At 73.3% G+C, this 57,298-nt stretch carries 51 protein-coding genes, 1 tRNA gene and 6 pseudogenes (1 of these 58 cut by a window edge); 21 read left to right on the top strand and 37 right to left on the bottom strand.

All coding sequences use genetic code 11. The features are described 5' to 3' along the window. The 4 genes from tatC to DQ238_RS11675 all read right to left on the bottom strand — a co-directional run. Positions 1-806, bottom strand: the 5' portion of a protein-coding gene (tatC, locus tag DQ238_RS11690; protein ID WP_233495897.1) for a twin-arginine translocase subunit TatC. The gene continues 193 nt to the left of window position 1, outside the view; 806 of the gene's 999 nt are visible here — the first part of the coding sequence; its start codon is at positions 804-806; its stop codon lies beyond the left edge, outside the window. A 20-nt stretch (positions 807-826) separates the two neighbouring features. Beyond that, positions 827-1,138: a Sec-independent protein translocase subunit TatA gene (tatA, locus tag DQ238_RS11685; protein ID WP_113781455.1), complete on the bottom strand. Its 312-nt coding sequence runs from the start codon at positions 1,136-1,138 to the stop codon at positions 827-829. Between the two features lie 238 nt (positions 1,139-1,376). Next, a complete protein-coding gene (locus tag DQ238_RS11680) occupies positions 1,377-2,387 on the bottom strand; it encodes a YafY family protein (RefSeq protein ID WP_113781454.1) in 1,011 nt (336 codons plus the stop codon). Continuing rightward, on the bottom strand, positions 2,384-3,397 hold the full coding sequence (locus DQ238_RS11675) for a YafY family protein (protein ID WP_113781453.1): 1,014 nt from the start codon (positions 3,395-3,397) through the stop codon (positions 2,384-2,386). Before DQ238_RS11675 ends, DQ238_RS11680 begins: the two co-directional genes overlap by 4 nt. A gap of 52 nt (positions 3,398-3,449) precedes the next feature. Here DQ238_RS11675 and DQ238_RS11670 point away from each other — a divergent pair, with 52 nt between their 5' ends. Then, positions 3,450-4,562 carry a DUF3866 family protein gene (locus DQ238_RS11670; protein ID WP_113781452.1) on the top strand — a complete coding sequence of 371 codons (1,113 nt, stop codon included), beginning with the start codon at positions 3,450-3,452 and terminating at the stop codon, positions 4,560-4,562. Positions 4,563-4,712: 150 nt separating this feature from the next. On the opposite strand, the gene pafA is transcribed toward DQ238_RS11670, so the two are convergent. The 9 genes and pseudogenes from pafA to DQ238_RS11625 all read right to left on the bottom strand — a co-directional run bounded on the left by pafA (position 4,713) and on the right by DQ238_RS11625 (position 14,176). Next, on the bottom strand, positions 4,713-6,071 hold the full coding sequence (pafA, locus tag DQ238_RS11665) for a Pup--protein ligase (protein WP_113781451.1): 1,359 nt from the start codon (positions 6,069-6,071) through the stop codon (positions 4,713-4,715). Between the two features lie 77 nt (positions 6,072-6,148). Next, the gene (locus tag DQ238_RS11660; protein ID WP_199506296.1) at positions 6,149-6,433 is read right to left on the bottom strand and encodes a hypothetical protein; all 285 of its coding nucleotides are present in this window, start codon (positions 6,431-6,433) and stop codon (positions 6,149-6,151) included. Positions 6,434-6,609: 176 nt separating this feature from the next. Continuing rightward, positions 6,610-7,467 (bottom strand): proteasome subunit alpha, encoded by an 858-nt coding sequence (prcA, locus tag DQ238_RS11655; RefSeq protein WP_233495911.1) that lies wholly within the window; start codon positions 7,465-7,467, stop codon positions 6,610-6,612. An 11-nt stretch (positions 7,468-7,478) separates the two neighbouring features. Next, entirely contained in the window at positions 7,479-8,321 is an 843-nt protein-coding gene (gene prcB / locus DQ238_RS11650) for a proteasome subunit beta (RefSeq protein ID WP_113781448.1), read from the bottom strand. A gap of 161 nt (positions 8,322-8,482) precedes the next feature. Beyond that, positions 8,483-8,833: pseudogene (locus DQ238_RS23750) on the bottom strand (endonuclease VII domain-containing protein); the annotation flags it as partial. A 375-nt stretch (positions 8,834-9,208) separates the two neighbouring features. Then, positions 9,209-9,418, bottom strand: coding sequence for a ubiquitin-like protein Pup (locus tag DQ238_RS11640; RefSeq protein ID WP_113781447.1), 210 nt, complete (start codon positions 9,416-9,418; stop codon positions 9,209-9,211). A 70-nt stretch (positions 9,419-9,488) separates the two neighbouring features. Continuing rightward, a complete protein-coding gene (dop, locus tag DQ238_RS11635) occupies positions 9,489-10,994 on the bottom strand; it encodes a depupylase/deamidase Dop (protein WP_113781446.1) in 1,506 nt (501 codons plus the stop codon). A gap of 391 nt (positions 10,995-11,385) precedes the next feature. Beyond that, positions 11,386-13,155: a proteasome ATPase gene (arc, locus tag DQ238_RS11630; RefSeq protein ID WP_113781445.1), complete on the bottom strand. Its 1,770-nt coding sequence runs from the start codon at positions 13,153-13,155 to the stop codon at positions 11,386-11,388. A gap of 151 nt (positions 13,156-13,306) precedes the next feature. Beyond that, complete coding sequence (locus DQ238_RS11625; RefSeq protein WP_233495910.1) at positions 13,307-14,176, bottom strand: tRNA (adenine-N1)-methyltransferase; 870 nt, start codon at positions 14,174-14,176, stop codon at positions 13,307-13,309. 136 nt (positions 14,177-14,312) lie between these two features. Between DQ238_RS11625 and DQ238_RS11620 the strand changes: the two genes are divergently transcribed. Beyond that, a complete protein-coding gene (locus tag DQ238_RS11620; RefSeq protein WP_113781443.1) occupies positions 14,313-15,308 on the top strand; it encodes a RecB family exonuclease in 996 nt (331 codons plus the stop codon). A gap of 45 nt (positions 15,309-15,353) precedes the next feature. Here DQ238_RS11620 and DQ238_RS11615 read toward each other — a convergent pair whose 3' ends face one another. The 4 genes from DQ238_RS11615 to metH form a co-directional block, all read right to left on the bottom strand. Beyond that, positions 15,354-16,268, bottom strand: a complete 915-nt coding sequence (locus DQ238_RS11615; RefSeq protein ID WP_113781442.1) for an IS982 family transposase — start codon at positions 16,266-16,268, stop codon at positions 15,354-15,356. Positions 16,269-16,363: 95 nt separating this feature from the next. Next, on the bottom strand, positions 16,364-16,612 hold the full coding sequence (locus DQ238_RS11610) for a hypothetical protein (protein WP_113781441.1): 249 nt from the start codon (positions 16,610-16,612) through the stop codon (positions 16,364-16,366). A 12-nt stretch (positions 16,613-16,624) separates the two neighbouring features. Continuing rightward, complete coding sequence (locus DQ238_RS11605) at positions 16,625-17,344, bottom strand: HAD family phosphatase (protein ID WP_233495895.1); 720 nt, start codon at positions 17,342-17,344, stop codon at positions 16,625-16,627. A gap of 159 nt (positions 17,345-17,503) precedes the next feature. Continuing rightward, positions 17,504-21,310, bottom strand: coding sequence for a methionine synthase (gene metH / locus DQ238_RS11600; RefSeq protein ID WP_113781440.1), 3,807 nt, complete (start codon positions 21,308-21,310; stop codon positions 17,504-17,506). Positions 21,311-21,551: 241 nt separating this feature from the next. On the opposite strand from metH, the gene DQ238_RS11595 reads away from it, so the two are divergent. Further along, on the top strand, positions 21,552-22,409 hold the full coding sequence (locus tag DQ238_RS11595) for a PAC2 family protein (protein ID WP_113781439.1): 858 nt from the start codon (positions 21,552-21,554) through the stop codon (positions 22,407-22,409). Positions 22,410-22,874: 465 nt separating this feature from the next. Here the strand turns inward: DQ238_RS11595 and DQ238_RS11590 are convergent, their stop codons facing one another. Further along, positions 22,875-23,906, bottom strand: a complete 1,032-nt coding sequence (locus DQ238_RS11590) for an HD domain-containing protein (RefSeq protein WP_113781539.1) — start codon at positions 23,904-23,906, stop codon at positions 22,875-22,877. Next, on the bottom strand, positions 23,906-25,231 hold the full coding sequence (gene mshC, locus DQ238_RS11585; protein ID WP_113781438.1) for a cysteine--1-D-myo-inosityl 2-amino-2-deoxy-alpha-D-glucopyranoside ligase: 1,326 nt from the start codon (positions 25,229-25,231) through the stop codon (positions 23,906-23,908). Before mshC ends, DQ238_RS11590 begins: the two co-directional genes overlap by 1 nt. A gap of 85 nt (positions 25,232-25,316) precedes the next feature. On the opposite strand from mshC, the gene DQ238_RS11580 reads away from it, so the two are divergent. After that, on the top strand, positions 25,317-26,033 hold the full coding sequence (locus tag DQ238_RS11580; RefSeq protein ID WP_113781437.1) for a maleylpyruvate isomerase family mycothiol-dependent enzyme: 717 nt from the start codon (positions 25,317-25,319) through the stop codon (positions 26,031-26,033). A gap of 3 nt (positions 26,034-26,036) precedes the next feature. Here the strand turns inward: DQ238_RS11580 and DQ238_RS11575 are convergent, their stop codons facing one another. The 5 genes from DQ238_RS11575 to DQ238_RS11555 all read right to left on the bottom strand — a co-directional run bounded on the left by DQ238_RS11575 (position 26,037) and on the right by DQ238_RS11555 (position 29,738). After that, positions 26,037-26,423, bottom strand: a complete 387-nt coding sequence (locus tag DQ238_RS11575) for a VOC family protein (RefSeq protein ID WP_113781436.1) — start codon at positions 26,421-26,423, stop codon at positions 26,037-26,039. 151 nt (positions 26,424-26,574) lie between these two features. After that, positions 26,575-27,330, bottom strand: a complete 756-nt coding sequence (locus DQ238_RS11570; protein WP_113781435.1) for an SCO1664 family protein — start codon at positions 27,328-27,330, stop codon at positions 26,575-26,577. A 90-nt stretch (positions 27,331-27,420) separates the two neighbouring features. Continuing rightward, a complete protein-coding gene (locus DQ238_RS11565) occupies positions 27,421-27,972 on the bottom strand; it encodes a DUF3090 family protein (RefSeq protein WP_113781434.1) in 552 nt (183 codons plus the stop codon). A gap of 51 nt (positions 27,973-28,023) precedes the next feature. Continuing rightward, positions 28,024-28,722, bottom strand: coding sequence for a histidine phosphatase family protein (locus DQ238_RS11560; protein WP_113781433.1), 699 nt, complete (start codon positions 28,720-28,722; stop codon positions 28,024-28,026). Between the two features lie 182 nt (positions 28,723-28,904). Then, the gene (locus DQ238_RS11555; RefSeq protein ID WP_113781432.1) at positions 28,905-29,738 is read right to left on the bottom strand and encodes an undecaprenyl-diphosphate phosphatase; all 834 of its coding nucleotides are present in this window, start codon (positions 29,736-29,738) and stop codon (positions 28,905-28,907) included. A gap of 156 nt (positions 29,739-29,894) precedes the next feature. Between DQ238_RS11555 and DQ238_RS11550 the strand changes: the two genes are divergently transcribed. From DQ238_RS11550 to DQ238_RS11540, 3 genes are all read left to right on the top strand, one after another. Then, on the top strand, positions 29,895-30,869 hold the full coding sequence (locus DQ238_RS11550; protein WP_113781431.1) for an aldo/keto reductase: 975 nt from the start codon (positions 29,895-29,897) through the stop codon (positions 30,867-30,869). After that, on the top strand, positions 30,866-32,875 hold the full coding sequence (locus tag DQ238_RS11545) for an AAA family ATPase (RefSeq protein ID WP_113781430.1): 2,010 nt from the start codon (positions 30,866-30,868) through the stop codon (positions 32,873-32,875). Before DQ238_RS11550 ends, DQ238_RS11545 begins: the two co-directional genes overlap by 4 nt. A gap of 133 nt (positions 32,876-33,008) precedes the next feature. Further along, positions 33,009-34,250 carry a multicopper oxidase domain-containing protein gene (locus DQ238_RS11540; RefSeq protein ID WP_113781429.1) on the top strand — a complete coding sequence of 414 codons (1,242 nt, stop codon included), beginning with the start codon at positions 33,009-33,011 and terminating at the stop codon, positions 34,248-34,250. A 39-nt stretch (positions 34,251-34,289) separates the two neighbouring features. Here DQ238_RS11540 and DQ238_RS11535 read toward each other — a convergent pair whose 3' ends face one another. After that, entirely contained in the window at positions 34,290-35,051 is a 762-nt protein-coding gene (locus tag DQ238_RS11535; protein ID WP_113781428.1) for a DUF2470 domain-containing protein, read from the bottom strand. A 78-nt stretch (positions 35,052-35,129) separates the two neighbouring features. Between DQ238_RS11535 and DQ238_RS11530 the strand changes: the two genes are divergently transcribed. Together DQ238_RS11530 and DQ238_RS11525 are read left to right on the top strand one after the other, a co-directional pair. Beyond that, positions 35,130-36,158 carry an RNA polymerase subunit sigma-70 gene (locus DQ238_RS11530; protein ID WP_113781427.1) on the top strand — a complete coding sequence of 343 codons (1,029 nt, stop codon included), beginning with the start codon at positions 35,130-35,132 and terminating at the stop codon, positions 36,156-36,158. A 61-nt stretch (positions 36,159-36,219) separates the two neighbouring features. Then, entirely contained in the window at positions 36,220-36,855 is a 636-nt protein-coding gene (locus tag DQ238_RS11525; protein ID WP_113781426.1) for a dihydrofolate reductase family protein, read from the top strand. Positions 36,856-36,871: 16 nt separating this feature from the next. On the opposite strand, the gene DQ238_RS11520 is transcribed toward DQ238_RS11525, so the two are convergent. Beyond that, on the bottom strand, positions 36,872-37,138 hold the full coding sequence (locus DQ238_RS11520) for a hypothetical protein (protein WP_113781425.1): 267 nt from the start codon (positions 37,136-37,138) through the stop codon (positions 36,872-36,874). 128 nt (positions 37,139-37,266) lie between these two features. On the opposite strand from DQ238_RS11520, the gene DQ238_RS11515 reads away from it, so the two are divergent. Beyond that, positions 37,267-37,473, top strand: coding sequence for a DUF5703 family protein (locus DQ238_RS11515; RefSeq protein ID WP_113781538.1), 207 nt, complete (start codon positions 37,267-37,269; stop codon positions 37,471-37,473). Between the two features lie 109 nt (positions 37,474-37,582). Here the strand turns inward: DQ238_RS11515 and DQ238_RS11510 are convergent, their stop codons facing one another. From DQ238_RS11510 to DQ238_RS11490, 4 genes and pseudogenes are all read right to left on the bottom strand, one after another. Beyond that, positions 37,583-38,536 carry an NADPH:quinone oxidoreductase family protein gene (locus DQ238_RS11510; RefSeq protein WP_113781424.1) on the bottom strand — a complete coding sequence of 318 codons (954 nt, stop codon included), beginning with the start codon at positions 38,534-38,536 and terminating at the stop codon, positions 37,583-37,585. A gap of 51 nt (positions 38,537-38,587) precedes the next feature. Further along, positions 38,588-39,534, bottom strand: a pseudogene (locus DQ238_RS11505) (low temperature requirement protein A). A 54-nt stretch (positions 39,535-39,588) separates the two neighbouring features. After that, positions 39,589-40,392 (bottom strand): SDR family oxidoreductase, encoded by an 804-nt coding sequence (locus tag DQ238_RS11495; protein WP_113781421.1) that lies wholly within the window; start codon positions 40,390-40,392, stop codon positions 39,589-39,591. Positions 40,393-40,535: 143 nt separating this feature from the next. After that, positions 40,536-41,855 carry a M20/M25/M40 family metallo-hydrolase gene (locus DQ238_RS11490; protein WP_113781537.1) on the bottom strand — a complete coding sequence of 440 codons (1,320 nt, stop codon included), beginning with the start codon at positions 41,853-41,855 and terminating at the stop codon, positions 40,536-40,538. A 196-nt stretch (positions 41,856-42,051) separates the two neighbouring features. On the opposite strand from DQ238_RS11490, the gene DQ238_RS23745 reads away from it, so the two are divergent. From DQ238_RS23745 to DQ238_RS11470, 4 genes are all read left to right on the top strand, one after another. After that, positions 42,052-42,648 (top strand): diguanylate cyclase domain-containing protein, encoded by a 597-nt coding sequence (locus tag DQ238_RS23745; protein WP_233495894.1) that lies wholly within the window; start codon positions 42,052-42,054, stop codon positions 42,646-42,648. 15 nt (positions 42,649-42,663) lie between these two features. Beyond that, positions 42,664-42,747: transfer RNA gene (locus DQ238_RS11480), tRNA-Leu, on the top strand. A 344-nt stretch (positions 42,748-43,091) separates the two neighbouring features. Next, the gene (locus tag DQ238_RS11475; protein ID WP_113781420.1) at positions 43,092-44,033 is read left to right on the top strand and encodes a RelA/SpoT domain-containing protein; all 942 of its coding nucleotides are present in this window, start codon (positions 43,092-43,094) and stop codon (positions 44,031-44,033) included. Then, complete coding sequence (locus DQ238_RS11470; protein ID WP_199506295.1) at positions 44,030-44,320, top strand: hypothetical protein; 291 nt, start codon at positions 44,030-44,032, stop codon at positions 44,318-44,320. The genes DQ238_RS11475 and DQ238_RS11470 overlap by 4 nt, the downstream gene beginning before the upstream one ends. Positions 44,321-44,408: 88 nt before the next feature. Here the strand turns inward: DQ238_RS11470 and DQ238_RS11465 are convergent, their stop codons facing one another. After that, entirely contained in the window at positions 44,409-44,675 is a 267-nt protein-coding gene (locus DQ238_RS11465; protein WP_147263058.1) for a hypothetical protein, read from the bottom strand. Positions 44,676-44,879: 204 nt separating this feature from the next. Between DQ238_RS11465 and DQ238_RS11460 the strand changes: the two genes are divergently transcribed. The 5 genes from DQ238_RS11460 (at position 44,880) to DQ238_RS11440 (ending at position 52,117) form a co-directional block, all read left to right on the top strand. Next, complete coding sequence (locus DQ238_RS11460) at positions 44,880-46,586, top strand: CocE/NonD family hydrolase (protein ID WP_113781418.1); 1,707 nt, start codon at positions 44,880-44,882, stop codon at positions 46,584-46,586. A gap of 79 nt (positions 46,587-46,665) precedes the next feature. Then, positions 46,666-47,829 (top strand): MBL fold metallo-hydrolase, encoded by a 1,164-nt coding sequence (locus tag DQ238_RS11455; protein ID WP_113781417.1) that lies wholly within the window; start codon positions 46,666-46,668, stop codon positions 47,827-47,829. Between the two features lie 71 nt (positions 47,830-47,900). Beyond that, the gene (locus tag DQ238_RS11450) at positions 47,901-48,626 is read left to right on the top strand and encodes an MBL fold metallo-hydrolase (protein ID WP_233495893.1); all 726 of its coding nucleotides are present in this window, start codon (positions 47,901-47,903) and stop codon (positions 48,624-48,626) included. Positions 48,627-48,655: 29 nt separating this feature from the next. Continuing rightward, complete coding sequence (locus tag DQ238_RS11445) at positions 48,656-49,165, top strand: hypothetical protein (RefSeq protein WP_147263057.1); 510 nt, start codon at positions 48,656-48,658, stop codon at positions 49,163-49,165. A gap of 60 nt (positions 49,166-49,225) precedes the next feature. Then, a complete protein-coding gene (locus DQ238_RS11440; protein ID WP_113781414.1) occupies positions 49,226-52,117 on the top strand; it encodes a BTAD domain-containing putative transcriptional regulator in 2,892 nt (963 codons plus the stop codon). Between the two features lie 20 nt (positions 52,118-52,137). On the opposite strand, the gene DQ238_RS11435 is transcribed toward DQ238_RS11440, so the two are convergent. The 5 genes and pseudogenes from DQ238_RS11435 to DQ238_RS24410 all read right to left on the bottom strand — a co-directional run. Continuing rightward, positions 52,138-53,040 carry an enoyl-CoA hydratase/isomerase family protein gene (locus tag DQ238_RS11435; RefSeq protein WP_158550773.1) on the bottom strand — a complete coding sequence of 301 codons (903 nt, stop codon included), beginning with the start codon at positions 53,038-53,040 and terminating at the stop codon, positions 52,138-52,140. A gap of 90 nt (positions 53,041-53,130) precedes the next feature. Next, complete coding sequence (locus DQ238_RS11430; protein WP_233495892.1) at positions 53,131-53,874, bottom strand: alpha/beta hydrolase; 744 nt, start codon at positions 53,872-53,874, stop codon at positions 53,131-53,133. A gap of 79 nt (positions 53,875-53,953) precedes the next feature. Continuing rightward, positions 53,954-54,724 (bottom strand): annotated as a pseudogene (locus DQ238_RS24085) (L-rhamnose mutarotase); the annotation flags it as partial. A gap of 125 nt (positions 54,725-54,849) precedes the next feature. Then, positions 54,850-55,392 (bottom strand): annotated as a pseudogene (locus DQ238_RS24080) (alpha-L-rhamnosidase); the annotation flags it as partial. Positions 55,393-55,489: 97 nt separating this feature from the next. Then, positions 55,490-55,690: pseudogene (locus DQ238_RS24410) on the bottom strand (family 78 glycoside hydrolase catalytic domain); the annotation flags it as partial. On the opposite strand from DQ238_RS24410, the pseudogene DQ238_RS24405 reads away from it, so the two are divergent. Further along, positions 55,689-55,850, top strand: a pseudogene (locus tag DQ238_RS24405) (hypothetical protein); the annotation flags it as partial. The pseudogenes DQ238_RS24410 and DQ238_RS24405 overlap by 2 nt on opposite strands. Positions 55,851-55,891: 41 nt before the next feature. After that, a complete protein-coding gene (locus DQ238_RS23230; protein WP_199506313.1) occupies positions 55,892-56,029 on the top strand; it encodes a hypothetical protein in 138 nt (45 codons plus the stop codon). A 917-nt stretch (positions 56,030-56,946) separates the two neighbouring features. Here the strand turns inward: DQ238_RS23230 and DQ238_RS11410 are convergent. Continuing rightward, a partial coding sequence (locus DQ238_RS11410) for a PIN domain-containing protein (protein WP_147263055.1) occupies positions 56,947-57,298 on the bottom strand: 352 nt, incomplete at its 5' end.

The raw sequence follows: 57,298 nt of genomic DNA, 5'->3' as shown, positions 1-57,298 counted from the left end.
CGCCGCCGGTCGACCACCCGGGCGATCTGGATGGCCAGCTCGAACAGCACGATCATCGGCAGCGCCATCGCCAGCATGGTGAACGGGTCCTGCGTCGGCGTGACGAAGGCGGCGAAGACGATGGTCAGGAAGAAGATCCACCGCCGCGAGCTGCGCAGCACCGCGTAGGACAGGACGCCGACCAGGTTGAGCGCGACCGCCACGAGCGGCACCTCGAAGCTGACCCCGAAGGCCAGCAGCACCGAGACGACGAAACCCAGGTAGTCCTGGGCGGTCAGGGCGACGGCGACGTTGTCACCGGCCAACCCCAGCAGCAGGGTCAGCCCGGCGCGCAGCGAGAAGTACGCCAGCACCGCGCCGAAGGCGAACAGCGCGGTGGAGGCGGCGACGAAGGCGAGCCCGTAGCGCTTCTCGCTCTGCTTCAGGCCCGGGGTGATGAACGCCCACAGCTGGTAGAGCCACAGCGGCGCCGAGACGACCGTGCCGGCGATGAAGGCGATCTTGAGCCGGATCAGTGCACCGCCGAAGACGTCGGTGACCAGCAGCCGGCAGTCGCCGGCGCTCTCCCCGGTGCCCAGCGCGCGGTTGTCGGCGGGGATGGCGCAGTACGGAGCGCGGATGAACGCACCGAGGCCGTGGTCGTACCACCAGAAGCAGACCGCCGTGCCGAGCAGGACGAACAGCAGCGCCAGGGCGATGCGGTTGCGCAGTTCGGTCAGGTGCGCGATGAGCGTCATCGTCGCCGCGGGGTCGCGCGGCGAGCGGCGTCGCCGCAGCCGGAACCGTCGGGGGCCGTGCTCGCTCACCGGAGTGCCGGCTACCGGCGTCAGCGGGGAGGGTCGGCCGGACCGGTCTGCTGGGCGGCGCGGGCGCGCAGCTCGGCGGCCCGGGCCTCGGCGGCCCGCGCCTCGCTCTCGAGCGCCTCGCGGTCGCCCGCGGGAGCCGGCGGGAGGACCTCACCGCGCACCGGGGTGGTCCGGGTGTGCACGTCGTCGTCCTTCATGCCCTTCATCTCGCCCTTGAAGATCCGCAGCGAGCGGCCCAGCGAGCGGGAGGCGTCGGGGAGCTTCTTGTAGCCGAACAGCAGCAGGATGGCCAGGATGATCAGGATGATCTCCGGCGCGCCGAGCGTGGGCATCGCGTCCTCCGTGGGTGGGTGGCGTCGCCGATGCTACGTCCCCGTCGGGGTCGTGAGACCCGTGTGACCGGGGATCGGTGGAGAGGTCGGTCCGACCGCGGCAGCTGCGCGGCCCGGGCGGCGGTGGCCTGTGCCTGTCCCCTGCGCCCGGCCCCTGTGCCTGGACGGGGCTGTGCCTGGACGGGGACCGGGCGCACCTGCCGCTCCAGCGCCGCGACCTCCCGGCGCGGCCGTCGTGCTAGCCGTCGTGACCGGTTCCCGGCCGCCCGCCGGCGGCCGGCCCGGAGCCCGCGTAGCGGGCCAGCGCCGCCCGGGCGTCGGCGGCCACCGCCGCGGCCAGCTCGGCCGGCCGGTCGACGGTGGCCGCTCCGCCGAGCGAGGCCACCAGGCGCCGCGCCCAGGCGACGTCGGCGGTGCGCACCGCGACCGCCAGGCCGCCGGGTGGGTCGTCGACCTCCCGGGCGTCCTCCACCGGGTAGTACTCGGCCACCCAGCGCGCGGAGGGGGCCAGCCGCAGCCGCACCACCGGGGACCCGGGCTCGGGCTGGTAGAGCCCGGCGTCGACGTCGCGCAGCGCGGCCTCCGGCGGCGGCGCGGCCGGCTCGTCGAGCACCGCCACGTCGTCGATGCGGTCCAGGCGGAACAGCCGGACGCCGGCGACCTCCCGCGACCACGCCTCGAGGTACCAGCGGCCGTCGACCAGCAGCAGCCGCATCGGGTCGACCGTGCGCTCGGTGCGCTCGTCGCGGGTGGGCACGTAGTAGTGCAGGTGCAGCGCCCGCCGCCGCTCCAGCCCCTCCCGGACGACGGCCAGCGCCTGCTCGCGGGCGTCGACCGACAGCGCGACCGGGCTGACCCGCTCGGCGGCCGACCCCGCGGCGGCCGACACCTTGGCCAGCGCCCGGCTCACCGCCTCCTGCTCGGCCAGCCCGGGCAGCTCCAGCAGCGCGCGCAGCGCGACGACGAGGGCCACCGCCTCGTCGGTGGTCAGCCGCAGCGGCCGGACCATGCCGGCGGTGAAGGTGACCCGCACCCGGTCGCCCTCGAAGGCCAGGTCGATGAGGTCGCCGGGGCCGTAGCCGGGCAGGCCGCACATCCACAGCAGTTCCAGGTCGCGGCGCAGCTGGCGCTCCGGGACGCCGAAGTCGCGGGCGGCCTCGGCCAGCGGCACGCCCTCGGGCCGGGCGGTGAGGTACGGGACGAGGGAGAGCAGCCGGGTCATCCGCTCGGTCGTGGTGGGAGCGCTCATGCCCGCTCCTCCGGGGCCCGCTCCCCCGGGGCCCGCTCCCCCGGGGACATCGCCGCCAGCCGGGTCAGCCGCGCGACCACGGCCTCGCGCACCGCGGCCGGCGCCTCGACGAGGACGTCGGACCCGTAGGCGGCCAGCTCGTCGGCCAGCCGCATCGGCTCGGTGGTGCGCACCTGCAGCCGGTCGTCCCCGTCCTCGGCCGCCCCGAGCGGGGTGGCGTGCCGGCGCAGCCCGATCGCGGTGCCCGGCCGGGCGCGGACCACCGCCAGCTGCTCCTCTCCGCGAGACTGCCCGGCGACCATGGCCGCCAGGTCGACGTCCGCCGGCGGCTCGAAGGCACCCGCCGGGCCGGCCGCCCGCGGCGTGCCGACCACGCGGGAGAGCCGGAACACCCGCGGCGCCTGCCGGTCGAGGTCCAGGCCGCCCAGGTACCAGCGGCCGTGCCAGGCCACCACGCCCCACGGCTGCACGTGCCGGCGGGCGGGGGCGCCCTCGTCGGGACGGCGGTAGTCGAACTCCAGCGCCCGGCGGTCGCGGGCGGCGGCGTAGACCGGCTCGAACGCCGGCTCGTCGGAGTCCAGCCGCGGCCGCAGCGGGATCGCCCCGACGGTGTCGACGTCGACCCCGGCGGCGCGCAGCTTGACCAGCGCGCTCTGCGCGGCGCCGGCCAGCTGCGCGGACTCCCACAGCCGCAGCGCCAGGCCGACCGCGGCGGCCTCCTCCCCGGTCAGGGTGATCTCGGGCAGCTCGTAGTCGGCGCGGGCGATGCGGTAGCCGTCCTCGGTGTCGAAGACGCTGGTGCGGCCGGTCTCCAGCGGCACGCCCATCTCGCGCAGCTCGGCCTTGTCCCGCTCGAACATCCGCTTGAACGCCTCGTCGGCGCGGGCGGTGCCGTCGTCGGGCTCGTAGCCGGGCACGGTCGCCCGGATCCGCGCCGCCGTGACGTACTGCCGGGTGCCGAGCAGGGCGATGACCAGGTTGACCAGCCGTTCGGCCCGCTTCGCCGCCACGGGCCCAGGCTAGTCACGAGGCGGGCGCTCCCGCTCTGGTTAGCCTGCCCGCATGGGGGAAGTCGGGACGACGACGTACCGGATCCGGTGGCGCCGCGGCACGGTGACCGCGCTGGGCCGCTCCTGGCGGGACGCGCAGGAGCTCACCGCCGAGGTGCCCGGCGACGGAGAGGTGCCGGCACTGGCCCACCCGTCGCTGGTCGGGGTGCCCGAGGTCGGCGACACGGTGCTGCTCAACACCACCGCCTGGGCGCAGCGGCTGGGCACCGGCGGGTACGCCCTCGTCGTCGCCGTCCCCGACCGCCTGCCGCCGGACCCGACCGGGCCGGGGCACCTGGTCAAGGCCCGGTACACCCCGCTGCAGGTGAGCGTGCAGGGCGTCGACGAACAGGACAGCGCACAGCACCGCGCGATCGTCGACGCCGAGGACCTCGGCGGGATGCCGGTCGTCGTCGCCGACCTGCACTCGGCGCTGCCGGCCGCGCTGATCGGCGTCCTGGCCACCGACCCGGACCTCACGGTCGCCTACGTGATGACCGACGGCGGCGCGCTGGTCGCCGGGTTCTCCCGCACGCTGTCGGCGCTGGCGCCATCGCTGGCCGGCGTGGTCACCGTGGGCCAGGCCTTCGGCGGGGACCTGGAGGCGGTCACCGTGCACACCGGGCTGCTGGCCGCCCGGCACGTGCTGGGCGCGGACGTGGCGGTCGTGACCCAGGGGCCGGGCAACCTCGGCACCGGGACGCCGTGGGGCTTCTCCGGGGTGGCCGCGGGCGAGGCGTGCAACGCCGTCACCGTGCTCGGCGGGCAGGCGGTCGGGGCGCTGCGGATCTCCGACGCCGACCCGCGGCCGCGGCACCGCGGGGTGTCCCACCACTCGCTGACCGCGTTCGGCCGGGTCGCGCTCGGCGGGGTGACGCTGGTCGCCCCGCGGGGGTTGGGCTCGGAGCTCGGCGGGCAGGTGGAGGAGGACCTCGCCGGCCAGCCGGAGCGCAACCGGGTGGTGTGGATGGACGTCGACGGGCTGGAGGAGGCGCTGGGGTTGTCCCCCGTGCCGCTGAGGACGATGGGCCGCGGGTACCCCGAGGAGCGGGCGTACTTCCTCGCCGCGGCCGCCGCCGGCCGCTACGCCGCCCTGCGGGTCCCGCTGCCCGACGAGGAGGACTGACCCCGCCGGCCCGCCGTCACCCCTGCCCGTGCCACCGCCGGCCGTGATCACCGCCGGCCGTGATCACCGCCAGCCGTGATCACCGGCGGCTGGCGGTCCGACACGCCGACGAAGACCACCACCCGCCGATGATCACGGCCGCGCGTGGCATCACATCGAGGCGATGAGCTTGTCCACCCGCTCGTCGACGGCCTTGAACGGGTCCTTGCACAGCACGGTGCGCTGGGCCTGGTCGTTGAGCTTGAGGTGCACCCAGTCGACGGTGAAGTCCCGGCGCTTCTCCTGCGCCCGGCGGATGAACTCCCCGCGCAGCCGGGCCCGGGTGGTCTGCGGAGGCACGTTCTTGGCCTCGAACACCCGCGGCTCGTGGGCCACCCGGGCGACCTGGTTGCTGCGCTCGAGCAGGTAGTACAGGCCGCGCCGACGGCTGATGTCGTGGTAGGCCAGGTCCATCTGGGCGATCCGCGGGTGCGACAGCGGCAGGCCCCGCTTGGCGCGGTAGCGCTCGATGAGCTGGAACTTGGTGGCCCAGTCGATCTCGCGGTCGATGAGCGAGAGGTCGCCGGTGTCGACGGCCTTGAGCACCCGCCCCCACAGCTCGAGCATCTGCCGGTGCACCGGGCCGAAGCCCTCGCGGTCGACGAACTCCGCGGCGCGGGCGTGGTACTCCGACTGGATCTCCAGCGCCGACATCTCCCGGCCGCTGGCCAGCCGCACCTTGCGTCGTCCGGTCATGTCGTGGCTGATCTCGCGGATGGCGCGGATCGGGTTCTCCAGGCTCATGTCCTTGATCGGGACGCCGGCCTCGATCATCCGCAGCACCAGGTCGGTGACGGCGACCTTGAGCAGCGTCGTCGTCTCGTTCATGTTCGAGTCGCCGACGATGACGTGCAGCCGCCGGTAGCGCTCGGCGTCGGCGTGCGGCTCGTCGCGGGTGTTGATGATCGGCCGCGACCGGGTGGTGGCCGACGAGACGCCCTCCCAGATGTGCTCGGCGCGCTGGCTGATGCAGTAGATCGCCCCGCGGGGGGTCTGCAGCACCTTGCCGGCGCCGACGACGATCTGCCGGCTGACCAGGAACGGGATGAGGACGTCGGCCAGCCGGCTGAACTCGCCGTGCCGGCCGACCAGGTAGTTCTCGTGGCAGCCGTAGCTGTTGCCGGCGGAGTCGGTGTTGTTCTTGAACAGGTAGATGTCACCGGTGACGCCCTCCTCGGCCAGCCGCTGCTCGGCGTCGACCAGCAGGCCCTCGAGGATCCGCTCGCCGGCCTTGTCGTGCACGACCAGCTCGGTGAGGTCGTCGCACTCGGCGGTGGCGTACTCCGGGTGGCTGCCCACGTCGAGGTACAGGCGCGAGCCGTTGCGCAGGAAGACGTTGGAACTGCGTCCCCAGGACACGACGCGGCGGAACAGGTAGCGGGCCACCTCGTCCGGGGACAGGCGGCGCTGGCCGCGGAAGGTGCACGTGACGCCGTACTCGGTCTCGATCCCGAAGATCCGTCGCTCCACATACCGAGCCTAGGCGCCGATGCCGGCGCCAGCCGCTTCTCCACATCCCGTGCCGCAGGCTCGTCGGGCCGCGGAGGTCACCCGCGGCGGTCGTCGAGACGGCGCAGGAGGTCGCGGGCGGCGTCGACGACCTCCGGGTGGTAGTTCTGGGCCGCGCGCTGCTCGGCGTGGATCAGCGCCGCACGGTCGACCCGGTGCAGGTCGCCGTACGGGAAGGCGTACCGCTTCCCGGTGTCCTCGGAGGCGTCCGGGTCGGCGGCCAGGGGCCAGGCGCCCCAGTGGGCGTGGCCGTGCTCCTCGATGGAGGCGTTCTCCTCGGCGGTCGACGGCGCGGCCTGCGACCACGCGACGCCGACGTCCACCGAACCGGCGCCCGGACGGCGGCCCCCGTGCAGGGTTCCGCCGCCGGCCCCGTCCCGAGGCTCAGGCCCCGTTCAGAGGCTCACCGCGAGCGTGCGAGCGGTGAGGAGAACGGGGTCCTTCACCGAAGGGTGAGGAGGACGGGGTCCTTCGACGGTGGGGGCACGGGGGTCCTTCCTCAGGTGGTCGGTGCCTGTCCCCCGCCGCCCGCCGTCCCCCCGGTGTCCGGCGCGGTGGGGTCCCCCAGCCCGGCCGGCGCGCCGGGCGCCGGGGTGCTGGGAGCGTGCGCGGCGGTGTGCGGCTCCTCGACGGTGTCGGCCGCGGCGGTGTCCCCACGGTCGAGCAGGGTGCGCAGGGCGGCGCCGACGATGCGGCGGAAGGCGCGCTTGGGCCGCCGCCGGTCGAGGACGGCGACCTCCAGCTGCTCGGCGGACAGCAGCGACGGGCCGCCGTTGCCGGCGGTGGTTGCCGGGCTGACCGCCGACAGCGCCTGCACGCCGACCCGCAGCGCCTCGGCCAGGCCCATGCCGGGCAGGAAGTGCTCGCGCAGGTGGGCGCTGACCGCGTCGGCCTGGCCGCCCATGACCACGAAGTCGGGTTCGTCGACGACCGACCCGTCGAAGGTCAGCCGGTACAGCTGGTCGCTCTCCGGGGTGTCGCCGACCTCGGCGACGCACAGCTCGACCTCGTAGGGCTTCATCTGCTGGGTGAAGATCTCGCCCAGGGTCTGCGCGTAGGCGTTGGCGATGACCCGGCCGGTGACGTCGCGGCGGTTGTAGGAGTAGCCGCGGACGTCGGCCAGCCGCACCCCGGCCACCCGCAGGCTCTCGAACTCGCTGTAGCGGCCGACCGCGGCGAAGCCGATCCGGTCGTAGAGCTCGCCCACCTTGTGCAGGGTGGAGCTGGGGTTCTCGGCGATGAACAGCACGCCGTCGGCGTAGGTGACCACGGCGACGCTGCGGCCGCGGGAGATGCCCTTGCGGGCGTACTCCGAGCGGTCGCGCATCAGCTGCTCGGGCGAGGCGTAGTACGGCATGGTCACGGCGATCAGCCCTGCCCCTCGGCCGCGGCCCGCTCATCGACGATGCCGGCGGCGACCGCGGCGACCTCGTCGTCGCCCAGCCGGGCCGCGCCCTCGGCGTCGACCCGGTAGACGATCGGGTACAGCCGGCGCACCGGGTCGGGGCCGCCGGTGGCCGAGTCGTCGTCGGCGGCGTCGTAGAGCGCCTCGACCAGGCTGCGCGTCGCCGCGGCACCGTCCATGCCCGGCCGCCAGGTCTTCTTCAGCGAGTTCTTCGCGAACAGCGAGCCGGAGCCGACGGCGGCGTAGCCGCGCTCCTCGTAGTTGCCGCCGGTGACGTCGTAGCTGAAGATCCGGCCCGGGATGGCGTCCGGCGCCGCGTCGAGGTCGAAGCCGGCGAACAGCGGAACGACCGCCAGCCCCTGCAGCGCCGCACCCAGATTGCCGCGGATCATCTGGGCCAGCCGGTTGGCCTTGCCGTCGAGGGACAGCGTGAGCCCCTCGATCTTCTCGTAGTGCTCCAGCTCGACCTGGTAGAGCCTGACCATCTCGATGGCGATGCCCGCGGCGCCGGCGATGCCGATGACCGCCCAGGAGTCGGCCGGGAACACCTTCTCGATGTCGCGCTGGGCGATCATGTTGCCCATGGTGGCCCGCCGGTCGCCGCCCATGAGGACGCCGCCGGCGTAGGTGACCGCGACGATCGTGGTGCCGTGCGGCGTGACGTCCCCGACCGGCAGCTGCGGCACCGGGCGACGGCCCGGCAGCAGGTCGGGTGCGGCAACCGCGAGGAAGTCGGTGAACGAGGAGCCCACCCGGTCCAGGTAGACGGGACCGAACCCGCTCCGACCAGCCGACGACTCGTTCACCCATCCGCCCTTCCCGCCGAGCTCACCGGCGTGGATCGTGCTGCCTCCACGACCCTACCGGCGAGTCCACGGCGCGGCTGTCCGCCTCGGGCGAAAGCCGTCCGTGCGCGGTCACCTCCAGCCGGCGACGGCGGGCGCCGCCCGACTGCTCTCGGCTGCTGTCAGGCCTTGGCCTGCACTGCCAGCCACCGGGCGTACCCGGGGCTGCGGCGCCGGCCACGCGGACGCAGGTGGGGCGGGGGGCCGGGCCGCTCACCGGACTCCGGTCGTCGGGTCGCCGCCGCCTGGCGGGCGCGGTGCCGCTCGACGTAATCGGCCGCCGCGTGCAGGACGGCGGGGTCGTCCCTGAACTGGCCAAGCCCGCCGTTGCAGTTGAAGCAGAGCAGCTCTCGCACCCAGCCCGTCTCGTGGTCGTGGTCGACATGCTCAGCCGGAGCCGACCTGCAGATGGCGCAGAGTCCGCCCTGCGCTGCGAACATCGCGTAGGCGTCCTCGCCCGTGATGCCGTAACGCCGACGGAGATGGTAGGTTCACTCACCGCCCACGAGTTCCTCCGAGGCCCGCCCGCGGGCGTTGTGGCACGGTTTGCAGTACGACGCCACGCCGGACTTTGAAGCGGCGTTGCGGCCAAACTCCGTAAGAGGCTTCACCTCGCCGCAGTCAGGACACCACTTGCGCCCATCAGGGACGTTGAGCCCACGCGGATAGCGCCTCTTCGGCCCACCGCTCCGTCGATCCCGACTCGCTTGATGTCGGACACGCGCGTGCTCACGACAGTAAAACGCATATCCGTCGCGCGAATTGCGATTACGTGTGAAGTAGGAAATGGGCCGCTCGTAACCGCAATCCCGACAGACCTTGCTGTCCATGAATCAAGATGATCTTGGTCACTGACCCCCTTTTTGTACGTACGAGCGAACGAATTCCTCGCTGTTCTCCTCCAAGACCTCGTCGATCTCGTCGAGGATGGAGTCGACGTCCTCGGTCATCTCCTTGTGGCGCTCGGCGACCTCGGTGTCGACCGAGGCCTCGGCCTCCTTGGTCTCCTCCCGGGTGCGCGTCGCGCGCTGCTGACCGCCGGTGTCCCGCGTGGCCATCGCTGCCTCCAGCTGTGTCGTGGCCGGTGCCTGAGAGGCAAAGCTACCCGCGGGGGACGACGATCAGGCGTCAGCCGCCGGTGATGGTGTCGACCAGCTCCTGCGCCGAGGACGTCGTCTCGAACAGCTCCCCGACGTGGTCGCGGGTGCCGCGCAGCGGCTCCATGGTGGGGATCCGCACCAGGTTCTCCCGGCCCAGGTCGAAGACCACCGAGTCCCACGAAGCGGCCGCCACCTGGGCCGGGTAGCGGCGCAGGCACTCGCCGCGGAAGAAGGCCCGGGTGTCGGTGGGCGGGCGCACCATCGCCTGCGTCACCTCCTCGTCGTCCAGCAGCCGGCGCATCGACCCGCGCGCCACGAGCCGGTGGTAGAGGCCCTTCTCCGGGCGAACGTCGCAGTACTGCAGGTCGACCAGCGCCAGCCGCGAGTCGCCCCAGCCCAGGCCGTCGCGGGCCCGGTAGCCCTCCAGCAGCCGCAGCTTGGCCGGCCAGTCGAGCCGGTCGGCGCAGCGCATCGGGTCGGCGGCGAGGTCGGAGAGCACCTCGGCCCACCGGCGCAGCACGTCGGCGGTCTGCTCGTCGCCGTCCCCGGTGCGGTCGACGTGCCGCTGCGCCATCTCCCAGTAGGCCTCCTGGACCTCCAACGCGGTCATCCGCCGGCCGTCGCGCAACCGCACCTGGTGGGTCAGCGACGGGTCGTGGCTGATCGCCTGCAGCGCCTCCACCGGCTCCTCGATCGAGAGGTCCTGGGTGAGCGTGCGCGCCTCGATCATGGCCAGCACCAGCGACGTCGTCCCGACCTTGAGGTAGGTCGACAGCTCCGCGAGGTTCGCGTCGCCGATGATCACGTGCAGCCGGCGGTACTTGTCCGCGTCGGCGTGCGGCTCGTCGCGGGTGTTGATGATCGGCCGCTTGAGCGTGGTCTCCAGCCCCACCTCGACCTCGAAGAAGTCGGCCCGCTGGGACAGCTGGAAGCCCTGGGTGCGGCTCTCCACGCCGATGCCCACCCGGCCGGAGCCGGCGACCACCTGGCGGGTGACGAAGAACGGGATCAGCCCGCGGATGATGTCGAGGAACGGCGTGCGCCGGTCCATCAGGTAGTTCTCGTGCGCCCCGTACGAGGCGCCCTTGCCGTCGGTGTTGTTCTTGTACAGCTGGATGGGCAGGGTGCCGGGGATCCGCGCGGCCCGCCGGGCCGCCTCGGCCATCACCTGCTCCCCGGCCTTGTCCCACAGGACGACGTCGCGCGGGTTGGTGACCTCCGGGGTCGAGTACTCGGGGTGGGCGTGGTCGACGTAGAGGCGGGCGCCGTTGGTGAGGATGACGTTGGCCATCCCCGAGTCCTCCTCGAGGTCGGTGTGGTCCAGCGCCTGGGCCGGCGAGAGGTCGAAGCCCCGGGCGTCGCGCAGCGGCGACTCCTCCTCGAAGTCCCAGCGCGGCCGGCGCGGCGTCGGCGCCTCGGCCACCGCCCACGCGTTGACCACCTGGCTGGACAGCGTGGTCGGGTTGGCCGTCGGCTGACCGGGCACCGCGATGCCGTACTCGACCTCGGTGCCCACGACCCGCCGCACGCTCATGGGCCAACCCTAGGCGCCGCGGACGACGCCGTCCGGCACGGCCACACCGCACCCACACGGGTCACCCACGGACGACGACGGCCCGACCCCACCCCCGAGGCGGGGCCGGGCCGTCGGCCGTCCTCGGCCAGGGACACACCCCCTGCCACGGTGGGGCAGGGGGTCCTCGTGCGACGGGCCTGGCGGCCCCGTCCAGGGCACCGCCGGCCCCGTCCAGGGCACCGCCGGCCCCGTCCCGGGCACCGCCGGCTCCCTGCAGGGTCCCCGGCCCCGTCCCGGGTCCCGCCCGAGCGTGCGAGGGATGGGGAGGACGGGGTCCTTCTACGAGTGGCGGGGAGCAGGGGGTCCTTCTCCGAAGGGTGGGGAGGACGGGGTCCTTGCAGAGGTTCTCTTACAGGTACTGGCCGGTGTTGGTCGCGGTGTCGATGGCCCGGCCGGACTCGCTGCCCTTGCCGCTGATGAGCGTGCGGATGTAGACGATCCGCTCGCCCTTCTTGCCCGAGATGCGCGCCCAGTCGTCGGGGTTGGTGGTGTTGGGCAGGTCCTCGTTCTCCTTGAACTCGTCGAGGCACGCCGCCATCAGGTGGCCGACCCGCAGACCGCCGGCGCCGGTCTCCAGCCGCTCCTTGATCGCCATCTTCTTCGCCCGGTCGACGATGTTCTGCAGCATCGCGCCGGAGTTGAAGTCCTTGAAGTACAGGACCTCCTTGTCGCCGTTGGCGTAGGTCACCTCGAGGAAGCGGTTCTCCTCGCTCTCGGTGTACATCCGCTCCACGGTGCGCTGGATCATGCCGGCGACGGTGGCCTCCCGGCTGCCGCCGTGCTCGGCCAGGTCGTCGGGGTGGATCGGCAGCGAGGTGGTCAGGTACTTGCTGAAGATGTCGCGGGCGGCCTCGGCGTCCGGCCGCTCGATCTTGATCTTCACGTCCAGCCGGCCGGGCCGCAGGATCGCCGGGTCGATCATGTCCTCGCGGTTGGAGGCGCCGATGACGATGACGTTCTCCAGGCCCTCGACGCCGTCGATCTCGCTGAGCAGCTGGGGCACGATCGTCGACTCCACGTCGGAGGAGACCCCCGAGCCGCGGGTGCGGAAGATCGAGTCCATCTCGTCGAAGAAGACGATGACCGGCGTCCCCTCGCCGGCCTTCTCCCGGGCCCGCTGGAACACCAGCCGGATGTGCCGCTCGGTCTCGCCGACGTACTTGTTGAGCAGCTCCGGGCCCTTGATGTTCAAGAAGTAGGACCGGGCCGCGTTCTCGCCGCGGACGGCGGTCACCTTCTTGGCCAGCGAGTTGGCCACCGCCTTGGCGATCAGCGTCTTGCCGCAGCCGGGCGGGCCGTAGAGCAGGATGCCCTTGGGCGGGCGCAGCTCGTACTCGCGGAACAGGTCGGCGTGCAGGAAGGGCAGCTCGACGGCGTCGCGGATCTGCTCGATCTGCCGGGCCAGGCCGCCGATGTCGCCGTAGTCGATGTCGGGGACCTCCTCGAGGATGAGCTCCTCGACCTCGCTCTTGGGAATCCGCTCGTAGACGTAGCCCGAGCGGGTCTCCAGCAGCAGGGAGTCGCCGCTGCGCAGCGGGTGGCCGGTGAGCGAGTCGGCGAGGTGGACCACCCGCTCCTCGTCGGTGTGGCCGATCACCAGCGCCCGGGGCGCCTCGCCCTCGATCGGCTCCAGCAGCTCCTTGAGCATGACCACGTCGCCGGCGCGCTCGAAGCCGCAGGCCTCGACGACGTTCATCGCCTCGTTGAGCATGACCTCCTGGCCGTGGTGGAGGTCGTCGACCTCCACCGACGGGGAGACCGAGACGCGCAGCTTGCGGCCGCCGGTGAAGACGTCGACCGTGCCGTCGTCGTGACGGGTGAGGAAGACGCCGTAGCCCGACGGCGGCTGGCCGAGCCGGTCGACCTCCTCCTTGAGCGTGACCAGCTGCTCGCGGGCCTCGCGCAGGGTGCCGGCCAGCTTGTCGTTGCGCTCGGACAGGAACGCCGCGCGGCCCTCGGCCTCGGCGATCCGCTCCTCCAGCGCGCGCACCTGGCGGGGGCTGTCGGCCACCTTGCGGCGCAGGAGGCCGATCTCCTCCTCCAGGTAGGAGATCTGGGACAGCAGCGCCGCCACGTCACGCTCACGCCGCGCTCGGAACTCGTCGGGACCCAGGCCCATCGCGCACCTCCGACACATCGGGAGAGCCAGGACGCAAATCTATACACGCCCGGCGACAGCCTGCCGGGGGCTCGCGGTGGAAGGACCCCGCTGCTCCCCCCGCCTCGCGGGCTCAGGCGGAGAGCCCCTGCGGCGGGGCCGGACCGGCCCGTCAGCGTTTCTGCGGCCGGCGCTGCCGGGCGGGGGCCACCACGCCCTCGGCCAGGCGGCGCGCGGTGACCAGGAACGCGGTGTGGGCGACCATCCGGTGCTCGGGGCGGACGGCGAGGCCGACGGCGTGCCACGGCCGGACCAGCGACTCCCAGGAGTAGGGCTCGGTCCACACGCCCTGGGCGCGCAGCGCCTCGACGTAGGTCGACAGCTGGGTGGCCGTGGCGACGTAGCCGACCAGCACGCCGCCCGGCCGCAGCGCTGCGGCGACGGTGGGCAGCACCGCCCACGGCTCGAGCATGTCCAGCACGACCCGGTCGACGACGTCGGCGGCCGGGTGCTCGGCCAGGTCGCCCACGCGCAGCGACCAGGTGGGGGGCACCTCGCCGAAGAAGGCGGCCACGTTGGCGCGGGCGACGTCGGCGAAGTCCTCACGCCGCTCGTAGCTGGTGACGCTGCCGCGCTCGCCCACCGCCCGCAGCAGCGAGCAGCTCAGCGCCCCGGACCCGGCGCCGGCCTCGAGCACCCGCATGCCGGGCCCGACGTCGCCGAAGCCGACGATCTGGGCGGCGTCCTTGGGGTAGACCACCTGCGCGCCGCGGGGCATGGAGAGCACGAAGTCGGCCAGCAGCGGCCGGAACGCCAGGTAGCCGGTGTTGGCGGTGGAGTGCACGACGCAGCCCTCGGGCGCGCCGATCAGGTCGTCGTGGGCGATGGCGCCGCGGTGGGTGTGGAACAGCCGGCCGGGTTCGAGGACGACGGTGTGCATGCGGCCCTTGGGGTCGGTGAGCTGGACCCGGTCACCGACGGCGAAGGCCCCGGGGAAGGCCCCGGGGAAGGCCCCGGGGACCGGGTCGCGGCGCGGAGTCACGGGCGCATCCGGGGGTGTCTGGGCGGTCTGCTGCTCGTCCACGGGCGGCCAGCGTACGGCCGTCCCTCCCCACCCTCCCCCGACGTCCCGGCGCGCGGACTCGGAAGCGTCGGTGCCGGCGCCTAGCCTCGATGGGGTGACGGCGACGGCGCAGGACTCGGCGCAGACGGGCACGGCGCAGACGGGCACGGCGCGGAGCGGGCCACCGACCGAGGGGGCCGCTCCTCCCCCGGACCGGCCCGCCGGCGAGACGGCGACCCCGCGCCGCCCGTCCCTCTCCCCGAGCCGGGCGGCCGACTTCAAGACCTGCCCCCTGCTCTACCGCTTCCGCACCATCGACCGGCTGCCCGAGCGCAGGAGCCCGGCGGCGGTGCGCGGCACGCTGGTGCACGCGGTCCTCGAGCGGCTCTACGACCTGCCGGCGCGCGACCGCACGCTCGAGGCCGCCCGGGGGCTGGTCGGCCCGGCGTGGGAGGAGCTGCGGGCCGACCCCGAGGTCGCCGCGCTGTTCGCCGAGGGCGCCGGGGACGACCAGCCCGTCGGGCCGTCGCTCGAGGCCCGGTCCCTGCAGGCATGGCTCGCCTCGGCCGGCCGGCTGGTGGAGACCTACTTCCGCCTGGAGGACCCGTCCCGGATCGAGCCGCACGGCCGCGAGCAGCTGGTCGAGGTCACCCTGCCCGACGGGCTGCTGCTGCGCGGCTACGTCGACCGCCTCGACGTCGCCCCGAACGGCGCGCTGCGGGTGGTCGACTACAAGACCGGGTCGATGCCGCGGGAGGCGTTCGAGAGCAAGGCGCTGTTCCAGATGAAGTTCTACGCGCTGGTGCTCTGGCGCACCCGGGGCGTGGTGGCCAGCCAGCTCAAGCTGATCTACCTCGGGGACGGCGACGCGCTGACCTACGCCCCGGACGAGGGAGAGCTGGTGCGCTTCGAGCGCACCCTGCAGGCCATCTGGGCCGCGATCGAGCGGGCCGTGGCCACCGGCGACTTCCGGCCCAACCGCACCCGGCTGTGCGACTGGTGCGACCACCAGGCGCTGTGCCCGTCGTTCGGGGGCACTCCCCCGCCGTTCCCGGCCGAGGCGGCCGCGGCCGCCGGGTGGTCGACGCTGCCGGTCGTCGAACGCGACTGACACCCGGTCGGCGCCGGTGCCGTCTAGATGACCTATTCCAAGGGGTCAGTGGTCGTAGGCGGTCAGGCAGCGGGCGACAGGCGCACCGATGCGGTCGTTGTGCCAGATGGCAGCGGTCAGCGCGAGGATGCGTTGTAGAACACGGACCCAGACCCCGGCCGGGGTGTGACCACCGTGCTGTTCGAGGTCGAGTTGGCCTTTGAAGGTGTCGTTGATCGACTCGATGACCTGGCGTAACGGCTTGAAGAACTTCGCTCCGGCACGCTCGGGTTCACCCTTGCGGGCCGGGCGCAGCAGGTCGATACCGGCTTGGTCAAGGGTCGCTTCGAACTGGCGGCCGTAGTAGTGCTTGTCTGCGATCAAGGTCTGCCCAGCGGGGCGGTCGGTCAGCTCGGGGTCGGCGTCGAGGATGCCCAGCAGGGTGTCGCGTTCGTCAGCTTTGGCGCCGGTCAGGGCGAAGCCGATCGGCAGACCATGCAGGGTGTACACCAGGTGCAGCCGCAGGCCCCAGAAGTAGCGGGAGTGGCTGGCGCAGTAGCCGTAGGCGGCCCAGCCGGCCAGCTCTGAGCGCTTGACCGTCTCCCGGGAGCGGGCGCACTCCACCGGGGTGGAATCGACCACCCACACCTCATCGGTCCAGAAGCTGGTATCGCGGGCCAGCACCGCGATCAGCCAGGTCATCGTGTTGCCCAGCTGCCGCAGCCGCTTGTTGTAGCCCGGCTGCTGGGGCAGGTAGGAAAACAGCGACCGCAGCTGATGGTGAGCGAAGCGCAGCCAGCGGGACTCGCTGGTGTAGCCCAGCAAGGCCTGCATCACCGCCAGGGTGATCAGCTCAGCGTCGGTGATCTTCGGGTGGAAGCCGATCGTGGGGCGCTCCGGCGCTCGGTGCGGATGAGCCTTCAGCAGGTCATCGGCGCGTACGTACAGTGCCGTGGCGAGGGTGTCCAGGTCGGCGTCCACGAGGACCTCCGGGTTCGACGTTGGGGTAGCAACGTCAAGCCTGGGCACCCTCGCCCTCGTCGTGCCACGTCCAAGCCCCGACCCCTTGGAATAGGTCATCTAGGCGGGCGGACCAGCTCGCGGGTCCCGGCGTGCAGGGCGAGGTCACCGGCGTCGCGGCCGACGCGGCGACGGTCGCCCCCGCGAGGTCCACGAACCGCAGTCGTGCGCCGACCACCGATGCCGGGATCGCCCGCGCCGACGGACGTGTAGACCACGATCGCGGACCCGTCGGCGGTCGGGACGACGCTGCCCGACCGGCAGCCGTGGTCGCCGTCCTCGGGCAGCGGCGCGACCGGCTGCACGGGGCCGCCTGGCTAGGCGGCGGCACGCGCGGCGACGAGCGCGTCCAGGTCGGCCACCCCGATCCCGCAGAGGCTGTCCCGCAGCACCAGCCCGGGCAGCGGAGGCAGCGGCTGCAGGGAGGGCACACCGAGCACCGCCGCCCCCGCCGCCAGTCCGGCGGTGACGCCGGCCAGGGAGTCCTCGACGACCACGGCCGCGTCCGCCGTCACCCCGAGCGCCGCCAGCGCCTGCAGGTACGGCGCCGGATCGGGCTTGCGCGCGGGCACCTCGTCGCCGCAGACGGTGACGTCGAAGACCGGTCGGCCGCCGCCGCCGCCGCCGCCGCCGAAGGCACGCTCGACGTGCGCCAGCACGAGATCGGCCAGCCGCCGCGGCGTCGTGGTCACCAGCGCCGTCCGCAGCTTCGCTGCCCGTACCGCGGCGAGCAGCTCGCGGGCGCCCGGCCGCCAGGTCACGCCGCGGGCCACCATCCGCGCGACGGCGTCCTCGATCGCCCGCGCGTCACCGCGCTGCTGTTCGTCGGTGCGGCGGACGCCCACGTCGGCGTAGAGGACGCCCAGGGCGACCGGCATGCTCGTGCCCACCGTGCGGGCGCGGGCCTGCGCGGACAGGCGACCGCCCAACCGTGCGGCGAGCTCGCCCATCGCCGCGCCCCAGCACTCCTCGGTCTCCACGAGGGTGCCGTCCATGTCGAACAGCACGGCGGGCAGGCCATCGGGCCCTCGTCTCACGGTCGTCCTCACCTGCTCGTCCCTGGGGTACACGACGGGCACCGGTCGACCTCGGCCGGCGTCGGGCCGTCGCGGCGCACCGCCGGCTCGTCGGCGCGAGGGGCGCCGGCCGCCGGTCCGGGGTGGGTCAGGCCCACCCGGACCGGCGGCGCCGGGACCTCACTCGTCGTCGGTGCGGTACCCGAGGTTGGGCGAGAGCCAGCGCTCGGCCTCGGCGAGCGTCCAGCCCTTGCGCCGCGCGTAGTCCTCGACCTGGTCGCGGCCGATGCGTCCGAGGTTGAAGTACCGCGACCGCGGGTGGGACAGGTACAGCCCGCTCACCGCCGCGCCCGGCCACATGGCCATGCTCTCGGTGAGCCGGATGCCGGTGTTGGCCTCGACGTCGAGCAGCGCCCAGATGGTGCTCTTCTCGGTGTGCTCCGGGCAGGCGGGGTAGCCGGGCGCGGGGCGGATGCCGCGGTAGGCCTCGGCGATGAGCGCGTCGTTGTCGAGGTGCTCGTCGGCGGCGTAGCCCCAGAACTCCCGGCGCACCCGCTCGTGCAGCCGCTCGGCGAAGGCCTCGGCGAGGCGGTCGGCCAGCGCCTCGAGCAGGATCGCGCTGTAGTCGTCGTGGGCCGCCTTGAACTCCGCGACCCGCTCGGCCGAGCCCACGCCGGCGGTGACCGCGAACGCGCCGACGTAGTCGGGCACGCCCTCGGGCGCGACGAAGTCGGCCAGTGACGTGCGGGGCGCGCCGTCGCGGCCCTCGGTCTGCTGCCGCAGCTGGTGCAGCACCGTCCGGACGGTCCGGCGCGACTCGTCGGTGTAGACGACGATGTCGTCCGAGCCGTCCTCGCCGCCGGTCCGGTTGGCCGGGAACAGGCCGAACACGCCGTTGGCCCGCAGCCAGCGCTCCTCGACGATCCGGTCGAGCATGGCCTGGGCGTCGGCGTAGAGCCGGCGGGCGGCCTCACCGCTGGCCGGGTTGTGCAGGAGGTCGGGGAACCGGCCGCGCATCTCCCAGGCGGTGAAGAACGGCTGCCAGTCGATGTAGCCGCGCAGCTCCTCGAGGGGCTGGTCGGCGAGGACCTTGACGAACTGGGTGGCCTCGCCGTGCCGGTGGTCGCAGGCGGCGTCGGCGCACACGTCGCGGGCCTGCTGCAGCAGCATGCGCGGGCGCGGCGGGCGGTAGTCGCTCCAGTCGATCGGGGTCGCCGCGGCGCGGGCGGCGGCCAGCGGCAGCAGCGGGCGGGTGTCGGTCCGGGCGGCGTGCCGCTCGCGCAGCGCCGCGTACTCCGCCTCGACGCCGGCGAGCAGCTTCGGGCGCTGCTCGTTCGACAGCAGGCCGGCGACGACCGGCACCGACCGGGAGGCGTCCTTCACCCAGACGACCGGGCCGGAGTACTTGTGCGCGACCTTGACCGCCGTGTGGGCCTTGGACGTGGTCGCGCCCCCGACGAGCAGCGGGATGGTGAAGCCCTGCCGCTCCATCTCGGTGGCCAGCTGCACCATCTGGTCCAGCGACGGGGTGATCAGGCCGGACACGCCGATGACGTCGGCGCCTTCCTGCTTGGCGGTCTCCAGGATCCGCTCGGCCGGGACCATCACGCCCAGGTCGACCACCTCGTAGTTGTTGCACTGCAGGACGACGCCGACGATGTTCTTGCCGATGTCGTGGACGTCGCCCTTGACCGTGGCCATGACGACCCTGCCGTTGCTGCGCTCGACGTCCCCCGGCTGCCGCTCGGCCTCGATGAACGGCACCAGGTGCGCGACGGCCCGCTTCATCACCCGGGCGGACTTCACCACCTGGGGCAGGAACATCTTGCCGGCGCCGAACAGGTCGCCGACGACGTTCATGCCGTCCATCAGCGGGCCCTCGATGACCTCGATCGGCCGGCCGCCGCGCGCGGCGATCTCCTGCCGCAGCGCCTCGGTGTCGTCCTCGATGAACTCGTCGATGCCCTTGACCAGGGCGTGGGTGATCCGCTCGGCCAGCGGCAGGGCGCGCCACTCCTCCGACTCCACCTCGGCCGCCGCGCCGTCCGCGGCGTAGTCGCCGGCGACCTCCAGCAGCCGCTCGGTCGCGTCGGGGCGCCGGTTGAGGACGACGTCCTCGATGCGCTCGCGCAGCTGCGCCGGGACCTCGTCGTAGACCTCCAGGGCCCCGGCGTTGACGATCGCCATGTCCAGGCCGGCCGCGATCGCGTGGTAGAGGAAGACCGCGTGGATCGCCTCCCGGACGCGGTTGTTGCCGCGGAAGGAGAACGACACGTTCGAGATGCCGCCGGACACCAGCGCGCCGGGCAGGTTCTGCTTGATCCAGCGGGTGGCCTCGATGAAGTCCAGCCCGTAGTTCGCGTGCTCCTCGATGCCGGTGGCGACGGCGAACACGTTCGGGTCGAAGATGACGTCCTCGGCCGGGAAGCCCACCTGCTGGGTGAGGATGTCGTAGGCCCGGCGGCAGACCCGGGTGCGCCGCTCCAGCGAGTCGGCCTGGCCCTGCTCGTCGAAGGCCATGACCACGACGGCGGCGCCGTACCGGCGGCACATCCGCGCCTCGCGGACGAACTCCTCCTCGCCGTTCTTCAGCGAGATCGAGTTGACGATCGCCTTGCCCTGCACGCACGTGAGACCGGCCTCGATGACCTCCCACTTCGAGGAGTCGATCATCGTGGGCACCCGGCAGATGTCCGGCTCGGCGGCGATGAGCTTCAAGAAGCGGTCCATCGCCGCGACGCCGTCGATCATCCCCTCGTCCATGTTGACGTCGATGGTCTGCGCGCCGGCCTCGACCTGCTGGCGGGCGACGGCGAGGGCGGTGGGGAAGTCGCCGGCCCGGATCAGGTTGCGGAAGCGGGCCGAGCCGGTGATGTTCGTCCGCTCGCCGACGTTGACGAACAGACTGTCCTCGGTGATGGTGACCGGCTCCAGCCCCGACAGCCGCAGCGCGGGCCGGATCGCCGGCGGCGTCCGCGGCGCCTTGCCCTCCACCGCCGCGGCGATCGCGGCGATGTGGGCCGGCGTCGTCCCGCAGCAGCCGCCCACCAGGTTGAGCAGGCCGCTGGCGGCGAACTCCTCGAGGACCGCGGCCGTCTCCTCCGGCGACTCGTCGTACTCGCCGAACGCGTTGGGCAGGCCGGCGTTCGGGTAGCAGGAGACGAAGGTGTCCGCGATCCGCGCGAACTCGGCGATGTAGGGGCGCATCTGGCCGGCGCCGAGCGCGCAGTTCAGGCCCACCAGCAGCGGTCGGGCGTGCCGCACCGAGTGCCAGAACGCCTCGGTGACCTGCCCGGACAGCGTCCGCCCGGAGGCGTCGGTGATGGTGCCGGAGATGATCACCGGCCAGCGGCGGGCGCGCTGCTCGAACAGCGTCTCCAGGGCGAAGACGGCCGCCTTGGCGTTGAGGGTGTCGAAGACCGTCTCGACGATGAGCACGTCGGCTCCGCCGTCGACCAGGCCGTCGGCCTGCTCGAGGTAGGCCGTGACCAGCTCGTCGAAGGTGACGTTGCGGGCGCCGGGGTCGTTGACGTCGGGCGAGATGGACGCCGTGCGGCTGGTCGGGCCGAGGGCGCCGACGACGAAGCGCGGCTTGTCCGGCGTCCGCGCGGTCGTCGCGTCGCACTCGGCGCGGGCGAGGCTGGCCGCGGCCACGTTGATCTCGTAGGCCAGCTCGGCCATGCCGTAGTCGGCCAGCGAGATGCGGTTGGCGTTAAAGGTGTTGGTCTCCACCAGGTCCGCGCCGGCCTCGAGGTAGGCGCGGTGGATGCCGGCGACCAGGTCGGGGGCGGTGAGGCTGAGCAGGTCGTTGTTGCCCCGCACCTCGGTGGGCCAGTCGGCGAACCGCTCGCCGCGGTAGGTGGCCTCGTCCGGCCGGAGCTGCTGGATCGCGGTCCCCATCGCACCGTCGAGCACCAGGATGCGCTCTCGCAGCAGCGCGGTGAGCGCGGCCGTGGCGTCCGGGCGGAGCGGCGTGGTGTCAGGCACGGGCGGTCCTCAGGAGTGGGCGGCAGGGTGCTGGACGAGGCCTCGGTGGTCTCCGGACGCCGACCGCGGGAGCACCGTCGGCGACCAGCACCGCTCGGGTCGGGCGGTCGACACCTCGCGGGGCTGCACCGAGCCAGGGTAGCCGCCCGGCCCTCCATCCGGTCGCCGCCGCTGGGCGTGCGGCACACCCGTCACGGACGACGCCGCGGTCCGGTCGGCGGATCGACGTAGGCTCGCAGGGGTGATCGACCCGAAGTCCACCCCTGAGGACCTGCCCCGGCTGAGCGACCCCGTGGTGGTCGTCGCCTTCGAGGGCTGGAACGACGCCGGGGACGCCGCCACCGGGGCACTCGAGCACCTCGAGCTCATCTGGGACGCCACCCCGCTCGCCGCGCTCGACCCCGAGGACTACTACGACTTCCAGGTCAACCGGCCCACCGTCTCGCTCATCGGCGGGGTCAGCCGCCGGGTCGAGTGGCCCACCACCCGCATCTCCGTCGCCCGTCCGTCGGACTCCACCCGCGACGTCGTCCTCATCCGCGGCATCGAGCCCAACATGCGCTGGCGCGGCTTCTGCGAGGAGCTGATCGAGCTGTGCCGCGAGCTCGACGTCCGCTCCGTCGTCGGGCTGGGCGCGCTGCTCGCCGACACCCCGCACACCCGGCCCACCCCGGTCACCGGCTCGGCCTACGACGCGGAGTCCGCCGAGCGGTGGGGTCTGGAGACCTCCCGCTACGAGGGGTCCACCGGCATCCTCGGCGTCTTCCAGGACGCCTGCGTGCAGGCCGGCCTGCCGGCGATCAGCTTCTGGGCCGCGGTGCCCCACTACGTCTCCCAGCCGCCGTCGCCCAAGGCCACCGTCGCCCTGCTGCAGCGGGTCGAGGAGGTCCTCGAGCTCACCGTGCCGATGGGCGCCCTGCCCCGGCAGGCCGAGGACTGGGTGAAGACCGTCGACGAGATGGCCAACGAGGACGCCGAGGTCGTCGAGTACGTGCGCTCGCTCGAGGAGCGGGCCACCGAGGTCGACCTGTCCAACGCCAACGGCGACTCGATCGCCCGCGAGTTCGAGAGGTATCTGCGCCGCCGAGGCACGACCTGAGGGGGACGCCTCCGCAGGCTCGCCCCGAGCCTAGCGAGGGGTGAGTGGGAGGCGGTCCTTCCGCTGCGCCGCCGGGGCTCCTCCCCCAACTGAACCGCTCGGCCGCCTGCTCGGCGGTCCCGGGACCGGCACCGGTCCCGGCACCGCGGACCTCCGACACCGGTGTCTGGTCTCTTCCGTTGCCGTCCGGGATCCCGGTACGGACGCTGAGCCGTGAGTCGGGGATGACGATCAACCGCGCGGGCCGGGCGCGGGCCAGGAGGTACCCACCCTGCCTGGGGGTGCTCGTGCTCTGCCCAGCAGGGTGGGCAGAGCACGAGCACCCGCGGCGAGACCACCCGACGACCGGCCGGCCACCCGTCGCCGTCGGCTCGCCGCCGGACGCCGGAGCCGGCCCGGCCCCTCCCGGTCCCGGGACCGAGCGCCCACCCGTGATGACGAGGGAGGCCTGGCGGAACGTCGCGATCAGAGCCGCAGCAGCGGGCGCATGCGGGACGACGCGTCGGCGGCGAAGAGCCGGTCGTGCAGGGCCAGGGCGAAGCGGTCGGTCATCCCGGACACGTGGTCGACGACCTGGGTGACCGGGTCGGCCTCGGTGTCGCGGTAGGTGGCCGGGATGAGCTCGGGGTGGGTCAGGTGGTGGTCGACCAACCGGCGGGTGACGTCGACCGCCAGCTGCTTCTGCCCGGCGGCGGTCTCCGACGCGTAGACCCGCTCGAACAGGAACGCCCGCAGCTCGTGCATGGCCGCGAGCGGCTCGGGGGCCATGACCACCGCTGCGCCGTCGGCCAGCGCCCCCTCGACGACCGCGTCGACCATGGCGCCGACCATCTGGCCACCCGGCTCGCCGAAGACGGCACGGGCGTGGGCGGGCAGGTCCTCGACCCGCAGCACCCCGGCCCGGACGGCGTCCTGGGCGTCGTGGGAGAGGTAGGCGATCCGGTCGGCGTAGCGCACGCACTCGGCCTCGCGGGTGTGCGGCGGTGGGGTGATCTTCCAGCTGTGCGCCCGGATGCCGTCGCGGACCTCCCAGGTGAGGTTGAGCCGCTCGAGCACCTCGACGATGCGCACCCCCTGGGCCGCGTGGTGCCAGCCGCCGGGCACGTAGGGGTCGAACGCCTCCTCCCCGATGTGCCCGAACGGCGAGTGGCCCAGGTCGTGGCCGAGCGCGACCGCCTCGGCGAGGTCCTCGTTGAGGCCCAGCGCCCGGGCCAGGGACCGGGCCACCTGGGTGACCTGCAGGGTGTGGGTCAACCGGGTGACGAAGTGGTCGCCGTCGGGGTTGAGGAAGACCTGGGTCTTGTGCTTGAGCCGGCGGAAGGCCTTGGCGTGCAGGATCCGGTCGCGGTCGCGCTCGAAGGCGGTGCGCAGCCGGTCATCCGGCTCGGGGCAGGCCCGCCCGCGGGTGGCCGTCGAGCGGGTGGCGGCCGGCGCGAGGGCCTCCTCCGCCCGCTCGCGGGCCGCCCGGTCGACCAGGTGGAAGGGCCCGGCGCCCATCAGCGCTCCCGCGGGGCCGCGGGCTCGCCGCCCGGGTCCGGCGCGGGCCCGGGGGCGCACGGGCCCAGGTCCACCCCCAGCAGCGCGTCGACCGCGTCGCCGACGATCGTCGGGGCGCCGTCCTCCAGGTCGTCGTCGGGCCCGGCGGCCAGGGTCCGCGCGGCCCAGGCGTCGACCAGCGCGATCGCCCCGGGGCTGTCGAGGTCGTCGGCGAGCCGCTCGCGCAGCCCCTGCAGCACCGGGGCGGCCGGCGCGCCGGCCGGGCGGGCTCCGGCGCGCCGCCAGGTGGCCAGCCGCTCGCGGGCGGTGTCGAGCAGGTCCGGCGTCCAGGAGCGGTCGGTGCGGTAGTGACCGGACAGCAGCGCCAGCCGGATCGCCATCGGGTCGACGCCCTCGCCGCGCAGCTTGGACACGAACACCAGGTTGCCGCGGCTCTTGCTCATCTTCTCGCCGTCCAGGCCGATCATCGCGGCGTGCACGTAGGCCTGGGCGAAGGGCAGCTTCTCCCCGGTCATGGTGGCGGTCAGCGCCTCGGCGTGGACGGCGGAGTACTCGTGGTGCGGGAAGACCAGGTCGCTGCCGCCGCCCTGGACGTCGAAGCCCATCCCGATGGTGGCCAGCGCGATCGTGGCGCACTCGATGTGCCAGCCGGGGCGGCCGGCGACGCCCCGGGGGCCGGGCCAGGAGGGCTCGCCGGGCCGCTGCCCGCGCCAGAGCACCGGGTCGAGCCGGTTGCGCTTGCCGGGACGGTCGGGGTCGCCGCCGCGCTCGGCGAACAGCTCGACCATCGTGGCCTCGTCGTAGCCGGACTCGGCGCCGAAGCCGGGGGCCTGCGCGACGTCGTGGTACACGTCGCCGGTGCCGTCGTCGAGGCCGTAGGCCAGCCCCTCGTCGAGCAGCGTCTCGACGTGGGCGACGATCCGCGGGATCGACTCGACCGCGCCCACGTAGTCGTCGGGCGGCAGCACCCGCAGCGCGGTCATGTCCTCCCGGAACAGCGCCGTCTCGCGCATGCCGAGCACGACCCAGTCCTCGCCGTCCCGCTCGGCGCGCTCGAGCAGCGGGTCGTCGACGTCGGTGACGTTCTGCACGTGGTGGACGGCGTGCCCGGCGTCCCGCCACACCCGGTTGACCAGGTCGAAGGCCAGGTAGGTGGCGGCGTGGCCGAGGTGGGTGGCGTCGTAGGGGGTGATGCCGCAGACGTACATCCGCGCCGTGGTGCCCGGGTTGGTGGCGACCACCTCGCCGCGGGCGGTGTCGTGCAGCCGGAGCGCGGGACCGGTGCCCGGGAGGGTCGGCAGGAGCGGAGCGGGCCAGGCGAGCACGCCCCGAGCCTAGATGCGGCTACCCACGCGCCCGGGCGGCCCTCATCCTGGAGGAGGACGGCGGCGGCGCGGCGGAGGAGGAACCGTGGAGCTCGACGAGTACCTGCCGGTGCTGCACAAGACCGACGCGCGGTTCGCCGACGCGGCCGCCGAAGCGGTGCTGGCCCGGGGATGGGCGGTGCCGGTGCCCGGCTGCCCCGGCTGGACGCTGGCCGACCTGGTGTGGCACCTGGCCGAGGTGCAGCACTTCTGGACGTGGGTGGTGCGCACCCGCGCGAGCGACCCGGGCACGTACGTCGCGCCGGCCCGCCGTCCGGACGACGAGCTGCTCGGCTGGGGCCTGGCCCAGTCGGCGGAGCTGGAGACCGTGCTGGCCGGCGCCGACCCGGCCGAGCGGGTGTGGACCTGGGCACCCCGGCAGGACGTCGGCTTCGTGCTGCGCCGCCAGACGATGGAGGCGGTGGTGCACACCGTCGACGTCGAGCAGGTGTCGGGCGACGTCCACCCGATCCCGGCCGACGTGGGCCTCGACGGGCTCGACGAGTGGCTGGAGGTGATGGTGCCCGGCGTCCTGCCGCAGGGCCCGCCGGAGTCCGCCCACCCCGTCGTCCTGCACGCCGTGGACGCCGGCGTCGAGCGGACCCTGTTCCCCGGCTCGCGGCCGGTGCCCATCGCGCGGCTGACCGGGACCGCCGGCGACCTGCTGCTCACCGTCTGGCGGCGGGTGCCGCTGGAGGTGCTCACCGTGGACGGCGACGGGCTGCAGGCCGCCGCGATGATCGACCTGGTGCGACTGGAGTAGCGGTCAGGGCCAGGTGACGGCGTACCGGTCGAACTCCTCGCCGGTCTGCACGCCGACGACGCAGAACACCAGGCCGGCGGGGTCGGTCATCTGCCAGAAGGAGCCCATGTCGCGGTGCCGAGTGGCGCCGAGCGCCTCCAGCCGGGCGACCTCGGCCGGAATGTCGTCGGTCTCGACGTCGACGTGCCAGCGGGGTGGCGTCCCCTCCCCGGTGCGCTGGATCTCCACGTGGAAGCCGCCGGCGAAGGAGCCCAGCGAGGCCCAGTCGTCGTCGGTGTGATCGGGTCGGGCGGCGTGTCCGGTCGCGGCGGCCCAGAAGTCCCGGCCAGCGTCGTGGGTGTCGGGCGGCAGGTCCAGCAGCAGGATCGCCAGGCGGGAACGATGCGGCACGGCGGTGATGATGCCGCGCAGCGGGTCCGTCTGAGCGGGGGCCCGGAGGGTCCCCCGAAGGCGGACGGGACGCAGGACGAGGACGCTGGGACGCGAGCCGCCCCTGCGAGTGGTCGTGCTGCGGCGCGGGGGCCGGAGGCCGACAGATCACTCAGAACGGCGGCCAGGGCAGGGCCGGCCACTCGCCGGACGGCTGCGGGTACCGGCCGGTGCGCAGCAGGTCGGCGACCCGCTGCTGGGTGCGGCGCACCTCGCGGCGGGTGAGGTGCTCGTGCAGCTGCTCGCCGAGGTCGCCGAGCAGGTCGCCGGTGAGCCCCTCCAGCACCTCCAGCGCCTCGGCGGGCAGCGGCTGGCCCGCCCAGCGCCACAGCAGGGTGCGCAGCTTGGGGTCGACGGAGAAGCAGATGCCGTGGTCGACGCCGTACACGTGCCCGTCCGAGGTGGGGATGATGTGCCCGCCCTTGCGGTCGGCGTTGTTCACGACCGCGTCGAACACCGCCATGCGCCGCAGGCCGGGGTGGTCGGAGCGCACGAACGCGGCCAGGTCGACGCCGGGGTCGCCGTCGACCCACAGCTGCACCATGCCGGGGCCGAACGGACCGTCGCGCAGCACGGTGGGCGGCACCACCCGCCAGCCGGTCGCCTCCGACACCAGGGCCGCGGCGATCTCCCGGCCGGCGAGGGTGCCGTTGGGGAAGTCCCACAGCGGCCGCTCCCCCGCGACCGGCTTGTAGACGCACTCGGCCTCCAGCTCGCCGGTGCGGACGGCGCCGACGAGCGTGACGTTGCTGGCGTCGAGGATCCGGCCCTCGAGGTCGATCTCGCCCTCGCGCAGCAGGGTGCGCGCCTCGTCGTCGTCCACGGGCGGGCGCAGGTCCGATGCCGGGTCGGCGGGCTGCTCGGTCATCGCGGCAGTGTCATCGCGGCAGTGTCATCGCGGCAGTGTCATCGCGGCGGTGTCGTCGGGACGCGGGGCGTCGGGCGCGGGGCGTCGGGCTCAGCGGCGGTAGCCGTTCTGCCGCGGGCAGACGTGCCCGCCGGGGTCGAGGGGCAGGGAGCACAGCGGGCAGGGCGGGCGACCGGCGGCGACCACGCGGCGGGCCCGGACGACGAAGGCGCGGGCGGCGGCCGGCGTGATCGTCACCCGCAGGGCGTCGGGCCCCTCCTCGCTGTCGGAGAGGATCGCGTCCTCGTCGACCGGCTCCTCGCCGACGGCCACGGCCTCGACGACGACGGCCTGTGCCTCGCCGTCCCACGCCAGGCCCATCGCCGCGACCCGGAACTCCTCGTCGACCGGGGCGGTCAGCGGTTCGAGGTCGTCGACCTCGGCGTCGGGCGGGACGACGAAGCCGGGCCGGCTGGCCACCTCGTCGAGCAGTTCGTTCATCCGTTCGGCGAGCACCTGCACCTGCGTCTTCTCCAGCGCCACGCTGACCACGCGGCCGGGGCCGTCGGAGGCCTGCAGGTAGAAGGTGCGCTCACCCGGCTGGCCGACCGTGCCGGCGACGAACCGGGACGGTCGGTCGAAGAGGAACACCTGGCGCGGCACGCGACCCAGGTTACGCGGACGCGGCCGCCAGTCGAGCCGGGACAGGCGAGGTCAGACGGTCGCGCCGGCGCCCCCGCCGACCACGGCGTCCGAGTCGGTCCTGCGGCGTCGCCGCTTCCTCTTGGGCGGGACCAACGCGGTGACGTCGCCGCCGGTGTCGTTCATGCGGACGACGAACGGGCGGGTCTCGGTGTAGGTGACCACCGAGATCGACGCCGGGTCGACGACGATCCGCTGGAACTGGTCGAGGTGCAGGCCGAGGGCGTCGGCGAGCACCGCCTTGATGACGTCGCCGTGGCTGCAGGCCAGCCACACGGCGTCCGGGCCCAGCGCGGCGTTCCACTCCCGGACGGCGGCGACCGCGCGGGCCTGGGTCTGGGCCAGCCCCTCCCCGCCGTCGCCGGGGAACACCGCGGCCGAGGGGTGGGCCTGGACGACCTTCCACAGCGGCTCGCGGGTCAGCTCCTTGAGCGGGCGGCCGGTCCAGTCGCCGTAGCGGGCCTCGCCGAGCCGCTCGTCGGTCGCGAGCTCCAGCTCCCGCCCCTCCAGGACGGCGGCAGCGGTCTGCCGGCAGCGCTCCAGGGGGCTGCTCACGACCGCGACCAGGGGCACCGGGGCCAGCCGCTGCCCCACCGCCTGCGCCTGCGCCCGGCCGGTCTCGTCGAGCTCCACGCCCGGGGTCCAGCCGGCCAGCAGACCGCCGGCGTTGGCCGTCGTCCGGCCGTGCCGCAGGAGGATCACGGTGGTCACGGCCGCCGAGCCTAGAGAGGGGACCCTCCTGCTCCCCACCGGAGACCCCGTCCTCCCCACCGCGGAAGGACCCCGTCCTCCCCACCCTTCGCGAGCTCAGGGTGGGACCCGGGACGGGGCCGCGGCGAGCCTCTGGCGCGGCCCCAGCACAGGGAGGGAGGCAGGTCGACGCAGCCAGCGGCTCACCGGGGCGCGAGCACCCCGGTGCCGACCAGGGCGAGGATGAGCAGGCCGAGCAGCACCCGGTAGACGACGAACGGGGTGAAGCTGCCGCGGTCGAGGTAGCGCAGCAGCCAGGCGATCACCGCCAGGCCGACGCCGAAGGCGAGCACGGTGGCCAGCACCGTCGGGCCCCAGGCGACGCTCTCCCCCGCCACGCCGCCGGTGAGCGCCTCGTAGGCCTGGAAGAACCCCGACCCGAGCACGGCCGGGACGGCCAGCAGGAACGAGTACCGCGCCGCGGCGGCCCGCGAGTAGCCGAGGAACAGGCCGGCGGTGATGGTGCCGCCGGAGCGGGAGACGCCGGGGACCAGCGCCAGCGCCTGGGCGAACCCGAACGCGACGCCGTGCCCGACGGTCAGCTGGTCCAGCTCGCGCTTCTTGGTGCCCACCCGGTCGGCCCGGTAGAGGACCAGCGAGAAGACGACCAGGGCGATGGCGACGATCCGCAGGTCGCGGAAGGTGGTCTCGATGCGGTCCTGGAACAGCAGCCCGAGGACGACGATCGGCAGGCTGCCCACGATGATCAGCCAGCCCATCCGCGCGTCGGGGTCCGAGCGCAGGGAGCGGTTGCCCAGCGCGCGCACCCAGGTGCCGACGATGCGGGTGATGTCGCGGCGGAAGTACAGCAGCACCGCGGCCTCGGTGCCGATCTGGGTGATCGCGGTGAACGCCGCGCCGGGGTCGCCCCAGCCGGCGGCCTCCCCCACCACGCGCAGGTGCGCGCTGGAGGAGATGGGCAGGAACTCGGTGAGCCCCTGCACCAGCCCCAGGACGACGGCCTCGATCCAGCTCATCACCCGACCCCTCCGCAGCTGCGGGGGCGGGCGGGGACGGTTTCTCGGAGCACGGGAGGCCACCCTAGGCGCGCGGCCGCCGCGACCCGGCGCGCCGCCCCGGTCCACCCCGCGGTCCCCGGCCGCGGCGCCCGGTCGCCGGTAGGTTGGCCTCCTGTGGAACACCGCGCACTCGGGCGCAGCGGCCTGGTCGTCTCCCGGCTCGCGCTGGGCACCATGACCTGGGGCCGGGACACCGACGAGGACGAGGCCGCCATGGCGCTGACCGCGTTCGTCGACGCCGGGGGCACGCTGGTCGACACCGCCGACGTCTACTGCGACGGGGAGAGCGAGCGGATCCTGGGCCGGCTGCTGGTCGACGTCGTCCCCCGGTCCGACGTGCTCGTCGCCACCAAGGCCGGAGGGCGCACCGCGCCCGGCCCGATGGGCCGCGGCGCGTCCCGCGGGCGCCTGTTGGCCGCGCTGGACGCCTCGCTGGAGCGGCTGGGTACCGACCACGTCGACCTGTGGCAGCTGCACGCGTGGGACGACACCACGCCGCTGGAGGAGACCCTCGCCGCCTGCGACAGCGCGGTCGCCTCCGGCCGGGCGCGCTACGTCGGCGTGGGTAACTACACCGGCTGGCAGACCGCCCAGGCCGCGACCTGGCAGCGCGCCTGGCCGGGCCGCACCCCCGTCGTCAGCACCCAGGTCGAGTACTCGCTGCTGCAGCGCGGCGTGGAGCGCGAGGTCGTGCCGGCCGCCGAGGCGCTGGGGCTGGGGGTGCTGGCCTGGTCGCCGCTGGGCCGGGGGCTGCTCACCGGCAAGTACCGGCACAGCACGCCGTCGGAGTCGCGCGGCGCGGCCCCTCACTGGCAGGCGTTCATCGACGGGCTGCGCTCGCCCACGGCCGACCGGATCGTCGAGGCGGTGATCACCGCGGCCGAGGGGCTGGGCACCTCGCCGCTGGCGGTCGCGCTGGCCTGGGTGCGCGACCGGCCCGGGGTCACCGCACCGGTGGTGGGCGCGCGCACCGCGGCGCAGCTGCAAGCCGCGCTGGACGCCGAGTCGGTGCGGCTGCCGGCGGCGATCCGCACCGCGCTCGAGGACGTCTCCGCGCCCCCCTTCTCCTACCCGGAGCGGCGCTCGTGACCCGCCCGGCCTCCGCCGGGGTCGCCGCCGACCCGGTCTTCGCCGCGTTCTGCGCCGCCGGCCTGTGGCCGGGCCTGGGCAGGCGGACGGCGGCCGAGCTGCCCGCCGCCGGCATCACCTCCCCCGAGGACGTCACCGCCGACCGGCTGCTCGGGCTCCCCCGGGTCGGCCGGCAGCGCGCCGAGCGGCTGTTCTCCGCCTTCCTGGCCGCGCAGCCGACCTACGAGGTGGTGGCGCTGCTGGTCGGCGCCGGCCTGGACGCGCGGCTGGCCGCGCCCGCCGCCGACGCGCTGGGCGCCGACGCCGCTCGGCGGCTGCGCGACGACCCGTGGGCGCTGCTCGGCCTGACCGGGGTGACCCTCGCCGACGCCGACCGGCTGGCCATCGCCGTCCTGCCCGGGGCCGACCGGCAGGACGGCCGCCGGGGCCGGGCGATCGTGGCCCAGACCCTGCGGACGGCGGCCCGCGACGGGCACACCGTGCTGCCGGCCGACCTGGTGGTGGCTGCGCTGCGCGCCGAGGGGATCGGCGACCCGGCGGCGGCGGTCGCCGCGGCCGTGGAGTCCGGGGAGGTGCTCGAGCACGAGCCGCCGGAGCCGGAAGACGAGGACGACGGCTCGGACGCGCCGCCCGCGCCCGCGGAAGGACCTCGGTCTGCCCTCCGCTCGCAGGCTCGCGAGGAAACCCGGACCGAGGCCGTACGGCTGCTCTCGCTGGCCCGCTACGGCATGGCCGAGGAGGCGGTCGCGGAGAACGTCGCCCGGCTGATGGCCACCGCCGAGCGGATCGCCGACCCGGCCGCCGTCCGCTCGGTGGCCACGGGCCTGGACGAGGCGCAGAAGCGGGCCGTGGCCCAGGTGCTCACCGCCGGGGTGTCGCTGCTGACCGGCGGGCCGGGCACCGGCAAGAGCCGCACCGTGGCCGCGGTCGTGTCGCTGCTGCGGTCGACGGGGTCTGAGGTGGCGCTGGCCGCGCCCACCGGGCGGGCGGCCAGGCGGCTGGAGGAGCTCACCGACCACCCGGCGGTCACCGTGCACCGGCTGCTCGGCGCCCAGGGCACCTCCGGCGGGTTCACCCGCGACGAGGAGTGGCCGCTGGACGCCGACGTCGTCGTGGTCGACGAGGCCTCGATGCTCGACGTCGAGCTGACCGCGGCGCTGCTGGAGGCCTGCCCGGACGGCACCCACCTGCTGCTCGTCGGCGACCCCGCGCAGCTGCCCTCGATCGGCCCCGGCCATGTCCTGGGCGACCTCATCGACTCGGGGGCCGTGCCGGTCACCGAGCTGACCACCCTGTACCGGCAGGCCGAGGGCGGCGCGATCGCCCGGCTGGCCGGCGCCGTCCGGTCGGGGCAGCTGCCGCCGGTGGACTCCCCCGACCGGGAGGTGGTCGTCGTCCCGGCGTCCGGCAGCGCGGAGGCGGCCAGGCGGGTGGTGCAGCTGGTCACCGACTCGATCCCGCGGGCGCTGGGCATCGACCCGGCCGCGGTGCAGGTCGTCACGCCGGTGCACCGCGGCCCGGCCGGCACGATCGAGCTCAACCGGGCGCTCAAGGCGGCGCTCAACCCGGGCGAGGGCACGGTGTGGGGCTTCGACGTCGGCGACCGGGTGGTGGCGACGGCCAACCACCTCGACCTGGAGCCGGTCGGGTTCGCCAACGGCGAGGTCGGGGTGGTCACCGGCACCGGCGACGGCACCCTGGACGTCGCGTTCGCCTCCGGGCCGGTCACGGTCAGCGGTCAGGCGATGGGCGACCTGCGCCACGGCTGGGCGATCACCGTGCACCGCGCGCAGGGGTCGGAGTGGGCCGGCGTGGTCGTCGTCCTGCCGCCCGAGGCCGGCGGGATGCTGTCGCGGCCGCTGGTGTACACGGCGCTCACCCGGGCGCAGCGGCACCTGTCGGTCGTGCACGCCACCGGCGCGGCGCTGGCCCGGGCGGTGCGCGAGGTCGACGTCCGGCCCCGGCGCACCCGGCTGGCGCAGCTGCTGACCGAGACCGCCGGCTGACCGATCCGCGCGGCACGGGGTTGTCCTGACCTCCGCCGAGGAGTTCCATCGTCCGCTGCGACGAGCAGCGGTCGTCTGCTGCGGTCCCCGGGGGCCGCGGCTGTGCGGCCCCAGGTCCTGACGGGGAGCCATCATGGACGACGGCACGGTCGACCGGCACGGGCACAGCAGGACCGGGGAACACAGCAGGACCGGGGAACGGCGCTGGCCGGCGGTGCTGGCACTCGCGGGAAGCGCGGTGGTGGCGCTGGCGGTGATCGTGGTGACCACCCAGCTGGTCTCCGCTGCCGACCCGGCCGGCGGGTCGGCACCGGCGGCGGCATCGACCGGCGAGGGCCGCACGCGTACCTACTACATCGCGGCCGACCACGTGACCTGGGACTACGCGCCCGCCGGCCGGGACGCCGCGAGCGACCAGCCGTGGGACGAGACGTCGGGCGTCTTCACCGTGGCCGGTCCCGACCGGATCGGCACCAGGTACCTGAAGTCGCTGTACCGCCAGTACACCGACGACACCTTCACCACCCTCGTCCCCCGGCCCGCGGCCTGGGAGCACCTGGGCTTCCTCGGGCCGGTCGTCCACGTCGAGGTCGGCGACACGCTGGACGTCGTGTTCCGGAACAACCTCGACCGTCCGGTGAGCGTGCACATGCACGGGCTGCAGTACGACAAGGGCTCGGAGGGTGCGCCCTACCAGGACGGTACGACCGACGAGCAGCGCGGCGACGACGCCGTCCCGCCGGGGGCCACCTACACCTACCACTACACCGTCCCCGACCGCGCCGGGCCCGGCCCCATGGACGGCAGCTCGATCATGTGGATGTACCACTCGCACACCGACGAGGTGGGCGACGTCTACAGCGGGCTGATGGGTCCGGTCATCGTGACCCGCAAGGGGATGGCCCGTCCGGACGGCTCACCCGCGGACGTCGACCGCGAGCTCGTCTCCGTGTTCTCGGTCGAGGACGAGAACCAGAGCAGCGACGCCGCCGCCAACCTGGCCTCGCTCGCCCAGCCGCCGGACCCCGACGACGGGGACTTCGTCGAGTCCAACCTCATGCACGACGTCAACGGCTACGTCTACGGCAACGGGCCGCTCGGCGGCGCCCCGGGTGAGGGCACGACGGTGCAGGTGGGGCAGCACGTCCGCTGGTACCTGATGTCCATGGGGAACGAGGTCGACCTGCACACCCCGCACTGGCACGGGAACACCGTCGTCGCCAACGGGATGCGCACGGACGTCGTCTCCCTGCTGCCGGCGCAGATGCTCACCGCCGACATGACGCCCGACGACCCCGGCGTCTGGCTGTTCCACTGCCACGTCGCCGACCACCTCACCGCCGGCATGGTCACGCGGTACCAAGTCCTCCCCTGACCCGTCCTCCCCTGACCCGGGCCGGCCGGCGGGACCGCCTCAGTCGCGGCGGGCCGGCGCGGCGCGGGCGGCGCAGAGCAGCTGCCGGGTGGCGGCCGGCAGCTGGCCGGCGCAGGTGAGCGGCCGGGGGAACGGGATGCGCAGGTCGCGCGCGCCGCTCGGGCGCTCGATCCGCAGCCGGTAGCCGAAACGGTCGATGCCCAGGGGGCGGACGACGTCGCGCGGGCCGAGGACGCCGGCCGGGACGGAGCTGCGCAGCAGCGCCAGGGCCTCCGGGTGGTCGCGGTCGAGGTGCTGCAGCATCCGCGCCTCGACGCCGGCCAGCGGGTCGGGCCGGGCGGCGGCGTAGGCCGGCGGGCCGACCTCGGCACACCGGTCGCCCTCGCGCAGCACCGCCTCGGCGAGGTCCAGGCGCAGCAGGACGGCCTCGCGCCCGACGTCCAGCAGCGGTGCCACGGGCCGGACCTCGGCGAAGGCCAGCGCCGCGGCGCGCCGGTCGGCCGGGCGGACCGGGGTGAGCCAGCCCGAGAGCCACAGCTGGGCGCGCAGGGTGTCGCGCAGCGGCACGGGGGCGCGGTCGCTGACCAGGAGGACGGCGGTGAGCTCCTCCTCCCGCCGGAGGGCGACGTCGACCTCCCCGCCGACCGGGACCAGCACGAGGACCTGCCCGGCCGCGGTGGTGGCCTGCGCGAGCGGCCGGCTCGGGGCCAGTCGGCGCACGCAGAGCGCGGCGGGGACGCGGCAGGCGACGGTGCGCGCCCGCTCGGCCGGGTCGCCCGGTCCGCCGGGGCTGGTGGACATGGGCCCTCCCGTCTTAGGTGAGCCTCACCATACTGGTCCGGGTGTGGACCGAGCAGCCGCTTCTCAGGTGGCGGCAGGATGGGCGCCGTGCAGGAGGCCGACGACGCGGAGGACCGGCTGCTGGCGGCGGCGCGGCGAGGCGACGAGACGGCCTTCGCCGCGCTGGTGCACCGCCACCGGCGCGAGCTGGACGCGTACTGCTACCGGCTGCTGGGCTCGGTCCAGGACGCCGAGGACGCCGTCCAGGAGACGCTGCTGGCCGCCTGGCGGGGGCTACCGGGCTTCGAGGGCCGCAGTTCGCTGCGCACCTGGCTGTACCGGGTGGCGACCAACGCCGCCCTGCGGTTGTCGGCGCGTCGGCCCCGCCGGCTGCTCTCCTTCGACGCCGGTCCACCGCGCTGCGACACCGGGGACCTCGGCGAGCCGGTACCCGGCCCGGTCTGGGTGGAGCCGTGGCTCGACGACCCGGCCGCCGCCGAGGACGACCCGGCCGCGGCGTACCTGCGCCGGGAGAGCGTGGAGCTCGCCTTCGTCGCCGCGCTGCAGCACCTGCCGGGCACCCAGCGCGCCGTCCTCGTCCTCCGGGAGGTGCTCGGGTTCAGCGCCGCCGAGGTCGGCAGGCTCCTGGACACCACGCCGGTCTCGGTGAACAGCGCCCTGCAGCGGGCCCGGGCCACGCTGCGGCAGCGTCTGCCCGCCCGCTCCCAGCAGGCCGAGCTCGCGGCGCTGGGGCCGGACGGCCGCCGCGAGCTGGTCCGGGCCTTCGTCGCGGCGTGGGAGCGGGCCGACGTCCCCGCGCTGCTCGCCCTGCTCAGCGCGGACGCCCGCTTCACGATGCCGCCGCTGCCGGCCTGGTTCGACGGGCGCGAGGACGTCGGGCGGTTCCTCGCCGACCGGGCGTTCGCCACGCCGTGGCGGCTGGTGCCGGTTGGGGGCGACGGGCAGCCGGCCCTCGCCTGCTACCAGGACGTCGGGGCCGGTCACCGGCTGGGGGCGGTGACCGTGCTGCACCTGACCGGGGGTCGGATCAGCTGGATCGCCGGGTTCCTCGACCCCGCGCTCCACCGCCTCCTCGACGTCCCGGCCGATCTGCCGGGGGACCGGTGAATCCGTCGCCGGCGGTGTCTCTGTCCGGGTGAGGGTCCCCGATCACCCCAGGAGGAACACCATGCGCCGCCTCGTCGCCTGCACGATCATGTCGCTCGACGGCTACGTCGAGGGCCCCGGCCGCAACCTGATGGCCCTGCCGATGGACCGCTTCTTCGACGCCTACAACCTCGAGCGGCTGCGGGCCGCGGACACCCTGGTCCTCGGCGCCACGACCTACACCGCGCTCAAGGCGTTCTGGCCCGGCGTCGCCCGCGACCCGCGGACCTCGCCCGCGGTGGCCGCCGACCCCGGCGTCGCCGACGTGCACCGCGAGACCGGGCAGCGCGACGACGCGATCGACAAGGTCGTGGTGTCCGACTCGCTCACCCCTGCCGACACGGCGCCGTGGACCGACACCACGACGATCGTGCGGCGGGCCGACGCCCACCGGGCGGTCGCCGAGCTGAAGACCCGGCCGGGGGCCGACCTGCTCGTCTTCGGCAGCCGGACGCTGCGCGACGACCTGCTCGCCGCCGGGCTGGTCGACGAGCTGCACGTGGTGGTCGGGGCGACGGTGCTCGGCGGCGGGACTCCCGCCTTCGGCGGCGGCGGCGGCGGCCCCGGCTCGGTGCCGTCCCTGCGGCTGGCCGACGTGCGACGCTCCGCCGGCTCGGACAACGTGGTCCTGGTCTACCAGACGGTCCGCCGGGGGTGACCGCTGCCGGCGCCGGTCAGTCGACCAGGTCGTCCTCGTCGACGGGGACGTCGGTCTCCTGCTCGAGCACGTCGGCGGGGTCGGCCTCGCGGTCGCCCACCGACCGCAGCGGACTACCGGCCTCCCCGGGCCGGGCGGCCAGCTGCTGCTCGAGGGCGTCGGCCTCGGGCACGTCCACCGGCGGCGGCGTCGCGTCCCCGGCGAGGGCCACGGCCGGCGGGTCGAGCGGCTCCTCCTGCTCCGCGCGGTCGGCCTCGGGCACGTCACTGCCGGGAGCGCTCACGTCGTCCTCCGTCTCGTCGGGCAGGGGTGGGGGCTCGGTCCCATCCTGCCGCCAGGGGCGTCGGGAGGGGCAGTCCGGGAGGGGACGGACACGTGACGCCGCGGGCGACGGGCGGCACAATCGGCGAGATGGAGGCGGTCGCCGGGGAGTACGAGTTCGCGCCGCTGCGGATCCCACCGGGCACGTCCCGGTCCGCGGCGGCGACCATGTTGAGCCTGCAGGCGGAGGCCGGTGGCTGGGAGCTGGCCCGGCTGCAGCTGCACGCCGACGGCACGCGGAAGGTCATCCTGCGCCGCCGGGCGCGGTTGTCCTACCTGCCCAAACCGCACATCTGAACAAGGACCCCTCTGCCCTGGCCTCCCTGCAGGGTCCCGCCGCGAGCGTGCGAGCGGTGGGGGGCAGGGAGGTCCTTCTACTGCAGGGAGGCCGGGACGGGGTCCTCCCTCAGGGGAGGAGCACGACCTTGCCGACGGTGCTGCGGTCGGCCAGGCGGGCCAGCGCCTGCGGCGCCTGGTCCAGCGGCAGCACGTCGCCGACCAGCGGGGCGACCTGCCTGCTCTGCACGAGCTCCGTGAGCTGCCGGTGGGTGGTGGCGATCAGCGAGGGCTCCATCGTCCGGTACAGCCCCCAGTGCAGGCCGACGACGCTGTAGTTCTTGACCAGCACGTGGTTGGCCGGGGCCTCGGGGATGCGGCCGCTGGTGAAGCCGACGACGACCAGCCGCCCCTCGAAGGCGATGCACCGGCGCGACCGGTCGAACACGTCGCCGCCGACCGGGTCGTAGACGACGTCGGCGCCGCGCCCGCCGGTGACCTCCTTGACGACGGGGACGAAGTCCTCGGTCGTGTAGTCGACGACGTGGTCGGCGCCGAGCTCACGGCAGACCTCGACCTTGCGGGCGCCGCCGGCGGTGGCGATCACGCGCGCGCCGGCGGCCTTGCCCAGCTGGATGGCGGCCGAGCCGACCCCGCCGGCGCCGGCGTGCACCAGCAGCCACTCCCCCGGCTGCAGGTGCGCCCGGCGGTGCAGCCCGACGTGGCCGGTCTGGTAGGTCAGGTAGAGCGCGGCGGCCTTCTCGTCGCTCATCCCCTCGGGCACCGGCCACGCGGCGTCGGCGTCCATCAGGGCGTACTCGGCGAACGCGCCCGGCCCGCCCGACGGTGAGCCGAGCACCCGCCGGCCGTCCTCGGTCTCCCCGCACAGCTCGATCCCGGGCGTGTACGGCAGCGGCGGGCGCTCCTGGTAGCTGCCCATCGCCATGAGGACGTCGGGGAAGTTCAGCGCCGCCGCCCGCACCCTGACCAGCAGCTGGCCCTCCCCGGGGGTGGGCTGCTCGACCTCGTCGAGGCTCATGACCGTCGAGGGATCGCCGAGTTCGTGGACCCGCCATGCACGCATGCCGGCGACCCTGCCAGACCGCCGGTGCGCCGCGTCACCGGGTCCCGCCCGTCAGAGCCCGGCGAGCACCCGCTCCTGGTGCCGGTGACCGACCGTCTCGTAACCGACGACGGTCACCCACGGGGTCAGTGCCAGCACCGCCAGGCACCAGACCATCGTCGCGCCCGCCGCTGCCATCGCGACCGACGCCGCCGCCAGCAGCGTGGAACCGGCCAGCAGGATCAGGTGGACCGGGTCGAACGACCGGGTGAGCTGGTCGTAGAGGGCGAAGACCGACAGGACGTAGAGCGCGACCGGCACGGCGACGGTGAGCACCGTGGCCGGAACGCCGAGGGCACTGGCGTGCTCGACGGAGAAGGCGGCGACGTGCAGCCCGGCACCGACGGCGACCAGCGCGCCGAACAGCACGATGTGGCCGTACCCCCAGGCGAACGAGCGCTCCCGGTGCCGGGACAGCACCTCGCCGCAGGGCAGCACGAAGTAGGTCCACCACATGCCGAAGACCAGCGCCGTCCCGGCCAACCCGAGGACGACGACGTCGACCGACCAGCCCGGACCCTCCGGCCCGATGACGGCGGCCAGCGCGACGGTCGTGCCGAGCAGCCCCTCCCCCAGCGCGATGATCACCAGCAGGCCGTAGCGCTCGGCGATGTGGTGGGCGTGCCGGGGCGTGCCGCCCTCGCGGGTCTCGGCCAGCACCGGGCGGTGACCTCGACCAGCACCAGCAGCGCCGCCCACAGGAACATGACGCCGACCGAGGTCCGCGCGACCAGCAGCGCGATCCAGCCGGCCTGCGCGACGAGGACCGTGGTGGCGTAGGTGAGGCAGGCGCGGCGCCGCTCCGGGTCCTGCCGGGCCGCGCGCAGCCACTGGAAGACCAGGGCGACCCGCATCACGACGTAGCCGCCGACCATGACCGCGTTGTCGACGGTGTCCCCCCGGTCGATCGAGGCGAACAGCGCCGGCAGGCCGAGCGCGAAGACCAGCACGCCCAGCATCTGCACCATCGTGGCCAGCCGGAACACCCAGTCGTCGGTGAGGATGGTCCTCTCTCAGCCCATGGACGGCGGGCGCAGCGCCTCCGGGACGACGGCGGTCTCGCCGGCCGCGGTCTTCGCGCTCGGCACGCCTTTGAACCGGTAGGGGACGGCGCCGACGCCGGGCTGGACGACGTAGGCCGCGCCCGGCTCGCCCGAGGCCCAGGCGGCGAGCATCGCGTCGGCCACCTCCTGCGCGGTGAGGACGGGGAAGCCGGCCTGCTCGAACTGCGCGCGGATGGGGTCGATGATCGCGGTGTCGGCGAAGCCGGGGCAGATCGCGGTGATGGTGATGCCCGCGCCGGCCAGCCGCGGCGCCATGGAGCGGACGAACGCCACCACACCGCCCTTGGCCACGCTGTAGCCGGGGTCGGTGGCCATGGGCGAGAGCCCGGCCAGGGAGGCGGTGACCACGATCGCGCCGCCGCCGGCCCGCTGCAGCGCCGGGATCGCGGCCTCGGCGCCGTAGACGACGCCGAAGAGGTCGACGTCGACCACCCGCAGGAAGCTGTCCATGTCGAGCAGCTGGTCACTGGTCGACCCGGCGATGCCGGCGTTGAGGAAGACGGCGTCGAGCCGGCCGTGCTCGCCCTCGACCTGCTCGACGACGGCGCGGTTGGCGGCGCGGTCGGTGACGTCGAGGGCGACGAACGGGCAGCCCAGGTCGGCGGCCGTGGCACGCGCCCGGTCGCTGTCGAGGTCGGCGAGGACGGCGGTGACGCCGCGCCCGCGGAGCGTGGCGGCGAGGGCGCGACCGAAGCCGCCGGTCCCTCCGGTGATGAGTGCGACGGAGCCGGGGCCGGGCGTGGTGTCGGTCACCCTGGCATCAGATCACGCGGTGCCGGTGCCCGCGCCGCCCCCTCGCCCCTTCCGCGATCATGAAGTCGGGGAAGCGACACGCCGTCGTCTCCCGGCGTGTCGCTGCCGCAACTCCATGATCGTCGCACCAGCATCGCGGGTGGTCAGGCGGAGCGCAGGAACCGGTCGAGGACCCGGATGCCGAAGCGCAGCGACTCGACCGGGACCCGCTCGTCGATGCCGTGGAAGAGCGCGGCGAAGTCGAGGTCCGGCGGCAGGCGCAGCGGGGAGAAGCCGAAGCAGCGCATGCCCAGGCGCTCGAAGCTCTTGGCGTCGGTGCCGCCGCTCATGGTGAACGGCACGGGGCGGGCACCGTCGTCCTCGGCCTTCAGGGCGGCGACCATCGCGTCGACCAGCGGGCCGTCGAAGGTGGTCTGCACGGCCTGGTCGTGCACGATCCACTCCCGCTGCACGCCCTCGCCGACCAGGCTCGCCAGCTGGCGCTCGAACTCCTCCTCCTGACCGTGCAGGAAGCGGCCGTCGACGGTGGCGCTGGCGGTGCCGGGGATGACGTTGGCCTTGTAGCCCGCCTCCAGCATCGTCGGGTTGACCGTGTTGCGCAGGGCCGCGCCGAGCATCCGGCTGATGCTGCCCAGCCGGGCGAGCGCCTCCTCGGGGGAGTCGGGGTCGATCTCGACGCCGTAGGCGTCCTCGACGGCGGCGAGGAACGAGCGCATCGGCGGGGTGAGCGTCGTGGGCAGCCGGCTGGCGCCGAGCCTCGCCACGGCCGAGCAGAGCCGGGTGACGGCGTTGTCGTCGTGGACGAACGAGCCGTGACCGGGTCTGCCGCCGGCGGTCAGCCGCATCCAGGCCAGGCCCTTCTCCGCCGTCTGCACCAGGTAGAGGCGCAGGTCGTCGCTGACGGTGATGGAGAACCCGCCGACCTCGCTGATCGCCTCGGTGCAGCCCTCGAACAGGTCCGGGTGCTCCTCGACGAGGAAGCGGGCGCCGAGGCGGCCGCCGGCCTCCTCGTCGGCGACGAAGGCGAGGACGACGTCCCGCGGCGGCTTCGTGCCCGTCCGCGCCCAGTCGCGGACCAGCGCCAGGACCATCGCGTCCATGTCCTTCATGTCGACCGCGCCGCGGCCCCAGACGTAGCCGTCGCGCTCCTCGCCGGAGAAGGGGTGGACGCTCCACTCGGCGGGGTCGGCGGGGACGACGTCGAGGTGGCCGTGCACCAGCAGCGCGGGCCGCTCGCGGTCGGTGCCCGGGATGCGGGCGACCAGGCTGGCCCGGCCCCGCTCCGACTCGTGGACGACGCTGTCGATGCCGACCTCGTCGAGCTTGCCCGCGACCCACTCGGCCGCCCGCCGCTCACCCTTGCCGGTGGCGGTGTCGCCGGTGTTGGTGGTGTCGATGCGGATGAGCTCGGAGAGGAGCTCGGCGACCTCGTCCTGGGCCCGTTCGGGTGCGGCGCTGTGCACCGGTCGAGCGTAGGACGGGTGCCCGGCCGGCTCCTCCGCAGCGGCCTCGGCCACCGTCCCCCGGCTGGGTGGGCCGAGGGTCCTCCGGACGCAGGCGGCTGCCGCTCCGGATCGCAGGAGGATCGCAACGGCCGCGCGGGCGCGCGACCCGCACGCCGCATCGCACGCCGCATCGCACGCCGCATCGCGCAGCGCGGTGCTGGTGCTCGTCGTCTGCGCCCTCGCCCGGACGGAGCTCACCGTCGTAGAGACGGCGTCCGGCGCCGTGGCCGCCCTCTCCCGGGCCAGCGTGCTGGTGTTGCTCGGGGCGGCGGTGGTCTGCCGGCTGGTGTCCCCGGACGGGCTGGACCGGATCGGCTCCTGCATGGCCCTCACGGTCGGCGACGACGTCCTCGTGCACCTGGCCACGGTGCTGCGCGGGCGGGTACGGGCCGACGGCGCCGTCGTGAGCCGGCTCGGCGGCGACGAGCTCGCCGTCCTCCTGCGCGGCCGCCCGGCCGAGGTGGCCGTACGCCGGGCCGGGCAGCTGCTGCACGCCGTGCGGTCGACCCCTCGCCGCTGGCGGACGGCACGCTCCTGTCGCTGTCGATCAGCGTCGCTGTGGCGCACGTGCCCGGCTCCGCCGCCGACCTGCGCGGTCTCCACGCAGCGCGGACGCGGCGCTCTACGACGCCGAGCGGGCCGGCCGCGGCCGCGCGGGCGTGGCCTGACCGGCGCGGACGTCGCCGGGGCGGGTGACGCCGCCCCGGGACCGATGGACGGGTGCACCGACCCCGGCAGAGCCGTCGGGTAGTCTGGTGCCGCACTCGTCCGGGTGGCGGAATGGCAGACGCGCTAGCTTGAGGTGCTAGTGCCCGTAAAGGGCGTGGGGGTTCAAGTCCCCCCTCGGACACAACTCACCCCAGGAACCTCCCAGGCCAACGGCCCGCAGCGTTTCCGTGTCCTGGCCCGACTGGACCGGTGACACCCACCGCCAACCAGCAGGGCATCCTCGTTGAGAGGGACCCGGCGACCGCGGCCGCCTTCATGGGCGTCATCGTGAAGACGGTGCAGTCCCTCGGCGAACCAGACTGACCCCCGCGCCCGGTGCTTGGCCTGCCCGCACGGCTGGGTGGCGGCGGTACGACGAGACTGGCCTGAAGCCTCCCTCGACTCCGAGAGCCGCACGGATAGCGTGCATGACGCAGGCAATCCGTCGGGGAGGTGTGCGATGGCCTGTTCCACGCAGGCGGCCGGATGAGCGAGTCCCCGCCGCTCCAGTCCCTCATCCCACCGGTGCCGCTGCCGGCGAGCAGAAGCCGGCTGGCCCGGCTCGGTGAGCGGCTCGCCGCGGGGACGCTGGCACCCGGCGATGAGGAGTTGTACCTCGCGTTCCTCGACGCCTATGACAGGGTCCAGGTCGACCTCGTGAGGGCACTGCGGGCCGTCGACTGGCGGGAGCATGTGTCGCCGCCGCTGGACATCGTCGGGCGTACAAAGACCCGGGACACGCTGCTGGAGAAGCTCCGCCGCAGCCCCGAGGTAAAGCTGCCCTACATCCGCGACGTCGCTGGCGTGCGCATCGTCGGTGACATGACGCTGACTAATCAGCGCCTCGTCACGGCGCTGCTGATCCGGGTGTTCGGCGGCCGCATCATCGACCGGCTCGCCGAGCCTCAGTCCGGCTACCGGGCGATGCACGCGGCTATCACCTTCGCCGGCCTGCCGGTCGAGATCCAAGTCCGGACCCGGGCGCAACACGTGTGGGCCGAGGTGTTCGAGCGGCTGGCCGACCGCTGGGGCCGTCAGATCCGCTACGGCGGCCCGCCAGACGATCCGCGTGCCCCCGGTGCGCTCGACGACGGCGTGAGCCTTGAGGCACGGGTTGAGCTCGTCGAGCAGCTCCAGGAGCTAAGCATCGGCTGGTTCGACCACCTCGAGCGAACGCTCAACGACGTGGCGGCGGCGGAGGCGGGCGCGACGGACGATGGGCCGATCGGTGAGGCGGTGCGGCGGATGTCGCCGGTCAGGCGGCTGCCGCCGGACGAGGCCGCCAAGCTCCGGGAGCGACTCGCGCGGATCACCGAGCCGGCTCGGCAGGCCCGCCGGGACGTCGAGCAGCAGCTACTCGACCTGATGACCTCGTTGGAAGACGGGCCGCTGGACGGGCCCGGGATGGATACCCTAGAGGGGTCATGACCAGCTTCCTGGTGCAGTACGACCGACGAACCGGCGCCTACGACATCACAGAGTTCGCCGGCGATGAGGCGCGCCACGAGGCGCTCAGCGCCCGGGTCAAGGCCGAGGCGAACCGCAGCAGCTCCGACATCGAGGTCGTCGTGCTCTCCGCCGACTCCCTCGACGAGCTCAAGCGCACGCACGGTCGCTACTTCCGCTCCGCGCCGGAGCTGCTGCGCGACGCAATCGCCCTGGAAGACGCCATCGGAATCAGCGAGGACGTCCGGGTGCACGTCTCGGGTGACTGACCTCGTCCAACTCTCAACGCACGGTTGGGGCTGAGCGGCTCCTCCCCCGACAACCCCACCGCCAGCTTGTCGATGATGGGATCCGGCCCTATCGGCCGATCAAGCCCATGCATGTGCGTATGTAGCGTGTCGCCCCTCGGACACGTACGTCAGCCACAACCATCGGGATCACGGCTTCACCGCCGTCCTCGTCCTGGCGGTAGCTCAGCTTGGTGCCCCGGTTCCGGTAGAGCTTCATCAGGCTTGCTGGTCGTTCGTCTCTGATCGCTTCTCCGACGTCGTCAGGCGCGCCGATCATCGGGTAGACCTCGGCTACGTCCAGTCGGCTCGACGGCGGTGCGGCCGCCACCGCCATGCGCGCCGCCTCCCTCTGTGTGCGCGGCGTCGATGGCTTCCCTGGCCCCTGCCGGGTCGATCCCGGCGACGATCGCGCTCGCGGTGACACCGGGCCATTCCGGGCTGGAGCCGGACTGAAGTGGCGCTGGAGTCGATGGTGTGAGTCTTCGGCCAGCGCGGTCGTCGGAGGCCGCACCGACTGCCAGTGACCCGAGGATCCGTCATGCCCACCACCACCGCCTCCGCCCTCACCTCCGGTGTCGACGCGGGCGAGCGTCGACTCAACGGACCGCAGACCACCGGCCGCGACTATCGCAACCTGTCCGCCGCCGAGTTCCCGATGCGCCGGGACGACGACGTACGCATCACACTGCGCGACGGCACGGTGCTGCTCGCCGACGTCCACCGCCCGGACACCGACCGCCCGGTCCCGGCCTTGATCGCCGCTTCCCCGTATCCGCGGCAGATCCAGGACCTCGGCCTCCCGACCGGGGTCGTGGAGGCGGGCGCGAGCGACTTCTGGGTGCCCCGCGGCTACGCCCACGTGATCGTGAACCTGCGCGGCATGTGCGGCTCGGAAGGCACCTGGACGTTCTTCGACTCCCAGGAGCGGCTCGATCTCCACGACATCGTGGAATGGGTGGCCGCCCAGCCGTGGTGCGACGGGCAGATCGGCATGATCGGCATCAGCTACTACGCGATGACCCAACTGGCCGCGGCGGTCGAGCGGCCCCCGCACCTGAAGGCCGTCTTCCCGCTGCACCTCACGACGTCGATGTACGGCGCCGCCCGGCACAACGGCCTCTACAGCGAGGCCTTCGTCCGGTCGTGGCTGTCGGTGCTGGGAATCGTGAGCCGCGGCAACCGGATCTTCCGCAACCCGTTGCTGCGCCTGCTCCGCCGGGTCCTGCTGCGGCCCGCGGTGCACCGCCGGTTCGCCACGTTCGACGGCGAGGCCGCGCTCACGGGGCTGAAGCTGATCCGCCGTCTCCCGCGCCCCGAGCACCCGTGGAACGACCTGCTGCGCGCCTGCGCGGACGAGCACCCGACCAAGGACGCCTGGTGGGACGACCGCGACCTCGGCCCGCGGCTGTCGCGGGTCGACATCCCGGTCTACCTCGGCTCGGACTGGACCAACGTGCCCCTGCACCTGCCCGGCACGTTCGACGCCTGGGACGGGCTGGTCGACAACCCGAACGTGCGCATGGCCCTGCTCGGTGACCACGGCCTGCCCTGGCCGTGGGAGAGCATGCACGTCGAAGCGCTGGCCTGGTTCGACCAGTGGCTCAAGGGCCGCGACACCGGGATCATGCACGGCCCCCCGATCCGGTACGTGGTGTCGGGCGCCGACGGGTGGCGCACCGCCGAGCACTGGCCACCGAAGTCCGAGCTCACTGAGGTCCGCCTGAGCGCCGACGCCACGTTGGGCTACGACGCCGGAGCGGGTTGCCGCTGCTACGACAGCGCGACCGGACACCTGACGTGGGTCAGCGCCCCGCTGGACGAGGACCTCGACGTGGTCGGGCACGCTGAGCTGGCGCTGACCGCCACCACGACCGCGACCGACACGGGCTGGATCGTGCTGCTCGAGGACGTCGCCCCGGACGGCACCGCCACGTCGATCACGCAGGGGTGGCTGCGGGCCGCGCTGCGCGAGGTCGACGAGCAGGCCAGCGTCCCCGGTCGACCGGTGCTGCCGCTGCGCGACGCGGTACCGGTGCCGCCGGGCGAGCCGGTGGACTACCGGATACCGCTGGTGGCGACCGCGCGCCGGTTCGCTGCCGGGCACCGCATCCGGCTCACCGTCAGCAGCAACGACGCCGGACCCGACAGCCGTCCGATGCTCGGGTTCACCCACACCCCGGTCGGGCCGGCCGCCGTCAACACCGTCCACGCCACCTCGCGGCTGCTGCTGCCGGTCGCGATCTGACCTCGAGCCGTGCCGCCAGCTGGGGACCGGCCGTACGGCCAGCCGTCACCAGACGCCATCGCGTCGTCCAGGAGGCACCATGTGTGACACCGGTCCGTCCGACCGCTCGATCAGTCGGCGTTCGTTGCTGGGCGCGGCGATGGCCGGGACGGGGGTCGTCATCGCCGCCTCGGCGGCTTGTGCCTCTTCGGCCGACCCGCCGGGCTCGAGTACCCCCCTTCGGCCCGTTCTCCCCGTGCGCAGCTCCCAGCCGAAGGACACCGTGCTCACCCTGCTGGGGACGTCCGGGGGTCCGCAGGCGGAGTACGGACGGACCGGCACGTCGACCGTGCTGACGGTCGAGGGACACGACTACGTGGTCGACGCTGGCCGCAGCAGCGTCACCCAGTACCTGAACGCCGGGCTGGAGTTCTCGGCGTTGGCGGGGATGTTCATCACCCACCTGCACGCCGACCACCTCGCGGACTACTACAACTACTTCCTGCTCGAGGGCGGTGAGCCAAACGCCGAGAAGGACAACCTGTCCGGGCCGTTGACCGTCTACGGACCTGGTCCAGCCGGAGGCTTGCCCCCGCAACCGACTCCACCGGTAGCGACCATCGCGCCGGAGAACCCGACCCCGGGGATCAAGGACCTCACCGATCGACTGAATGAAGGCTACGCGTACAGCTACAACGTCTTCATGCGCGATACCGGTATCCGGGACGTCGAGTCCCTGCAGGACATCCACGAGATCGCGGTACCCGACGTCGGTGCTGGCCCGGCGAACACGGCACCGTCGATGGAGCCGTTCACGATCTTCGAGGACGACCGGGTGTCGGTGAGCGCCATCCTCGTTCCCCATGGACCGGTGTTCCCAGCTTTCGCGTTCCGGTTCGACACCGACAAGGGCTCGGTGGCCTTCAGCGGCGACACCAAGCTCTCCGACAACGTCGTGCGGATCGCACAGGGCGCCGACGTCCTCGTGCACGAGGTGATCGACCTCGAATTCATCAAGTTGTTCGGGCATGTGGCGCCCGATCTGCTGCAGCATCTCGAGAACTCCCACACCACGACGAGCCAGGTCGCAAAGGTCGCCCAGTCGGCCGGGGTCGAGCACCTGGTCCTGACCCATCTGGTGCCGTCCAACCCGCGTCTGATCCCTGACCTGGCATGGGAGGTCCAATGCGGCATCGGGTTCAGCGGCAGGGTCCACGTGGGCAACGATCTGGACCGGATCACATGGCCGTTCAGACGTCGCTGACGCCCCATTCCCATCCAGCCGGGAGTAGATCTGCCATGACGAGGATCGACGCACACCAGGTGGCGGACGACGTGTTCGCCTTCACCGGCACCGACGTCAACTGGGTCATCCTCCAGGAAGGCACCGAGGTGACGCTCATCGACGCCGGGTGGAACGGAGACATCCAGGACGTCGAACGCTCGGTGCGGTCACTGGGCAGACGACCGCAGGATCTCCGCGCCGTCCTCCTCACCCACGCCCACGCCGACCACACCGGGGCGCTCAACCACCTGCACGACAACTACGGAGTGCCGTTGTACATGGACGCGGCAGAGGTACCGAACGCGCTGGGCGAGACCACGGAGTCGGGCGGTCCGGTCGACGTGGCCAAACTCCTGTACCGGCCACGAGTGGTTCGCTGGGCGGCGCGGATCACCAGGGCGGGAGCGCTCCGTCACTTCGTCTTCCCCGCTGCCCAGGCGTTTCCGCAACGAGGTGGAGGTGCGCTGGATCTTCCCGGCCGACCGGTCCCGATCGCCACCCACGGCCACACCTCCGGGCACACCAGCTACTTCCTGCCGGAGATCGGAGTGGTGATCAGTGGCGACGCACTGGTCACCGCCCATCCCACGGTCAACGGTGTCGGACCCCGACTACTGCCGGCCTTCTTCTCGCACGACCAGCACAGTGCCATCCGCGCGCTGAGCACTCTCCAGAAGCTCGACGGCGACGTGCTGATCCCTGGCCACGGCCCGACCTGGTACGGCCCGATCAGCGAATCGGCCGATCGGGCCCTCGACCTCGTCATCTCGACGTAGCAATTCGAGACGAGAAGGAGCGGCGACCGTTGGAACCTCTCCCTCGACAACTGCAAGACCTCTCCGAGCAAGCGAAGAAGACCGAGGACGTGGTAGCCGCTGCCCGAGAGGGGAACCGAGCCAGGCTCGAGGCCCATCGCCAACAGTTGCACGACACGTGGACCGCCGCGGTCAACAGGACCAGGCAACAGGTCGATGCGGACGACGCCGCCCTGCACCTCCGGTGGTCGCTGATGCGTGAGCGGATCAAGGGCCACTTCGTCGAGCTGCAGCAGAGGTCCGAGCGGTGGCGCGGCGATCCCGATGTGACGAAGGCCGAGCGGCGCGCGGACCAGGCCGAGCGCGATGCGGCCGAGGCCGTCGACTTCGCCGTCATCGCCCTCGACGGCGCCCTGGAAGCGGTCGTCGCCGCCGTCCTGGCCAGGGCCGATGCGGACGAGCTCGCGATGTCGAGTCGTCGAGCCGGGCCGGCGCAGCCGCCGACCGCCACCTGCGCCTGGCCGCTGCGTCGACGCCAGGACGTCCCGCCACCGCGTTGACGAGACGGGCGGGAGCGCCCGCGACGACGAGTGCCCGGTGGTGCCGATGCTCTGGATAGCGTGCTGCTCGTGTTGGTCCGCGACCTGGGCAGCATGGCGGTCGAGGCGGCTGGAGCCGAGATCGTAGCACCCGGGAGGAAGGCAGGCGCGATCCTGGCCGTGCTGACCATCCACCAGGGCCGCCGGGTCTCGTCGAGCACGCTGATCGACGCCCTCTGGGGAGACCAGGTCACTGCGGGGACGACGTCGACCCTGGAGTCGCACGTGTGGCGGCTGCGCCAGCTGCTCGAGCCGCGGCGCGGGCGGCGGGAGCCGTCGAAGATGCTCATCAACGACGCGGGCGGGTATCGGCTGCTCGTCAGCCCCGACCAGATCGACTCCGCCCAGTTGGAGCGGATGGTCGACAACGCTCGAGGCCGACTCGCAGCGGGTGCAGCGGACATCGCGATCGAGCTGGTCGACACGGCGCTGGAGCTGTGGCGTGGCCGGCCCTACACACCCTTCTCCGACGAACAGTGGGCGGTTGCCGCCGTCGCTCGCCTGGAGGAATCGCTCCAGCAAGCCCGCGAGCTCCGCCTCGACGCGCTGGTGGAGCTCGGGCGTACCGCAGAGGCGCTCGCCGACTCCGAGAGCTTGATCGCGGAGCCCGGGTTCAGAGAACACACGCGCGCCCAGCGCATGCTCGCACTACACCGAGCTGGTCGCAGCGACGAGGCGCTGCAGACCTTCCAGGAATTCCGACGTCAGCTGAGCGGCGAACTCGGCTTGGAGCCGGGCGTCGAACTGGTCTCGTTGCAACGTCGAATCCTGGACCAGGACGCGACGCTTCTCGCGCCACGTGAGCCGATCGGCGTCGCGAGCGCGCCGCAGGCCGCCACGATCCACCTCCCGGGCCGCCCGTCCGCATTGATCGGGCGAGAGTCCGAGCTCCACGACCTTCTAGCGCTGGTGACCTCCGGTGCCGCGGTCACCGTCACCGGTCCAGCAGGCTGCGGCAAGACCAGGCTGGCGATCGACGTTGCTCGTGACCTCGCGCCGCGCTTTCCCGAGGGCGTGTGGTTCGTGGATCTCGCCGCCGTCGACACGGCGATCCACGTCCCCGAGATGATCATGACGATCCTCGGGTTCGGCTCCGGCATCACCGGGACGCCGCTCGAGGCGCTGGCCGGATACCTGCAGCGCCGACGCATCCTGCTCGTCCTGGACAACTGTGAACACCTGTTGCCAGAACTGACCCCCGCCGTGGAGACCCTGCTGGGGAGCGCCACCTGTTGGTCCTCGGTGCTCGCGACCAGTCGCGAGCCCTTGCAGGTCGATGGTGAGACGGTATGGCCTCTGCAGCCGCTCGCGCTGCCAGATCCCGACGGCAGGACGGACCGGCCGCCGACCGCGGCGGTCGAGCTGTTCCTGGCCCGGGCGGTCGCCGCCGATTCCTCGTTGACCATCGAAGGGAACGACCTCCGCACGGTCGAGACCATCTGCACCGGTCTCGACGGTCTGCCGCTGGCCATCGAGCTGGCAGCCGCCCGTGTGCGCACCTATTCGTTGGACGAGATCTCCGAGCAGGTCGCTCGCAACCCGGTGACGCTGTCCCGCCTCGGCAGGTCCAGCCGCCATGATCATCACCGGTCGGTGGGCGAGGCCATCGAGTGGAGTGTCCAGCTCCTCGGTCCGACCGAGCGCCGCGTGCACGAAGAGCTCTCCGTCCTTCCGGGACGGTTCACGGCCCGCGCTGCTCGGGCCGTCACCGAGGTCGTGCCGGACGACGAACAGCGCCTTCTCGACGTCGACGAGCTGCTGCCCATGTTGGTCAACCGCTCGCTCCTCGTCCGCGAACAGCCCACCCGCAAGGGCGGGCGGTCGACCTTCCGGCAGTTGGCGACCGTGCGCGCCCACGCCGCTCACCTCCTGGACGACCGAACCGAAGACCTGCTCGACCGCCGCGACTCGTGGGTCCTCGGCCAGATCAACGCCCTACCCCGCTTCGCGCAGCTCGCGATGACGGCGCGCTACGACGACCTCGAGGACGACTACGCCGCCATCCGCGCGTCCCTGCAACGAACGCTGGTCGAGCGGCGAGACCCGGCCGCCGCCGTCGCCCCAGCTCGGTTGGCCCTGTACTGGTACTTCCGAGAGGAGCTGCTCGAGGGCACACGGTGGCTCGAGTCGGCCGCGGATCTCACCGCGGATCCACGCGCGTCCGACGGCTCGAGGGTGCTGAGCCACCTGGCGTGCGCTGTCGTGCTGCTCTTCCAGGCACGGCCCGATCTGGCGTGCAGCCACGTCGATGCGTCGGTGCCCCTTCTCGCCGGACTGGACGGACCGGATCTGCTCGCCGCGGGTGACCTGCTTCCTTGGCTGGCGGTGACGGCCGCGGTGGCCGAGCAGTCCGAGACGGCACGGGCGATCCTCGAGCGCACCAGGACGGTCATCGAACGGACCGGAGACGACTACCACCAGGCGCACGCTCGAGCCGCTCGCTGCCTGGTCTCAGCCCTGCTTCCAGGCCAGACCTCCCAGCTCGACCTGGCCACGGAGGCCCGCGACGCCTACGCGCGGGGGATGGACGTCGAACACCTGATGGCGGCGTGGATGTCCTCGAACGCGCTGGCCCTCACCGCCCTGCGAACGGCGTCCCCTGACGAAGGCCTGGTCTGGGCACGGCGCGCCATCGACCTGTCCATGCGCCTCGGCGCCCGGCGCGGCGGCACCTGGCTCGAGCTCATCGCTGACCTGATGACCATGGCTCGACGGCACCATCGAGCTGTTCAGCTCTTCTCCGCAGCGTCCGCGGCCAGCAGTCGCGCGGGAACCCGATTCCCCCGCCTGCCGATCTCACGGGACCTGTATGCCGACGTTCGAGGAGCGCTCAGCCGAAGTGATTTCGACGGTGCGTGGGGCGCTGGCCAATCACTCACCCTGGAGCAGATCGTCGCAGACGACGCCGACTGAGACCTACGGACAGGTCATGCTCAGGCGGAGGCCGGCTCCTCGGCGTTCATGTCGAGCGCCGTGCCTGTGCGCCACGGCTCCGGGTCGGTGAGGAACGTCGAGTCGCCCGAGGGATCCTGCTCTTGCAGCCAGCGCGTCAGCGCCCCGCGCGTGGTCGGCGAGGACAGGCCGACGGTCTGGAAGATGGCCTCGCGGGTCAGGCTCTCCGACAGTGGGACGCCGTCGTTGACGATGGCTTTCTGCGCGGCAACCGTGGCGCGCGGCCGCCGGGCGTAGCGGGCGGCGAGAGCCTGGGCGCGAGCGACGACGTCGCCGTCGACGACGTGGTTGACCAGACCCAGCGCCTGAGCGTCGGCGGCGGTGATCGCGCGCGCCTCGAGCATGAGTTCCAGGGCCCGGGACGGTCCGATCAGCGTCGCCAGGCGCTGGCCGCCGAACGTGGTGGTCAACCCGATCGTCAGCTCGGGGAGCAGAAAGCGTGCATCGGGTGTCGCCAGGCGCATGTCGAAGAACGTCGACAACTCCAGCCCGCCACCGCCGCACGGCCCGTCGACCGCGGCGATCCACACGGCCGGCGACGACAGGATGGCCTTGCACGCGGCCTGGAAGCGGGCCAGGAGCGCCAGCGAGGACACGGGCGACCGCTCCAGGAGCCGACGCGCCGGCGCACCACCGGCCGCCGAGATCGCCTTGACCGTGCGCACCGTCATCGACGCCACTGGACGAGGCAACGCCGCCGAGAGGGTCTCGGCGCTGTGCAGGAGGTCCGCGATGGCGAAGTGGGTGATGTAGCGACCGGGCACACCGCCGGTGACGATCACGGCACCCACACTGCCGTCGGTTTCCACCGCAGCGACCAGCCGCACGAAGTCGTCCTGCATCGCCGCAGTCATGTAGTTGAACGGTGGCGCCTCGACGCCCACGGTCAGTACCCGCCCGTCCTGCTCGCACCTCAACGTCGCGAGATCCAGATCTGCTGCTCGCATCGTCGGAACACCCCCATCCTCCGTGGATCAGTCGGTTGTGGTCGAGGAGGTCCGCGGTTGGATCTCCGTCGAGACATGTCGGGTCAGGAACTCGATCCGGTCGTCGATGACCTGTTCGAAGGCTTGTCCGCAGTAGATGTCGAAGTGGCCGGTCGGGTAGCGACGAATCTCCGCGCGTGGGGCGCGGCGCGCATGGCGGATCGTGGTGCGCGCCGGGGCCACGGTGTCGTCGTCACAAACGGTGAAGAGCACCGGGCAGCTGATACCGGCGGTGTAGCGGCCTGGACGGTGACAGATGCTCGAGAGACCGACACGTGCGGCAACCTCGTTGCGGAACCCGTGGGGCTGGTCGGGAACCAGCGCGAGGTGTCCGGACTCGGCGTCGGGCGCGGTCATCAGGGCCACCGAGCCGGGTGGCCCCGCGGTGGCCACCATGATCGGTCGCCTACCGCGACGGGCCGCGACCCGGTCACGGACCGAGCGCCGGACGACGGTCCAGGCGGAACGAGGACGGGTGGCCAGGGCCGAGGCGAGCCCGTCGGTGAACGGGCATCGGGTGATGACGGCGTCTACGCCTGGTCGCGCGTCGTCGCGAGCGGCCGCGAGGAGGACGTGTCCGCCGCCGAACGAGGTCCCCCACAAGACGACGCGGGTGGGGTCGAGGTGAGCATGGCCTCGTACGTACCGCAATGCCGCTGCCACGTCGGCGAGCTGGCGATCGATGTCCAGCAGCTGGCGCATTCCGCCCATGCCGTGCGCCAGCACCACCACCGGCGCCGCGGTCCCGGTGTCATCCGGCCTGTAGAGCGAGGCGGCGCAGCAACCGTCGCCGGTGTCGAATCGGACGTCCTCACGCGGTGGAGCCGTCTGACGTCCAGACATGGCGATCTCCGCACGCGGCTGGCAAGTGGGCACGGCGACTCCTCGTCGTCTGTGCGGTCCACACTGGTGGTGACCGCGACGGGACGACGGTCGCGCTGGACGCTCCAGCGATGCTCCAGCGGTCCTCCAGGCTCGCAGTCAACGCCTTGTCGAACTGCGCGGCGGCGAGGTCCTCGACCGCGACGGTTCCGACGAGCGGGCCGTCGTCTCGCAGGAAGAGCTGGTACTTCCGCCTGCCGGTGTCGCGCAGGGTGAGCCGCATGTTCGGCCAGATGGCGGCGTGCCGTTCCCACACGGTCGTCGCGCCGCGCTCGGCCTGGCGCAGCCAGGACGGGACGGTCGTCTGCAGCAGCAGCCGGAAGGCGACGTCGGCGTGGCCGGTGTCGACCAGGACCGGCAGCAGCATCGGGGGGGAGAGGAACCCGGTGGCCAGGTGGTCGCCGGCCTGCTCGATCAGCTCGACGAGCCGGGCCGCGGCCGGCGGGCGATCCGCCAGGTCGAGCAGGTCGGAGGCGAGGGCGCAGACGTAGTCGTCCTGCCGGTCGGTGCCCATGCGCCCGTCGGGACGGACGAACGCTGGCCGCCAGGCCCTGCGGACGTTGCCCGCGAGCTCGCCGTAGCGACGCGCGTCGGCGTGCAGGCCGAGCACCGCGGCGGCCTCGGCGAGGACCCGTGTGGAGTGCGCGTAGTAGGCGGTGGCGACGACGGCGCCGTGCAGGGTGCCCTCCAGCGCGTTGCGGGGGGAGTGCTCGCCGGGTCGCAGCCACTCCCCCAGTGGAAGCCGCTGTCGAGCACGTAGCGCTCCAGCCCGCCGACGCGCCGGCGGGAGAAGCGGCGCGGCAGGCCGCGGCGGGTGCGCGCCCGCCGCTCCATGTGATCGACCCAGGCGCGCATGCTGTCGTACTGCCGCTCGAGCACAGTGCGGTCGCCACAGGCCCGGTACAGCGTCCACGGGACGAGGACGGCGGCGTCGCCCCAGCCGACCGAGTTGGTCAGCGTGCGGCCCAGCGCCCAGGTGAGCCGTCCGGTCGAGGACGTCGACGCCTCGGAGGGGACGAACGGCGGCACCCGCCCGTCGTCCTGTTGCTCGATGGCGAGGTTGCGCAGGTAGCGGCGCAGGAAGACCTGGGCGTCGACCAGGCCGGCGGCGGTGGGCGCGAAGACCTGGATGTCGCCGGTCCAGCCGGACCGCTCGGGGGTCGGGCAGTCGGTCGGGTTGTCGGTGAAGTTGGCGCGGGTGCTCCACAGGACGTTGCGCCACAGCCGGGTCAGCCGCTCGTCCGAGCAGGCGAACGTGCCGGCCTGGCCGAACCGGGACGACAGGACGACGAACCCGACGTCGGCGGGCGCCAGGTCCCTCTCGAAGCCGTCGATCTCGACTAGCGGAAGCCGTGGATGGTGAACCACGGCTGCCACCAGGTGTCGCCGCCGTCGAGCACGACCTCGTCGCGCTGGCTCCACCCGACGTCGCGGCCCTCTTGGACGTAGGTGGTGTCCAGCTCCCCATCGGGGTGAGCACCTCGCTGTGGGTCAGCGCCACCGTGGTCCCGGCGCTGCCACTCAGCCGGATGCGGACGACGCCGGCGGCGTTCTGCCCGAAGTCGACCAGCTGCTTCCCCGAGGGGGCGCGCCACACCCGCGCAGCCGGCCGTCGCTCGACCTCACCGAGGGGGGACCTCCTCGGCGAATTGATCCAGATCGTCATGAACTGGGACGACGACCACCTGCATGCGTCCACCGTCGGCCGCCGAGACTACGGCGATCCCTCCCACACGGCAGATTCCGGCGACGAGGATCGGCTGCGGCTGAGCGCGGCCTTCGCCGCCTCCGACACGATCACCCATCGCTACTACTTCGGGGGCTGCTGGGACCACACGGTGCGGTGCGAGAAGGTGCTCGATCCCCCATGGGCGCGGCGGCCCCCGTCTGCGTCATCGGCCGGGGCGACGCGCCCGTCGAGGACTGGACCGGCGGCCCCGCCTCCGTTCCGCTCGACCTCGAGAACATCAATCGACAGCTGACCCGGTACGGGGGCGGGCCGTGATGGACGACGTCCCCGCCGACGGCCTCGCCGCGATCCGGTCCGCCGCGTCCGTCACGGATCTGCACCGACTGCTGGTGAGGTCGGGGCTGGGCGGGAGCAGCAACCGGCACCAGGAGGTGGTCGAGCTGTTCGTTCTCCACCACCACGAGGATCCGGCAGGCGCCGTCGACACCGCCGTGTTGCTGTGTATCGAATGGCGGTGGAGCCGGTGCACGGCGAAGCTCATCGTCGACATCTGCGCCGCCGGCAGCCTCGACGACGGGCTCGATGCGCTCGCGGACCGGCTGCGATGGGCGGCACCGTCGGACACCTGCTGCGCCGGAAGCGGACCACCCCCGAGCGCTGCGCAGAAGGGCCGCGTCACTCGATTCTCGGCACGGCCCAGCCGTTCTCGCGGGCGCCCTCGACGCCGCGGACTCGCTGACCCACGCCGACCTCCGAGCCGCAATTGACCTCGGCCTGGGCAGCGGCCGCGCACAGGTCCGCAAAGTGGCGCTCCAGGTGATGGCCGACCGAAGCGACTCCGCCGAGGCTCTCCGCCTGGCCCGGACCGATCCGGATGCGGCGATCCGCCGCTGGGCGCCGACTCCAGCGACCCTTGGTCGCTGACCCGAGTGGCCCGCCACAGGTCCCGGACGGAACGCCAGGTCGGCGAGGCTTGGTCGGTCGCGGCTCAACCCAGGCCGTTGCGGCAGAGCGGCGTCCCACTGGTGCAGATCCTCGGCGACGCTGGCTAGCGACTGGTGGTAGGTCCGCGCCCAGTTCCTGGCCACGTGGTCGAGCTGGGCGAACACCAGGACGCGGTGATCAACCCGCGCACATCAGGATCGACCGCGCGTCGCCCTGACAAGCGACCCGTCAACGGTTCCGAGCCAGCACAAGTGAGGCGCCGCCGGAGCAGCCAGCCCTGGTTCTGCTCAACGTTGTCGGCGTAAACGTAGGCCGGAAACTCGGCGGAAGTCGGACAGGTTGCGGGTGTCGAGGGTGAGGCTGTGGATCAGGGCGGTCGCTGCGATCAGCGCGTCCGGCAGCCGGATACCAGCCTCGCGGCGGATACGGCCGGCCTCATCGGCGGTCTGCCGATCGATCGAGTACTCCGTCATCGCACCCAGCAGCCGCCGCACCTGCTCGCTCTCAGACGTACAGTCGCGTCCGCCAAGGTGGTGTACGGCGGGCTCGCGGATGACGGATGAGCCCTCGAACGTGAAGGCGGCCACCGCGTGATCTTCTGGAGACCTCTCACAGTCCTTCAGGAGACAGACGCGATGA

Origin of the sequence: Geodermatophilus sp. TF02-6 (assembly GCF_003319115.1) — a bacterium.
Lineage (GTDB): Bacteria > Actinomycetota > Actinomycetes > Mycobacteriales > Geodermatophilaceae > Geodermatophilus.
Note: the sequence above shows the minus strand (reverse complement) of the source record. Positions and strands in the feature narration are given on the sequence as shown.

Bases quoted from the DNA above. Each gene is read 5' to 3' on its own strand.
- tatA (WP_113781455.1), bottom strand. From the start codon at position 1,138: ATGCCCACGCTCGGCGCGCCGGAGATCATCCTGATCATCCTGGCCATC.
- DQ238_RS11680 (WP_113781454.1), bottom strand. From the start codon at position 2,387: ATGAGCGCTCCCACCACGACCGAGCGGATGACCCGGCTGCTCTCCCTC.
- DQ238_RS11670 (WP_113781452.1), top strand. From the start codon at position 3,450: ATGGGGGAAGTCGGGACGACGACGTACCGGATCCGGTGGCGCCGCGGC.
- prcA (WP_233495911.1), bottom strand. From the start codon at position 7,467: ATGCCGTACTACGCCTCGCCCGAGCAGCTGATGCGCGACCGCTCGGAG.
- DQ238_RS11640 (WP_113781447.1), bottom strand. From the start codon at position 9,418: ATGGCCACGCGGGACACCGGCGGTCAGCAGCGCGCGACGCGCACCCGG.
- dop (WP_113781446.1), bottom strand. From the start codon at position 10,994: ATGAGCGTGCGGCGGGTCGTGGGCACCGAGGTCGAGTACGGCATCGCG.
- arc (WP_113781445.1), bottom strand. From the start codon at position 13,155: ATGGGCCTGGGTCCCGACGAGTTCCGAGCGCGGCGTGAGCGTGACGTG.
- DQ238_RS11590 (WP_113781539.1), bottom strand. From the start codon at position 23,906: ATGGGCGCCGGGCCCTTCCACCTGGTCGACCGGGCGGCCCGCGAGCGG.
- DQ238_RS11570 (WP_113781435.1), bottom strand. From the start codon at position 27,330: ATGACCGAGCAGCCCGCCGACCCGGCATCGGACCTGCGCCCGCCCGTG.
- DQ238_RS11555 (WP_113781432.1), bottom strand. From the start codon at position 29,738: ATGAGCTGGATCGAGGCCGTCGTCCTGGGGCTGGTGCAGGGGCTCACC.
- DQ238_RS11540 (WP_113781429.1), top strand. From the start codon at position 33,009: ATGGACGACGGCACGGTCGACCGGCACGGGCACAGCAGGACCGGGGAA.
- DQ238_RS11535 (WP_113781428.1), bottom strand. From the start codon at position 35,051: ATGTCCACCAGCCCCGGCGGACCGGGCGACCCGGCCGAGCGGGCGCGC.
- DQ238_RS11530 (WP_113781427.1), top strand. From the start codon at position 35,130: ATGGGCGCCGTGCAGGAGGCCGACGACGCGGAGGACCGGCTGCTGGCG.
- DQ238_RS11525 (WP_113781426.1), top strand. From the start codon at position 36,220: ATGCGCCGCCTCGTCGCCTGCACGATCATGTCGCTCGACGGCTACGTC.
- DQ238_RS11515 (WP_113781538.1), top strand. From the start codon at position 37,267: ATGGAGGCGGTCGCCGGGGAGTACGAGTTCGCGCCGCTGCGGATCCCA.
- DQ238_RS11510 (WP_113781424.1), bottom strand. From the start codon at position 38,536: ATGCGTGCATGGCGGGTCCACGAACTCGGCGATCCCTCGACGGTCATG.
- DQ238_RS11475 (WP_113781420.1), top strand. From the start codon at position 43,092: ATGAGCGAGTCCCCGCCGCTCCAGTCCCTCATCCCACCGGTGCCGCTG.
- DQ238_RS11470 (WP_199506295.1), top strand. From the start codon at position 44,030: ATGACCAGCTTCCTGGTGCAGTACGACCGACGAACCGGCGCCTACGAC.
- DQ238_RS11465 (WP_147263058.1), bottom strand. From the start codon at position 44,675: ATGGCGGTGGCGGCCGCACCGCCGTCGAGCCGACTGGACGTAGCCGAG.
- DQ238_RS11460 (WP_113781418.1), top strand. From the start codon at position 44,880: ATGCCCACCACCACCGCCTCCGCCCTCACCTCCGGTGTCGACGCGGGC.
- DQ238_RS11455 (WP_113781417.1), top strand. From the start codon at position 46,666: ATGTGTGACACCGGTCCGTCCGACCGCTCGATCAGTCGGCGTTCGTTG.
- DQ238_RS23230 (WP_199506313.1), top strand. From the start codon at position 55,892: ATGGGCGCGGCGGCCCCCGTCTGCGTCATCGGCCGGGGCGACGCGCCC.